We start from the raw sequence: 57,671 nt of genomic DNA on the forward strand, positions 1-57,671 counted from the left end.
AAGACCGAAACCGCACTCGCCCTGGCCGAAACGCTGTACGGCGGCGAACAGAACCTGATCACCATCAACATGAGCGAGTACCAGGAAGCGCACACCGTCTCCTCGCTCAAGGGCGCGCCGCCGGGCTACGTCGGCTACGGCGAAGGCGGCGTGCTCACTGAAGCAGTACGACGCAAGCCCTACTCGGTGGTGCTGCTGGACGAAGTGGAAAAAGCCCACCCCGACGTGCACGAACTGTTCTTCCAGGTCTTCGACAAGGGCTGGATGGAAGACGGCGAAGGCCGCCGCATCGACTTCCGCAACACCTTGATCATCCTCACCAGCAACGCCGGTACCGAGCTGATCGCCAGCCTGTGCAAGGACCCGGAACTGATGCCGGATCCCGAGGGCATGGCCAAGGCCTTGCGCGAGCCGTTGTTGAAGGTGTTTCCGCCGGCGTTGCTCGGGCGCCTGGTGGCGATTCCGTACTACCCGCTGAGCAACGCCATGCTCGGGCAGATCGTGCGGCTGCAGTTGAACCGCATCAAGAAGCGGATCGAGGAGCGCTACAAGATTCCGTTCGAGTATGACGACTCGGTTGTTGAGCTGGTGGTGAGCCGGTGTACCGAGAGCGAGTCGGGCGGGCGGATGATTGATGCGATTTTGACCAATTCGATGTTGCCGGAGATCAGTCGGGAACTTTTGGCCAAGATAATCGAAGGCCAACAGGTGCGGAAGGTCGGTGTCGGGGCGGGGGAAGGCCACTTCTCCTACGCATTCTCCAGAGTGTAGAAGGACCAATATCATGTCGGAAATGTCCATCGGAGAGCTAAACTCTGGAACAATTTCGCAATTCATAGAAGACAAGTTTGGCGTTCCATCAGTGGAAAGCAAGAAGTATGCGAAGATCGCCGCCTATCTGTCCGACAAGAACAAGTTCTGCGAACACCTGGGCAAGGTCGACTCATGGCTTTCTGAGATATTCGCTAAAGCAAACGAAGCGGGAGCATTCGCGAATTCGCCACAAGGGTTCAATTATCACGACACAGCGAAGGGGTACAACATCACCAGTCGCCTCCTTAACGCAGCGGCCAACAGCGTTGGCTGGGGAACAGGCATAAATCTGGTGCTGTCGGGCTTCACCCATCAGCCGGACTTCGTGAATTTCGTCAAGAAAAAGTTAATGTGGAAGGACATGGTGGCCAGCGCCCATGGTGAGTTCACGCACTCGATCCAGTGGCTGATCGTTTACTCGTTCATGCACGAAGAAGCGCCGATGCTCTACGCCGGTGCTTGCGACTACAAAGGACTGGAAGGGGAGTGGAAGGACAAGTATCTGTGGGACTTCCTCGTCGATTGCTTCCCCCCCGCGCCGGACACCAACGTCAATTGGACAACCAGCGTGCAGTCCAACAGTGGTCGTTCTCCCACAATCGCCAATGCATGGATACAGGAAGCTAATGGTTTCATGGGGCAGAGACTCAAAGAGCGCTATGGCCGCAGGAGATGGGCTCCGCCAGCGTATACAGGCGGCACCCAGACCGTTGAGCACTCGCATCAAAAGCACTTGGCGGAAAGCGGAATCGGTGGTGGCTACAAGAAAGAAGGTCTTACTTCCGAGAACGTCAGGGTCGAGCGGAAGTTCTTTGACGGAAAAAACAACTATCGGGGGCTGGTCACGACCTACAACGGAAAACCGAAGACGCCGGATGACCAGAAGGAAAAGAAGACCGGAATCATATTCGAGCGTGACGACAGCCAGCTGATTCCCAATTCGGCCCTTATGGTCGCGGTGAGCCAGTGTCCGTTCCCAGGATAGCGAGTTTGAATAACAGGGGATGGCTCAGAACAAACTGCATTCGTCGAGCATGCACGCTGATCAGCTGCTTTGAACTGGGTGTATGTAGTTGCGGTGACGCAACGATCAGCCAAGGATCGCGCTCACATGATGCTGCTTTCAGGCTGATGAAGCACGTGGGCAACGGGGGCGGGCAACGGGCCAGGTTAACTTTATCCGCGAACGTGATTTTACGAGGAGCAAGCCAATGCAACCATCCGCTCGTCTGACCGACCTTAACAAAGCGTGTGGAGTTAATTAGGTCGCATGAAAAAGTGCTGCTTTGTGGACTTGATATGCGACCTGTGGGCCCAGCAGCTGAATGCCGTGAACGGCAATGGTTTGACTAACATTTGTGTATCCGGTGCGACCCCGCTATTTCATTCAATTCTAGGATCTAATCACGAAACACGAGGTGATTTATGGTTGACTTGGTATGTAGCGTCTGCAAAAAGACTGCCTTGGGATTGGTAACGAAGCCGGTGAATCCATCGGACCAGCGCCATCGTAAATGCATCGGTGCAACGGTGGTCGCTCAGCAGAGCGTGGTTGTTCAGAAGTCCGCGCTTGCCGCAGAGGGACGGGAAAAAGCGACGGCGCGCAAGGCCCTGACTGGCCGCGACCACCAAGGAAATCATGACAGCCTAACCAAACCGGAAGTGCGCGGAGGTCCCAAGGGCGACCGGCACGATCACGGACGTCGTCAGAATGGCTCGGCTGGACAAAACTGAAAAGCTTTAAATATTCGTCCCGGGTAGCGGGGTCAGGTTCACTTGTCCGGGACGAACTGGGTCAGGGCCACTTTAGAAGTCAACCTGACTTCGTCTCCACGACCCGGTTACCACAGCTATATCGAGCCTCCTCCGGGCACCTTCGGAATCGCCAACGAGGAGCATGGCCGCGGGCGGTGAACCGGTTGGCCGCGCCTGCGCGCCACGCCGACGCAAGGGTGCATGGGCGGTCAGAGACCACATTTCACTAGGGAGAGTGCCGATGGGAAGGTTGTTGCGCAGTAAAGCAAAGGTCGACTATGCGGCTGTGACCGGCAGATACGACCGGTATTCGTTTATCTCACCCAAGAAGCCCAAGCGACCGAAGATCATCCGCATCAATGCGGCTAACGGGCGGGCCAATGCGGCGCCCCCGCTAACGTCGTGGCCGCCGCACGGCATGCATCGCGACGTCGTCTACCACGACGATCTGAACAACGCCATCGGTTGGGGCGTCAGGGCCAACAACGAGATTTTTCTGCCGTTCGCTTGGCTGGACATCCATTCCGGTGCGATCTGGCAAGGCCTGGAGCAGGAGGTCGCTGGCCTGGGAGCCGACGCACAGGCTTGCCAGCACTTCGATGCGATCGCGCAGGACATGCGCGCACTGCTGGCCAATACGCGCATCACCGAATGCGTCGGCGAGGCCGCCGCAGCGACCTGCGTCCTGGAGCGTCACCCCGGCGGCAACATGATCTGGGGCTACCATCTGCACTCGGGCACCGGCATTGACCAGATCTGGGAGTATCCACAGGGCGGTGGCGTTTCTCATTTCCTTATCGTGGAGGCAAAGGGCCCAGGCGCGGGGTTGAACTTTTCACTCTTCGTGCCACCGGGCTACAGCCAGATGGAGGAAGGCTGGATCGCTAACCATCTCTACAGCATGAACCAAAACGGGCACGCAGCGGGACAGAGGATCGTGGCGGCGATGGGAATGCAGTTCGTCAATGCGCATCCGAACTACATGGGTGCTAGTAAGAGCTACTTCGGGCTGTCTCCGGCCAGCCCGCACAAAAATTCAGCATCGCGCGTCTATGGGATAGTCGTGACCGCGCAGTGGCGTGCCGATGGCCGATTGGGCTATTCCGCGTCGCAACTCACGCAGTACTTCACGTAATACGCTGTCCCGACGGTTGCAATAATGGGGCCAAGGGGTAATGGGGGTCAGGTTAACTTATCGGTCGACAACAGCGACTTGCGGTGCCGACAAGCCGCTCAATGCCCGCAAAGAGATGCGTCTACGGCCACTGTGCTTGCGCGTCGGCGGAAACTGCAGTTCTTTGCACTTCCATCGCCGGATGGAGTTGTCTCCGGCGCAACAAAGGGTACATGCGACATTGGTCAGCGAGCACCGTGCGTCCGCTCGGCGCTGCCATTGGCAAGGTGCCGGTTTTGTGGCGGTGCAAGCCGGTGGGTAACAAGCCGCCCAGCGCGCTTTACCCATCTTCGCCACCGAAGAACAGAACGCGTGCTCCAAGAGACAACGCTTCGCTCCCTGCTATCGGTAAGCTATGCCGTTGGGGGGGAGGCATCAATGAAAATAAGTCTTGCGATAGCGATGTGCATACTGACATTGCCGGCTGCGGCGCAGTCGGCCTATAAATGCAGCGATGCAAAGCTGGGAACGGTTTACCAGTCCACGCCGTGCGCCGACGGCGCCGAGCAGAAGCGCTGGAACAAGCAAGCCGGGCCAGCCCCGACCGCAACGGCTGCGGCGACGCAGGCAGGCCCGAACACGGCGTCTGCCACGGGCCAGGAGTCAAACCTGGGCTTACGCCTGATCAGTTACGAGCGCCAGCCGAGCCCGGAGGCGTGTACGCGCGCCACCCATGTGCGCGACAGCGCCCGTGCCGATACTACGATGCGTGGCGATGTGGATTTCATGCAGGCCGTCGAGCGAGCGGTCGTGCAGGCCTGTCGCTAGCAAGGGCGTACGAGTCGCGCATCTGCAATCAAGGCATGCCAAGGAAGATCGATGCAAGAACGTGAAGGAGCTTCGGCAAGATGGGGCGAGTTGTTGCTCGTGGTGACGATTGCCTTCGGGCTGTCGATCTGGTCCAGCCTTTCGGCAGTGGCGCGCGATGCCGTCGAGCCGGTCTTCTCCGACGCGAGCCTGTGGGGCATGGTGTTCTACGAACTGCTCGTTCTGGCGATCTTGTTGCCAATGCTGTGGTTCCGCGGCTGGAGGCCGCAGTCATTGGGGCTGCAGTGGCAGCTGCGCGATTTGGCGGCGGGGCTCGGCTTGCTGGCGGTGTGCCTGTTGGTCACCTATCCACTGACGCTATTGAACTGGAGCTCGGGCAGCAGCACGAATCCATTCGATGCGATGGTCGTCGGGCGGCTGTCGATCACGGCCGTGCTGGCGATCTCGCTGATCAATCCGATCTTCGAAGAAGTATTCGTGTGCGGTTACGTGATCCGCGCCTTGGAGCCGCGGCATGGCCGGGCCTTCGCGGTGAATGTAAGCGTGGCGATCCGCACCTCGTATCACCTGTACCAGGGTCCGATTGGCGCCATCAGCATCTTGATGCTCGGGCTGATCCTGGGTTGGTGGGTGGCCCGGCGAGGTCGACTGTGGCCGGCGATCCTGGCGCATGGCGCGCTGGATCTGCTGGGGTTGATGGTCTACACCTGACTGGCCTGGCGTCGCCGCGATGTCGCACACTTGCCGCTTGGTCGAACATAGGACGAGGCGATGGCACGGCGATATGGATGGTGCGGGATGCTGCTGGGGTTGGTGGCCTTCGGCACGGTGGCGGCTGGTCCGACGCCCGGCGAATACAGCACCAAGCACGGCTGGGGCAGCCTGCAGGTCAGCGACAAGGGTGGGGCGCGCCACTTCGAGATTCTCGCCATGGGCGCCAACGGCCACAGCTGTTCGCTGGAGGGCACGCTGCAAGGCGACAAAGCAGAAGTGAGCGATGCCAGCGACGCGCCTTGCAATCTCTCGTTCAAGCCGGTGGCCGGTGGCTTCAGCATCGTTGCACTCACCCCAGATAGCTGTCGCGACTATTGCGGCATGCGCGCGGGTTTCGAAGGTGACTATCTGCAGTTGCCGGCCGGCTGCAACCTAGCGGCCAGCAGCCGACGACGTGAGGCGTATTTGCGGGACTATCGCAGCAAGCGCTATGCCGACGCACTTGCCGGCATGCAGGCGTTTGCGGGCGAGTGCGGCGGGTTCGTCAACTGGCTCGATCGCGACCGTTTCGCCAACGACCGCGCGCTCACCCTGTTGCGCTTGAACCGTCCGCAGGAGTGCCTGACGGCGCTGGATCAGACCATGGCTGGTCGCAGCCGTGACGAGGCCTCGTTCCAGGCGGAACTGGACAAGAACAGCACGATGCTCCCGCCCAGCGACTGGGATGCGTATCTGCCCATCGCCAGGTCCACCTGGTTCAATCGCAAACTGTGCGAGGCGGCCAAGCGCTGAGCGTGAGTGGCCCGTGTCGCTGCGCGCCGGCAAGCAGTGGCGTATCGCCTGCGGAATGTCACGCGACATCCAGCCGTTTGCGTGTCTGCGTCCAACGACGTTTCGTGTGGAGTGCTCAGGGCCTCTTGGATGCTTGAGCACCGTATCGATGGACTGACTTGCACTATGTGCCTGGGCGGAAATCAGCATGGCTTGCACCGGTTTGAGCTGGATGTCTCATGACACGCCAGGGACACACCATTCGGAGCCGACAAGGACAGGCTTCGCAGGAGATGCGATACGGCGCTCCCGATACGCCTGCACCGAGTGCAGATCGGTGCCACGGCGTCGGCTTCATTGCACTGCGCACCACTTGGCTCACTGACGCTGCGGCCGCGAGCTGGACAGGCACTGTTTGAACAAGGCGCAGATCGCGCAACAATGCACGCATGCACAGACTCCTGCTCGCCCTGATCTGCATGCTTGCCTCCCCCACCGCCACCGCCACCGCCACTGCCGCGTCCGCTCCGGAGCGGATGCTGATCTTCAGCAAGACCGCCGGGTTCCGTCACGAGTCGATTCCGACGGCGGTGGCGACCTTGCGCCAGCTGGCGGCAGAGCAGGGCATGGCGGCCGATCACAGCGAGGACGCGGATGTCTTCACTGCCGACAACCTGGCGCGCTACCGCGTGGTGGCGTTCGCCAGCACCACCGGGGAGATTCTTGCGCCGGCGCAGCAGCAGGCGTTCGAAGGATTCGTTCGTCGGGGTGGTGGCTTCCTGGGCGTGCATTCGGCCGCCGATACCGGCTACCAGTGGCCCTGGTACGGGCAGCTGGTCGGGGCCTGGTTCAAGGGGCATCCGCCGGGGCTGCAGTCCACGCGTGTGCAGCCTGAGCGCGATGGGCAGGCGGTCGGCGAGAGCTGGCCGATCACCGATGAGATCTACAACTACCGGCGCAACCCGCGCGGGCAGGTGCAGGTGATCGCCACGGTGGACGAGCGGCTGTATGCCGGCGGCACGATGGGTGCCGACCATCCCATCGCCTGGTGCCATGCCTTCGACGGCGGGCGGGCCTGGTACACCGGGCTGGGCCACGATGCGGCGGTGTATGCGAATGCGCAGTTCCTGGCCCAGCTGCGGCAGGGCCTGCGCTATGCGGCCGGGCGTGAGCGTGGCTGCTAGGTGCGTGGGCCTGATGGGGCGGGTGCGCTGATCAAAAGGGATCGGTAACGCTTTGACCATGACGGTTTAGCTGGCTGCAAACGCCGCCGCCGGCCGGTCGCCGCGTGCCAGCCAGGAGCGGCTACCTAACCGTAGCGCGCGGTCGTCAGGTGGCTGCGGGCGGCGCGGAGGAACCGGCGTGTCCGCGCGGTACATGCCGCACCGAGCACCGGCCGCGCCCGGCTGGCGGTGAGCGCAGTCGTTCTGCGGGCGGCTCTTAACCGTTACGTCTCGCCTGTTCCGCTTGCTCGCCAATGCGGGATACTGCGCATCCACGCAGGCGAGAGGGACCTCGATGTCCGAGCTGCCGATCACCGAGTTGTTGCAGGCCTGGCAGCGCGACGAGCCCGGGGCGGGCGATGCATTGGCGCGGCAGGTCTATGAGGTGCTGCGGGCCACCGCCTTGCGCGAGCTGCGGCGCGACGGACGCGCCGGGTTGCAGGCCACCGATCTGGTGCATGAAGCCTGGCTGCGGCTGGAACAAGGCCAGCAGGCGTTCCGCTCGCGCACCCACTTCTATGCGGTGGCGGCGCTGCAGATGCGGCATCTGTTGGTGGACCTGGCGCGCCAGCAGGCCAGCGCCAAGCGGATGGGGCAGGCGGTGACGCTGACCATCAGCCTGTCCGATGGCGCGGCGCGACCGGAGGCGTTGATGCTGGTGGCCGATGCCTTCGACAAGCTGGCGCAGGTGGACGAGCGCAAGGCCCGCGCGTTCGCGCTGACCGAACTGGTGGGTTTCAGCGTGGCCGAAGCCGCCGAACAGCTGGAGGTGTCGGTGCCCACGCTGGAGCGCGACCTGCGCTTTGCGCGGGTCTGGCTGGCGGCGCAACTGTGAGCGTGGCCGCCACCACCTGGCAACGGCTGGAGGCCTTGTTCCACCAGGCCTGCGCGTTGCCGCCGGCAGAGCGCGAGGCCTTCGCGCGCGCGCAGGCAGGCGAGGATGCCGTGTTGCGCGATGAATTGCTGGCGATGCTGGCGGTGGAATCGCAGGCCACCTTGCGGATACGCACACCGTTGAAGCAGGCCGTGGCCGCCTTGCACGCACCGCTGCCGGAACTGCCGGCGGGCACGCGCTTCGGCGCGTGGGCGATCGACCGCCTGCTCGGCGCCGGCGGCATGGGTCAGGTGTACCTGGGCCACCGTGCCGATGGTGCCTACGAGCGCGAGGTGGCGATCAAGCTGATGGCTGCCGACGCGCTGGATGCGCAGGGCCGGGCCTTGTTCGAATTCGAATGCCGGTTGCTGGCGCAGATGGTGCACCCGGCCATCGCGCAGATCCACGACGTGGGCACCGACGCCCAGGGCCGGCCATACCTGGTGATGGAGTACCTGCGCGGCGAGCCCATCACCTGGTGGTGCGACCAACACCGGCTGTCGTTGCACGCACGCGTGCTGCTGATGCTGCGGGTGAGCGAGGCGGTGCAGCATGCACACCAGAAGGGCGTGATCCATCGCGATCTCAAGCCCAGCAATGTGCTGGTCAGCGACATCGACGGGCGGCCGATGCCGGGGGTGATCGATTTCGGCATCGCCATCGATGCGGCCAACCCGGGGCTGACCTCGGCGCATGGCCGCGGCACGCCCGGCTACATGAGCCCGGAGCAGGCGCGCGGCGCGCAGGAGGTGGACGCCCGCAGCGACATCTATGCGCTGGGCGCGATGTTCTACGAATTGAGTTGCGGGCTGGCGCCGGTGGCCGGCAGCGATGGCGTGCCGCTGCCGCCTTCGCAACGGGTGGCGGCGGTGCCGGCCGATGCGCGCGCACGCATCTGCGCGGCGCGTGCCACCAGGCCTGCGCAGTTGCTGCAGCAGCTGCGCGATGGCCTGGATGCGATCGTGTTGCGTGCCCTGGCGGCCGAGCCGGGCGCGCGTTATGCCTCGGTATCGGCGCTGCTGGACGATCTGCACCGCTGGCTCGACGGCTACCCGCCGCGCGCCCTGCAGGCCGGCCGCTGGCTGCGGCTGTGCAAGTTCATCCAACGCCATCGCAGCGGTGCGCTGGCCGCCGGGCTGGTGGCCGTGGCCTCGATCGGCGGCGTGGGCGCCACGCTGTGGTCGCTGCAGCAGGCCGCGCGCGATGCGCAACGCGCCCGCGTCACCGGCGATTTCATGAGTTCGGTGCTGTCCAGCGTGGATCCGGGCGTGGCGCAGGATCTGGACAAGACCTTGATGCTGCGCGTGCTGGAGCAGGCCTCGCAGCGCGCCGCACGCGAGCTGGCCGGCCAGCCCGATGCGCGCACCGATGTCGAACTGACACTGGGCCGTACCCTGATTGCGCTGGCCAAGTATCCGCAGGCGGTGGAGCACCTGCGCACCGCGCAGCGGCTGGCGCGGGAAAGCGCGGGCGAGGGCAGCCTGCCGGCGCTCAAGGCCACCTCCATGCTGGGCCAGGCGCTGCGCGGCGCCGGCCAGCGCGAGGAAGCCGCGCAGCTGCTGCGCCAGGGCATTGCGCAAGCGCAGCGCGGCGATGCGCAACAGCAGACCATGGGCAACGACATGCGCGGGTGGCTGGCCTGGACGCTGCGCGACCAGGGCCGCATCGCCGAGGCCATGAGCGAAAGCCGGCATGCCTACGTGGCGGCGCTGGCCAACCCTGCCACGGGTGCGGACCAGCGCATCAACGCCGGCAACGTCTACGCCGCGATGCTGGCCGAGGTCGGGCAGCTGGCACCGGCGATCGCCCTGCAGCGCGCCCTGTTGCGCGACCGCATCGCCCTGGACGGGGCCGAGCATCCGTTTGTCCTGTCGATGCGCAACAGCCTGTCGGTGTATCTGCTTATGCAGCGCGATTTCGCCGGCGCAGAGGCCGAGCTGGCGCCGCTGCTGCAGATCCACCGCAAGCTCTATGGCGACAACACCGCCGACACGCTGATGGTGGAAGGCAACCTGGCCGGTGCATTGCGGCAGCAGGGCAAGGTGGCCGAGGCCGGTCCGCATTACCGGGCGGCGTTGGAGCGCGCGCGCGCGGTGTTCGGCGAAGACGCGCCCGAGACGATCGCCTTCCGCAGCAACCACGCGTTCTGGTTGCTGGATGCCGGGCAGGCGGCGCAATCGCTGGCCGAACAGCGCGCCGCACTGACGGCCTCGCTGCGGGTATTGGGCCGTGCGCATCCGCAGACAGCCGAGATCCTGCGCGGCATGTCCGAAGCCGAGCGCACCCTGGGCCAGACAGCGGACGCACGCGCGCATGCGCAGCAGGCGGTGCAGATCCTCACCGGCATCTTCGGCAACGCCGAGGAGCCCCTGCGCGCCGCGCGCCAGACCCTGGCGCAGGTGCAACCGGCAACGCCGACGCCCGCCGACGCCGACGCAGCCAGTACCTCGGTGGTGGCGCAGCGCTGAGACGGATTGTCGGGTGGGCGGCGAACAGGCGCGCCACAGTGGCCGCCACCGATTGCATTGAAGCGTTGCCATGCAGCCCGCCGCGCGCCTGACCGACCTGCACGTCTGCCCGATGGTGACCGGGGTGGTGCCGCACGTGGGCGGCCCCATCCTCGGCCCCGGTGCGCCCACGGTACTGATCGGCGGCCTGCCTGCCGCGCGCATCGGCGATGCGGCGGTGTGCGTCGGCCCGCCGGACAGCATCGTGGCCGGTGCGCCCACCGTGTTGATCGCCGGCCAGCCGGCCGCTCGCCTGGGCGACAGCACCGCGCATGGCGGGGTGATCACCCTGGGCTGTTTCACCGTGCTGATCGGCTGAGCGCGGACGGCCGCGTGGCGATGCTTGCTGCACGTTCCCGGCGTGCGTGGAAACCACAGCCGCGATGCTGCGGCGGCATAGCGCCCGCAACAGGCGCAACGCCGGCGCGCAGTACGTGCTGACCGGTCACAACGCGTCATCGTCGAACATGCATCCGCGCCGCAGTACTCCTTCGTCATCTTGCCGCCCCTTTGGAGAGCCCCGATGCAAACCGCTACCCGCCTGCAGCCGGAGACCTTGCAACACGCCATCGATGCGCACCGCAGCGGCCAGTTCGACCGCGCCGCGCAGTTGTACAGGCAGGTACTGGATGCACAGCCTGCGCACGTGGGCGCACAGCATTTCCACGGTGTGCTGCTGCATCAGCGCGGGCACAGCGCCGCGGCCGTGGCCTCGATCACCCAGGCGCTGGCGCTGGATCCCGCCCAGCCGGATGCCTGCAACAACCTGGGCAATATCCACCGCGAATGCGGACGCCTGAGCGATGCCGAACAGTGCTATCGCCGCGCGCTGACGCTGGCGCCTGCCCATGCCGATGCACTGGCCAATCTGGCCGCGGTGCTGGAAGCGCAGCGGCGCCCCGAAGAAGCCTTCGTCACCTACGCGGCGCTGTTGCATACCTATCCGGAGTCGGCACAGGCGCACTATTTGATGGGGCTGTTCCTGCGCAACAACGCGCAGGCCGCCGAGCACCTGCAGCAGTCGGTGGAGTGCCTGCAGCAGGCCTGCACCCTGGCACCGGAGCATCTGCCGGCGCGCGAGGCGCTGGGCACCGGGCTCTATCTGCTGGGCGAGCACGTGCAGGCGCAGGCGGTCTACCGCGCATGGCTGGCGCGCGAACCGGGCAATGCGGTGGCCGCGCACATGCTCGCGGCCTGCGGTGGCGCCGCCGCCCCGCCACGTGCCGGGGACAGCTATGTGCGCGAGCTGTTCGATGGCTTTGCCGACAGCTTCGACGAACAACTGCTGCACAACCTGGACTACCGCGCGCCGCAGCGCCTGACCGAGGCGCTGGCGGCATGCCTGCCCGCGCCGGGCGCCGCGTTGAGCATCCTGGATGCCGGCTGCGGCACCGGGCTGTGCGCGCCCTTGCTGCGGCCATATGCGCACCAGCTGGTGGGTGTGGACCTGTCGCCGGGCATGCTGGCCAAGGCGCATCAGCGCGGCGGCTACGATGCGCTGGAGGTGGCCGAGCTCACCGCCTACCTGCAGGCGACGCCTGCCCGCTGGGACGTGGTGGCCTGCGCAGACACGCTGGTGTACTTCGGCGCGCTGCAAACGGTGCTGGCAGCGGCGGCTGCCGCCTTGCGGCCTGGCGGCGTGCTTGGCTTCACCGTCGAGGCGCTGGACGCAGACAGCGATCGGGTCGACCTGGATGCCAGCGGCCGCTATCAGCACAGCCATGCGCATGTGTCGGCCGCCCTGCACAGCGCCGGTCTGCAGCCGGTGGTGATCACGCTGGATGTGCTGCGCAGCGAGCGTGGCCAGCCCGTGCACGGATGGGTCGTGACGGCGCGCACGCCTGCGCAGCGCTGAGACGAAATGTCGGCTTTGCCCGCTGCCTGCATGGGAGCATCGCCCTGGCAGTGATGGCCCGTGACCGGCACGCAGCGGTGCGTGCAGGCCGGCGATTGCGCACTGCCGGCCGGCGCACCCCGCGTTGCCTACCCACCTGTGGATGCTTCGATGCCGCGCACCATCACGCTGCACTCCGACCTTGGCGAGCGCCTGCGGCTGCACCGCATGCAGGCGCACGAGGCCTTGGGGCAGCTGTTCGACTACCGCATCGACGCCCTGTGCACGGACGCGCAGCCCAACCTGGGTGCACTGCTCGCCACGCCGGTGGCCGTCCAACTGGCCGACGACAATGGCGAGCAACGCTGGTACCACGGCATCGTGGCCAGCTGCGCGCAGGCTGGCGTCACCGTCGTCGATGCGATCGCCTACACGGTGCTGGAGCTGCACCTGGTGCCGCGGCCCTGGCTGCTCACCCAGCGGCGCGATTGCCGCATCTACCAGGACCTGAGCGTGCCGGAGATCGTGTCCAGCGTGTTGGGCGAGATCGGCTACAGCGATGTGCAGCAGCAACTGAGCACGCAGTACCCCAAGCGCACCTACTGCGTGCAATACCGCGAAGACGATTTCAGCTTCATCAGCCGGCTGCTGGAGCAGGAAGGCATCTATTACTACTTCACCCATGGCCGCAATGCGCACACCATGGTGTTGTGCGACGCGCTGGGCGCGCATGCGCAGCGCAATGGCGTGGACAGCCTGCCGTACGTGCCGCCGGAGCTGGAAGACCGGCGCATCCTGCGTTCGGTGGTGAGCCGCTGGCGTAACGCCCGCGCGCTGCATTCCACCCAGCATGCGGTCACCGATTACGACCCGCAGCAACCACGCGCCTCGCTGGCAGCCGAGTTCGATGCCAGCGGCGCCGGTCTGCACCCGGTGGATGGCCTGGCCGCATTCGATTACCCCGGCCCGCATGCGCTGCAGGCCGATGGCAGCCGCTATGCGCAGGTCCGCACCGAGGCGCACAACGTGCAACGCGCCAGCCACCAGGCCACCACCAATGCCTGCGGGCTGATGGTGGGGGCGTTGTTCACCCTGCACGGCCATCCGCGCAGCGAGCTCAATCAGGAGTATCTGGTGCTCTCGGCACAGACCACGCTGGCAGCGCCCGGGCATGCCGACGCGCCACCGTTTTCCAGCACAGTGCAGGTGATGGAAAGCCGGCTGCCGTTTCGCAGCGTGGCGCGCACGCCCACGCCCAGCATCGCCGGCCTGCAGACCGCGGTGGTCACCGGCGACACCGACGAAGACATCGTGGTGGACGCGCGCGGCCGTGTGCAGGTGACCTTTCACTGGTCCGGCTCCGCACGCGCGCATGGCGCACCGTCGTGCTGGGTGCGGGTGGCCTCGATGTGGGCGGGCAAGGGCTGGGGCGCGATGAGCCTGCCGCGGGTGGGGCAGGAGGTGGTGGTGAGCTTCCTGGAAGGCGACCCGGACCGCCCGCTGATCGTCGGCAGCGTGTACAACGCCGATCACGCGCTGCCGTTCGCGCTGCCGGACAACAAGACCCAAAGCGGCGTGCGCAGCCGCAGCCTGCTCGGCGGCAGCGCGGATTTCAACGAGCTGCGCTTCGACGACAAGGCCGGCGCGGAAGAGGTCTACCTGCGCGCACAGCGTGACCTGTGCGAAGCGGTGCAGCACGACCATACCGCCACGGTGGACAACGATCAGGTGCTCACGGTCAAGCATGACCGCAAGGCGCGCATCGACAACAACGACAGCGTGGATGTCGGCAAGAAACTGCTGCTGCAGGCCGGCGAGGAGATCGAGCTGGTGACCGGCAGTGCGCGGCTGGTGATGAAGCAAAACGGCGACATCGTGCTCAGCGGCGTCAAGATCCTCGTCGATGCCACGTCCGAAGCCAAGACCACCTCCACCGCCATTAAGCTGATCGCCAATGCGCAGCTGCAGGCCAAATCGCCCGCCACAGAAGTGGCCGGCGATGCCACGCTGAAACTGTCCTCCGGTGGCATGCTCAGCGCCGAAGCCGGCGCCTCGGCCACGCTCAAGGGCCCGCTGGTCAGCATCAAGGCCGATGCCCTGGTGCAGGTCGGTGGCGGCCTGATCATGATCGGATGAGCGCGCCCATGCTCTCGCTGGCGCAGGCGTGTGCGGACATGCAGGTCTCCGCGCCGGCGCGTGCGCAGCTGGCCACGCCCATGGCGCCGCAGGCGGCGGTGCGCGCCCTGCTGGCGCATGGCCACGACGAGGATGCGATCAAGCTGCTCGCGCGCCTGCTGCCCAAGCGCTACGCGGTGGCCTGGCTGTGCCAGTGCGTGCGCGGCGAAGCGCTGGACGAGGAAGATCGCGCCGGTGCCGCGCTGGCGGAAAAATGGGTGCGCGACCCCAGCGAAGCGCATCGCCGCGCGGCGCAGGCGTTTGCGCATGCCGGTGGCTATGTGTCCCTGGGTGCGTGGCTGGCGGCGGCGGTGGCCTGGTCCGGTGGCAGCCTGGCGCCGCCCCAGCAGAGCACCGCGGTCCCGCCGGCCGAGCACCTGACCGCACGGGCGGTGGCGGCGGGCATCACCTTGCTGGCCGCGCGCCAGCCTGCCGCACTGGCTGCGCGTCGCAGCGGGTATGCCGCGCATGCGTTGGAGTTGCTCACCAGTGTGTGCGCGCCATGAGATCGCTTGTTGGTCATTGCAGCAAAGCGAACGATCCGGTGTGCGCAATGTTCTCCAGCCACTTCAACAGCGTGAAATCTGGGTTGTCGTGGGGCTTGGGCGCCATGATTGCATTGGCTGCAGGGCAGTGGGTCTGTGGTTGGGTTGCAGGGCCCTTGCCCGCCCACCGGCGCGGGACACGCCGTGGATCCTTCCTTGGAGGCTCTGGCGCGGCATCCATGCCGCTCAAGGTCCCGCGCCGGTGGGCGGGCAAGGGCCATTGGAGATGGTCGGCGTGTCTGGTTTGCAATAAAACAGCCAGCGGACTGTCTGGTGCGGTGTCCTTGCCGCTTGCGGGACCGTTGGCGGCATGGATGCCGCCAACGGTCCCCATGGACGGGTTAACGGCGTGTCCCGCGAGCGGTGAGGGCACCGCGCACTCGACCAACGCGGTTTGGGACTATCAAGGTGACCCCAAGGCGGCTAACAAAAAGCCACTGCGCAGCCGCTCGCTACCTTCTGTCAGCCGCACCACGTTTTTTTCTGAAGATCGATCATCATTTGCAGGAGCTCGTGTCGTGTCCAGTTCGCAGTTGATCCTCACCGTTGGCGGCGCGCATGCCGCACAGTTCGGACCCAATGCGCAGAAGCGGTTCGCCGGCACTGGCGGCAGCATCGGGCGCTCGGACGAGAGCGACTGGGTGCTGGCGGCACCGGGCGTGTCGCGCACGCATGCGGTGGTGCGTTTTCTCAACGGCATGTACTTCATCGAGGACCGCAGCACCAACGGCATGTCGCTCAATGGTGCGGCCTTGACCCGCTCCGACCCGTGCGCCCTGAGCGATGGCGACCGCCTGCAGCTGGACAGCTTCGAGATCCAGGTGCAGGTGCAACCGCTGGCTGTCGGAGCCGAGGCGACACCGGCCTTCGCCCCGCTGCTGGAGGCCATGGACGACCGTACCCAGGTGGCGCCGGCGCCCTCCCCGCTGCGCGCTGCACCGCCCGAGAGCCCATTGGATCTGCTGGATTTCGGTGCACCCTCGGCGCAGCGCAAGGCCACCGACGATTCCCTGGAAGGCTTGCTCTCAGGCAGCGCGCCGCGGGAGCTGGACCCCTTGCGCCTGCTCGACCCCATACCCGCCCCGGCGCCCAGCGTGGTACCCGGCGCGTGGAATCACAGCAGCGCCAGCCACGACCACTTCCGCCCGCCCGCCAGCGGCGACGCACGCGCCACCCTGCCGGAAAACTGGGACATGACCCTCGGCGACTTCGCACCGGCCGCCTCCACGGCAGCGCAGGCAGTACAGGCCGCTGCCGCTGCAGTCTCTGCGGCCAAGCAAACGCCTGGCAACGCGCCCGCCGGAATGCTGCAGCTGCCAGCGGAGCTGGATCGCATCTTCGCCATCGTGGTGGATGGGGTGATGGACGTGCTGCGCGCACGCGCGCAGATCAAGAACACCTTCCGCCTGCCGGTCACGGTGATCCAGCGGTCGGAGAACAACCCGCTCAAGTTCGCCGCCACCGCCGAGGACGCCCTGCAGAAATTGCTGGCCCCGCCCAGCCCCGCGTTCCTGTCCGGCGTGCCGGCATTCGAGGACGCCTTCGACGATATCCGCTGCCACCAGATGGCGATGCTGGCCGGCATGCGCGCGGCCTTCGACGCGATGCTGTTCCACTTCAGCCCGGACCGGCTGGAACAGGAAGCCGACGCCGGCGGCAAGCGTTTGAGCTTCGGCGGCAAGGGGCGCTATTGGGAGCGCTATCGCGATAACTTCGAACAGCTGCGCGGCGATCCGGACGACTGCTTCCGTCGCCTGTTCGGCGACGAGTTCGCCCGCGCCTACGAGGCGCAGCTGGCACGGCTGAAGTCGGCACGGCGCCAGCCTGCGGTGCGCGAATCGCAGGGATGACACGGCCGCGTTGCGATCGCAGCGGCGCAGGGCTTGGAGCGGCTACCAGACCGTAGCGAGCGGTCGTCAGGTGGGCGGCGGACCGCGCGGAGGAAGCGCAGTGCAGGAGCGGCACATGCCGATTCCGAGCACCGGCCCGCAATAGTCTTGCTGGCTGCTCTCAGTCAGGCAGCTGCTTGACGAACTCGATGAACGCCCGCAGCGCAGGCGGGGTGAGATTGCGGTTGGGGTAATACAGATAGGGGCCGGGGAAGGGCTGCCACCAGGGGCGCAGCACCGGTTCGAGCGCGCCCGATGCCAGGTGCGGCGCAAGCCATTGCTCGAACAGGTAAATGACCCCGTTTCCGGCGATCGCCGATTGGATCGCAAGGTCGAGGCCCCCGCCGATCTCCACCAGCAGTTGCCCACGCGGAAGGATGGTGACGATCTCCCCCTTGCGTTCGAACTCCCACTCGGCAATCGCGCCGCTGGGAAAACGACCACGGATGCAATCGTGGTCGATCAGCTCGCGCGGGTGGGTGGGCCGGCCACGCCGATCCAGGTAGCCGGGAGATGCCGCCGTTGCGCTGCGCTGCACACGCGGGCCGATCGGGATCGCCACCATGTCCTGCTGCAGCCGCTCGCCGTAGCGGATTCCCGCATCGCACCCGGCGGCGATCACGTCGACGAAGCTCTCTTCGGTCAGCACTTCGACGGTGATGTCCGGATAGGCCGCCAGGAACGGCGGCAGGATGCGCGGCAACACCAGCCGTGCCGCACTGACCGGCACGTTGAGGCGCAGCGTTCCGGCCGGCGTGTCGCGAAACGCGCTCACCACGTCCTTGGCGCCCTCCAGCTCGAGCAATGCCGGCTCGATGCGGGCCAGCAGCGCCTTGCCCGCATCGGTCAGCACCACGCTGCGCGTGGTGCGGTTGAACAGGCGTACGCCCAGCCAGGCCTCCATGCGCTTGATCGCATCGCTCACGTTGGATGCGCTCTGGCCCGCGCTCCTGGCCGCTTCCCGAAACCCGCCGGCGCGCGCGACCCGCACGAACGCCTCCATGTCGCCCAGGCGATTGCTCATTGTTCGGAAATCCGGACGGCCCGTTCGATTTGTACCCGATTGTCGCACAGAGGTCGCAGCCGTAGATTGCGGCAGCACTACCGAAGTGAAGCGTTTCCAGCCGCAGGCGCCGCGTAGCACAGCGTGTCCCCGATGCGCGTGCGCCGTTCCGCAGCGGCCGCTTCAACCCGATCGCAGACGCCGCTCCGCCCACCAACCCAAGGACATCCCATGACCGACACTCGACTCGGTGGCACCTTCACCCTGCCCGACACCACCCTGCAGCTCAGGCGCATGGGCTACGGCACCATGCAGCTTCCCGGTCCCCACGTGTGGGGACCGCCGCGCGACAAGGCCGGCGCGCTGGCGGTCCTGCGCCAGGCCGTTGCACTGGGCGCCAACCATATCGACACCGCCGAGTTCTATGGCCCGCATGTCTCCAATGCGCTCATTCGCGAAGCGCTGCATCCCTACCGCGACGATGTGGTGATCGTCACCAAGATCGGCATCGGCCGCGGCAGCGACGGTTCCTGGCATAGCGATCTGTCGCCGGACAGCCTCCGGCAGCAGGTGCACGCCAACCTGACGAGCCTGGGTCTGGAAGCGCTGGATGTGGTCAACCTGCGGCTGGGCGCGCTGGCCGACACCGACGACAGCGCGATCGCCGAGCCGGTGGCCTGCCTGGCCGAGTTGCAGCGCGAAGGCCTGGTGCGCCATATCGGCTTGAGCAACGTGACGGCGCGACAGCTGGAGCAGGCGCAGTCGCTGGCCAGGATCGTATGCGTGCAAAACCACTACAACCTGGTCAAGCGCGACGACGACGCCTTCATCGACGCGCTCGCCCAGCACGGCATCGCCTATGTGCCGTTCTTCCCGCTCGGCGGTTTTTCGCCGTTGCAGTCGGACGTACTCTCCGACGTCGCCAGCGCGGTGGGCGCTACGCCGCGGCAGGTGGCGCTGGCGTGGTTGTTGCAGCGCTCTCCCAACCTGCTGGTGATCGCCGGCACGTCCTCGCCGGCGCATCTGGCCGAGAATTTCGCCGCCTGCGAGCTGGTGCTGTCCGCAGACCAGCTTGCAACGCTGGATGGGATCGCTGCTCAGGCCCGCTCGGGTCACGACGCTCACCAATGATCCCACTCGGCTAGCGGTTGCAGTCACTGGAAGACGAGCGCGCCATCCATGCCGGGCGGCGCGCATCGCCCACGCCTGGGGATGTGCCCATCCCGACGATCGCAGGGCAGTGCGGGCCGATAACGGCGGTCGGGAGATCGGCACGCGTTCCAGCTCAGCGCGAAGACATCGCGACGATCGCGATACTGCTGCATCAGCCGCATCGCACACCCCTGCGTTACGGCGCTCGCGTTCTTCAATTGCTTGGCGATGAGCGCAACTTCCTTGTGCAGCGAATGCTTGCCGGCCCGACCCAGGTCGACGTCCAGCGTGCCGTCGCGGGTTGCTAGGTGCGGCAGATGCGGCAGCTTGCCAGCAGTCCTGCAGATCAGCGCTGCGAGCCAGCCACGGCACCATCGGCTCCGAGCGCCCATGCGATGCCATTGCGTGGGCGTTCTGCCTTTGCGAAAGACGCCCCTGGTGTGCATCCAACTGGATGCCGCGCGGCATTCGCCGCTTCGGTTTCGTGCCGATCCTCTCTACTTGCATGTAGCGCTCGCGACATCGGCAAGCGCCAGTCCGTCGCAGCACTGGGGGCGGCATCGGCGAGTGCGGTGACGCGCCGCCGCGCACAGGTCCTGTGTTGGCGCAGGGCCTCCACATGCGCGATCCACCAGCAGCGGCGCTGCGCCACCAACGCCGTTTGGCAGCGATATTCCGCCGCCTGGAGGCTGAGACATTCTGTCGGGTTGGGTGCTTGGCTGCGGCGCAAGATCCGTCCATCAGCTCGGCCCGTCGGCACGCGTGCCGGAGCTGACATGCACTGCCAGCGACAGCGTGGCGGGGCGCCAAGGCCTTACGCGGCGGCCGTCTTTCTCACCGCAGGTGGATCATGCACAACAACAAGGTCGTGTGGAGCGAGGGGTTGTTTCTGCGCCCGCAGCATCTGCAGCAGCAGGAGCGCTATCTGGAGCGCTATGTCGATCTGCGTGCGGCGCGGCTGCGGCCGCACGCCTGGGGCGTGAGCGAACTGGAATGGGAAACCGATCTGCTGGCAGTGGGCAAGCTGGGGCTGCGCCGCGCGCGCGGGGTGTTTGCCGATGGCACGCCATTCGCGATGCCGGGCGACGATCCGTTGCCGGTGGCCATGGAGGTGGAGCCTAACTGCCGCGACCAGATCGTCTATCTCACCCTGCCGCTGAAGGTGCCGGCGCAGCCGGAGCTGGGGCGCCCAGAATCGCCGGCCGATCAGCTTTTCCGCTACCGCGTGCGCGAGACCGAAAGCGGCGATGCCTCCGGCAGCACCTCCGAGGCCGTGCTGATGGAAGTCGGCGGCCTGAGCACGCGGCTGCTGCCGCAATCGCAGCCACTGGAAGGGCTGGACCGCATCGCGGTGGCGCGCATCATCGAAACGCGTGCCGATCGCCAGGTGGTGCTGGACCCGCACTTCATTCCCAGCGCGATGGTGTGCCAGGCCGCGCCGCGGCTGACCACCTTCCTGACCGAACTGCTCGGGCTGCTGCACCAGCGCGGCGAAGCCCTGGCCGCGCGGGTGACCCTCACCGATCGCGGCGGCGCGGCCGACATCGCCGATTTCCTGCTGCTGCAGCTGGTCAATCGTTGGCAACCGCAGATCGCGCACTGGGCCGCCGCACCGGTGGCGCATCCGGAAGACCTGTTCCGCGCCTTGCTGGCGCTGGCCGGCGAATTGAGCACCTTCACCGCGCCCGGCAAGCGCCCGCCGGCATCGCCGGTGTACCGGCATGAGGCGCAGCAGGACAGCTTCGAGCCGCTGATCGGCGCATTGCGCAGCAGCCTGAGCGCGGTACTCGAACAGACCGCCACGCCGTTGCCGATGCAGGCGCGCAAGTTCGGCGTGTGGGTGGCGATGGTGCCGGACCCCACGCTGCTGGACAGCGCCGCCTTCGTGCTGGCCGCCAAGGCGCAGATGCCCAGCGAAGAATTGCGCCGGCTGCTGCCGGCGCACGCCAAGATCGGCCCGGTGGAGCAGATCCGCGATCTGGTCAACCTGCAGTTGCCGGGCATCGTGGCCAACCCGATGCCGGTGGCGCCGCGGCAGATTCCCTACCACGCCGGATACCTGTACTTCGAGTTCGACAAGAGCGCCGCGCTATGGCGCAGCTTGAAAACCTCCGGCGGCATCGCGTTCCACTTCGGTAGTGAGTTCGCCGGGCTGGAGTTGCAACTGTGGGCGATCCGGAGCTGAGCGCATGAGCCGTCCACTGACCCAACTGGATCCGATCGCTGCCGCGCCGTTGCCGGCAGAAGCCGCCGACGACACCGACATCAGCGAACTGCTGGGGCGCAGCGTCAACCCGCTGGTGCAGGCGGCCACGCCGCTGCTGCTGCTTGCGGTGCAGTTGCGTCACAGCGCGCAGTTGCCGGAGGTGGCGCGCCTGCGCGAGCAGGCGATGGCGCAGATCCGCCGCTTCGAACAGCGCGCCCACCAGGGCGGCGCGCCGGTGGAAGCGGTCACCGCCGCGCGCTACGTGTTGTGCGCCCTGCTCGACGAGGCGGTGCTCAACGCGCCGTGGGGCGAGCGCAGCGGCTGGTCGCAGAAAACGCTGCTGGTGGTCTTCCACAGCGAGTCGTATGGCGGGGCCAAGTTCTTCCAGATCCTGGAGCGATTGTGCGCCGACGTGCGCCGGCATCTGGACCTGATCGAGCTGATGTACCTGTGCCTGGCGCTGGGCTTTGCAGGCCGTTACCAGATCGAGGCCGGCGGCCTGGCCCGCCTGGGCGAGATCCAGGACGATCTGTATCGGCGCATCCGCGCCGAGCGCGGCGCCGCCCCGGACAGCCTGGCGCCGCGCTGGCGCGGCGTGGAAGATCGCCGGCGGCTGGGCCGCTTCCTGCCGCTGTGGGCCGCCGCGCTATTGGGGCTGAGCGTGCTGGTGGTGGCCTTCGTGTGGTTCCAGACACGCCTGAGTACCCTGGCTGCGCCGATCAGTGCGCAGGCCGCGCAGTGGGGGCTGGCGCCGGCCACGCCGCCGGATGCCAGCCCGTTGCCGCCACCGCCGCTGCGGCTCAAGCAGCTGCTGTCCGCGCACGAACGTGCCGGGGTGTTGCAGGTGGACGAGCAGGCCGATGGCCAGACCCGCGTGCGCCTGAGCAGCGCGGCGATGTTCGCCTCCGGTGGCGTGGACGTGGAGCCGGATCAACGTGGCCTGATCGCGCAGGTCGCCGCGGCGATCGATCAATTGCCGGGGCGGGTGATCGTGGTCGGGCATACCGACGACGTGCCGGTGCGCTCGCTGCGGTTTGCCGACAACTACGCCTTGTCGGCGGCGCGTGCGCAGGCGGTGGCGCAGTTGCTGCGCGCGCAACTGGCCACGCCGGGGCGGGTGGAGGCGCTGGGTGCGGGCGATTCGCAACCGCTGGCACGGCCGCCGCAGTTGCCGGCCAATCGCGCGCGCAACCGCCGCGTGGACATCCTGTTTCAGCCGGGGGAATGACGATGAAGACGCTGTGGTCCACGCTGAGCGCCACCGTAGTGGTGAGCGTGCTGGCACTGAGCCTGCTCGCGGTGCTGTTGTGGGTGGGCGGGCCGTATGTGGCGATCGGCGGCTGGAGCCTGCTGGCCGGGGTGGCCGCGCGCGTAGTGGCCATCGTGCTGGTGATCGCGCTGTGGGTCGGCGTGCTGGCCTTGCGCCGCTGGCAGGCGCAGCGGCGTGCGGCGCGGCTGTCCAGCGCATTGGCTGCACCTGGCCGCGACGACGACCGCGAGCTGCGCAGCGGCCAGGAGCGCGCGCAGTTGCAGGCACGCTTCCAGCAGGCCATTGCGCTGCTGCGCAAGCGCCGTGGCGGCGATCTGTACAGCTTGCCGTGGTACGCGCTGATCGGCCCGCCCGGCTCGGGCAAGAGCACCTTGCTGCAGCATTCCGGGCTGCAGTTTCCGTTGGCCGCGCGCATGGGCGATGCCGCGCTGCGCGGGGTGGGCGGCACCCGCGATTGCGAATGGTGGTTCACCGACGAAGCGGTGTTCCTGGACACCGCCGGCCGCTACACCACGCAGGATTCGGACCAGGCGGTGGATGCCGGCGCCTGGCGCGATTTTCTGCGCCTGCTGCGCCGGCATCGCCCGCGCCGGCCGCTCAATGGCGTGCTGGTGACCATGAGCATGTCCGACCTGCTGCTGCTCGACGATGGCGAGCGCGACACCCATATGCAGGCGATCCGCCGCCGCCTGGACGAATTGGCCGAGCAGCTGCAGGCCAGCGTGCCGGTGTATCTGATCTTCACCAAGTGCGATCTGATCGGCGGCTTCGGCGAGTTCTTCGACGATCTGAGCCCTGCTCAGCGCAGCCAGGTATGGGGCATGACGTTCGCGCTGGCGCAGACTCTGGAAGGCCAGGCGGCGCGCCATTTCGCCGACGAATTCAACCTGCTGCAGCAGCAGCTGAGCGCACGCCTGTTCGAACGCCTGAACCTGGAACGCGACCGCCTGCGGCGCGCGGCGATCCTGGCGTTTCCGCAGCAGCTGGCCGCATTGGGTGAGCGCGCGCGGCAGTTCGTCGAAGGCAGTTTCGCCGGCAATGCCTACGGGCCGGCACCGTTGTTGCGTGGCGTGTATTTCACCTCCGGCACCCAGGAAGGCACGCCGATCGATCGCATGATGAGCGCGGTGGCGCGCACCTTCGGCGTGGACGATGCGCGCGTGCATGCGCCGGGCGCGCAGCGCCGCACCTTCTTCGTCGAACGGCTGTTGCGCGAGGTGGTGTTGCGCGAATCCGGCCTGGCCAACACGCCGCCATCGCGGCAACGCCGCATGGCCTGGCTGCAGGCGGCCGGCTATGCCGGCGTGGGCGTGCTGAGCGCTGCGCTCCTGGCCGGGTTGAGCGCCAGTTACCTGGGCAACCGCGCCTATCTGGCGCAGGTGCAGCAGGCGCTGGATGCACGCCCGGCGGTGCCCGATCCCAATGCCGCCACTGGCATGCCCGAGTATGTGACGCGCACGCTGCAGCAGGCCGCCGCCACCCAATCGGTAGTGCAGGTGGCGCAGCAGTATCGCGATGGCGTGCCGTGGTCGCTGCGCATGGGCCTGTACCAGGGCGCAGCGCTCGGCGATGCGCTGCAGGCCGGCTACCTGCGCCAGCTCAATGCCACGCTGCTGCCGGCACTGGCGGTGCGCTTTCGCGATGGGCTGGTCGACAACGCGCAGGCGCCGCAGGCGCTGTACTACACGCTCAAGGGCTATCTGATGCTAGGCCAGCCGCAGCACCTGGATCCGGCCCAGCTCGGCGCGCTGGCGGCGATCGAGGCCGGCAAGCTGTTTCCGCGCGATCCGGCGCAGCAGCAGGCGCTGGGCACGCAGCTGCAGGCCTTGCTGGATTCACCGGCGCGCGTACGCGCGCTGTCGCTGGATGGGCAGCGCATTGCGCAGGCACGTGCCAGCCTGCAGGCGGCCGACCTGTCCACGCTGATCTACGGCAACCTGCTGCTGACGCCACCGGCGGGGACACCGCTGCGGCTGGACAAGGCATTAGGCCTGCTCGCCGATACCTTCGTGCGCCGCAGCGGCACGCCGTTGTCCGCGCCGGTGCCGGCGCTGTACACCCAGCCGGTATTCGCGGCCCTGCAACGCGAGGGCATCGGCCAGGCGGTGGAGCGCTTCGGGCGCGACGATTGGGTGTTCGGCGGCGCACCGCTGGATGCCACCGCCCGCGCCGCGCTGGCGCGCCAGGTCGGCCAGCGCTACGAGGCCGACTACATCCGCTACTGGGATGCGTTGCTGGCCGATCTGCAAGTGTGTCCGGCCGCCGATCTGGCCGCCGCCAGCGCCACCGCCGCCAGACTGGCCGGCCCCAGTTCGCCGCTGCGGCTGCTGCTGGGCGTGGTCGGCGACCACACCCAGGCGCTGGACCGCGCACCGCCGCCGGATGCGGCCCAGCGTGCCGCCGCTGCGGTGGCCGGCAAGGCCGCCGCCGCCGCCGGCAGCGCGACGGCCAAGCTGCCGGGCGGGGCAGCGATGCGCGCCGCGCTGGCGACCCCGCCCGATCCTGCGGGCGCTACCGCACCTGCGCCGGGGGCGGCGATCAGCGAGCACTTCCTGGCCCTTAACGCACTGGCGGCCGGTGCGCCCGGCAGCACGCCGCTGGACCAGCTGCTGCGCGTGCTCGATCAACTCGGCAAGCAGTTGCTGGTGGTCTCGCAAGGCGGCGGCGACGCCGCGGCGGCGAATGCGCAACTGGCGCTGGCGCGGCAGGAAATGGCGCAGCTGCCGCCGCCGGTGACCGGTTGGCTGCAGAGCCTGGCCGGCAGCAGCGCCACCTTGATGACCCAGGGCGCGCGCGCGGCGCTGGATGCACAGGTGCGCCAGTCGGTGGGCGAGGTGTGCAGCGAGTTCGTGCGCGGCCGCTACCCGTTCGACCCGGCCGCGCAGGTGGAGATTCCGCTGCAGAATTTCGGCGAGCTGTTCGGCAGCGGTGGGCGCCTGGATGCGCTATACACCGGCACTGTGCAGGCGCTGCTGGACACCCAGGCGCCGCATTGGCGCTGGAAGGATGGCCCGGACGCGGTGGTCGGCGCGCCCGGCCTGCCGGCACAACTGCAACTGGCCCAGCGCATCCGGCAGAAGTATTTCCGCGGCGGGCCGGCCCCGCAGGTGGGCTTCACCGTGCTGGCACCCACGCTGGGCGAAGGCGTCGCCCGGCTCACGCTCGATATCGATGGCCAGCGCTACGACTACCAGCCCGGTGCGGCGCAGAGCATGCCGATGACCTGGCCCGGCCCGGTGCCGGGGCATGTCTCGATCGCGGCCTTCGGCGCCGACGGCGTGGCGCTGGGCAAGCTCGATTACCAGGGCGACTGGGCGCTGTTTCGCGCGCTGCAGGACGGGCACCTGGAAAATTCCTCCGACCTGCGTTTCGTCGCCAGCTTCGCGCTCGGCGGCCACGACGTGCAGGTGCCGCTGCGCGCGGGCAACCTGCGGCATCCGTTCCTGGACAGCGACGTCCAGCGCTTTGCGTGCGGCGGATGAGCATGCCGGCCACCGAACAAGTCGGCTTCTACGGCAAGTTGCCCGGCGTGGGCGACTTCGTGCAGCGGCGCCTGCCGCCCGGCTTCGTGCAGCCCTGGGATGCGCATTTTGCCGCCTGCCTGGAGGCGGTTCGCCAGCCGCTCGGCGAACGCTGGCCCGCCGCCTACCGCGGCAGTGGCGTGCGTGCGTTCGCGCTGGGGCCGGGCGTGTGCGGGCCGCAGGCCTGGGCCGGGGTGTTCGGGCCGGGCGAAGACCGGGTGGGGCGCTGTTTCCCGCTGGTCCTGGCGATGCCGCGGGCGCATGCGTGCCTGCCGGCGCCGGCCTGGTTCGGCGCGTTGGCTGCCTGTCTGGGCCGCGCCTTGCGCGCACGCACCGACGCGGCCGGTTTCGACACCGCCGTCGGCGCGCTGGTGGTCCCCGCATCGCCGTCCACGGCGCCGGCACCGCCGCACGGCCAGTCGCTGTGGTGGCGGCCGGGCGGCACTGCGCATGCACTGAGCGGCCTGCCTGCGGCCGAGCGCTATCTGCAGTGGCTGCTGGCCGAACAGGACATCACCGAGGTGACCCGATGAGCGCGCCGTATCGGTCGGCCGGGCATACCGAAACCGGCAAGGTGCGCCGCCTCAACGAAGACGCGCTGCTGCTGCGCGAGGACGCTGGCCTGTGGGTGGTCGCCGATGGCCTGGGCGGCCACAGCGCCGGCGATTACGCCAGCCAGCTGCTGGTGCAGCGGCTGGGCGCCCTGGTGCGCCCGCCGGACCTGTGCGACTTCCTGGATGCCATCGACGACACCCTGGCGCAGATCAATACCGAGTTGCTGCAGACCGCGCGCCAGCGCCGCGTGGACATGATCGCCACCACCGTGGTGGTGCTGGTGCACGACCCGGATTTCATGCTGTGCGGCTGGGTCGGCGACAGCCGCATCTACGCCCGCCACGCCGGCCCGCTGCGCCAGCTCACCCGCGATCACGTGCATGGCGTGCGCGAAGACCTCACCCAGTTCGGCAGCGCCCAGGCCGCCGCTGCCGCGGCCGGCGTGCTCACCCGTGCGGTGGGCGCGCAGGAACCGTTGTTCGTCGACTGGGTGCTCGCCCCTAGCCTGCCCGGCACGCAGTTCGTGCTGTGCAGCGACGGCATCAACAAGGAAATCCCCGACCCGGAGCTGGATGCCGAAAGCCACCGCTTCGGCGATCCACGCGCGCTGCTGGCGCGCTTGTTCGAACTGGCGATGGGCAGGGCGGCACGCGACAACGTCACCGCCGTCGTCGTCAGCTTGCAGGAGTGAACGCATGCACCAAGACACTGCCACCGTGACCGAACTGGTCACCGCCATGCGCCGTGGCGCGCTGGACCTGGAGGCCGTGCTGGCCGCGCTGGGCAGGCGCGCGGCGATGCCGGAAGCCGAATACCGCGATGGCGTGGAAACGCTGTGGCAACTGCAGCGCCAGCAGCTGCTGGACGATGCCACCGTCACCACCCTGGTCAGCCGGCTGGAGGCCTTGCGCAATGCCGCTCCCACCTCCCCAGCGCCGCCAGCGCCACCGTCCACGGCCACGTCCACCGCCACGCCGATCGACGACGACGCCACCGTGGTGATGCCGCGCCGCGATGCCGTGCACGTGACCGACGACGACATCACCCGCGTGCAACCGGCGCAGCCGCTGCCCGGCGAGGCGCCCAGCCTCACCAGCCTGGGGCTGGGCACGCAGACCGGCCTGGGCACCCAGACCGGAACAGGCACCGGCACGGCCGGCACCGCCAGCCTGTCCAGCTGGCAGCAACTGGCCGATGCCGCCGGCGGCGATCACGCCAGCGTCGGCAGCCTGCTCAAGGGCCGCTTCCTGCTGGAGCGCGAACTCGGCCGCGGCGGCATGGGCGTGGTGTATCTGGCGCGCGACGAGCGCAAGGTGGAAGCGCGCGACCGCGACCCATGGCTGGCGGTGAAGGTGCTCAGCGACGAATTCCGCCGCCATCCCGACGCGCTGGTGGCGCTGCAGCGCGAAGCACGCCGCTCGCAGAAGCTGGCGCACGACAACATCGTGCGCGTGTACGACTTCGACAAGGACCGCACCCTGGTCTTCATGACCATGGAGTACATCGACGGCTGCGATCTCAAAACGCTGATCCGCGAGCAGGCCTATAACGGCATGCCGCTCAGGCAGGCCTGGCCGTTGATCGAGGGCATGGGCCGGGCGCTGATCCGCGCGCACGCGGCCGGCGTGGTGCATTCGGACTTCAAGCCCGGCAATGTCATGGTCACCCGCGAGAACGTGGCCAAGGTGTTCGACTTCGGCATCGCGCGCGCCGGCAAACACGCCGCCGACGTCGCCGGCGAGCAGACCGTGTTCGATGCCGCCACGCTCGGTGCGTTGACGCCCGCGTATGCCAGCCTGGAGATGATCCGCGGCCAGGCACCGACACCGGCCGACGATCTGTACGCGCTGGGTTGCGTGTGTTTCGAACTGCTCACCGGCAAACACCCCTTCGACAAGCTCAGTGCCGAAGTCGCGCTGCGCGAAGGCCGTCGCCCGCCGCCGGTGCCCGGCCTGACCCGGCGCCAGTACGCCACGCTGTGCGCGGCGGTGGCGTTCCCGGCGGCGCATCGCTTGAAGCGGGTAGAGCAGTTGCTCGATGGCCTGCGCCAGGTGCCGCTGCGCGAACGCGCGCTGCCCTTGCTCGGCTACGGCGCCGCCGCACTGGCTGTCGTGGGCACGGGCGGCTGGGGCATCCACCGCTATCTGCATCAGCAGCATCTGGCCGAGGTGATCGCCCGCTTCGGCGCGCAGGACCCGCAGCGTTATCGCGATGAAACCCAGGCCATGCAGGCGCTGTCCAGCCTGGAGCCGGACGACCGCCGCCGCCTGCTCACCGACCGCAGCGACCTGATCGAGGATTTCCTGCTGCGTCGCCTGGATGCGCTGTGGAATCCGGGCAACGGCCGCGACGACTATCGCGGCGCATTGCAGGTCTTTGCGCTGCGCGACCGGCTGCGGCTGTACTCGCCGTCGCTGGACGCGCGCCGCCAGACCATGGAACGCGAGAAGAACGAACGCCTCAATGCGCTGGACACCGCGCTCAATCGCCAGCTCGATGCCGGCCTGCTGTTCCGCAGCCAGCCCGACAACGCATTGGCTACGCTGGACCAGGTGCGCCGCATCGATCCGCAGAGCAGCCTGCTGCGCCACTCGGCGCTGGAAGTGCGGCTGGACGAGGCCATCGCGCAGGCAGTGGCTGCCGGGCAACTGGCCACCGCACGCAACCAGATCGACCAGGCCCGCGCCGCCTTCCCGGACTCGCTACGCCTGCAGCTGCGCAGCGCCGAGGTACAGGTGGCCGAGCAGCAGGCCCGCCGCGCTCCACGCACCGCCACGCCGCTGGACGCCGCCGGCGCACGCCAGGCGCTGGCCACCGCCCTGGCGCAACCCGGCAGCGACCCGGCCTGGCGCGAACGCGTGACTGCCGCGCTGGCCGCGCTGCCGCCGGCCGAGCGCAACACCCAGGGCGCCGCCGTCGCCGAGGCCATCGCTGGCGCGGTGGCCGCACAGTCCGATCCGGCGCAACTGGCCGGCGCGCAGGCGCTGGTGGCCTTCGGCCTGGGCCTGGCCCCGCAGTCGGGCGCCTTGCTGGCCCAGCGCACGCGTCTTGAGACCCTGGAGCAACAACTGCAACAGGCGCTGGCACGCGAAAGCGCCGAGGCCGAACTGGCCGGGCGGGTGGAATCGCTGCGGCGTGCCGCGGCCGCCAACGACCTGGGCAAGACCACCGATGCGCTGGCGCGCATCCGCAGCCTGCAGCCGGACCACCCGCTGCTGCGCAGCGAAGGCCCGCAGTTGCTGGCCCAGGTGTATCGCAACACCGCCGACGACGCCTTCGCCAAGGGCCGCTATGCCCAGGCGGCCGAGTTGCTGGTCCAGGCCCAGCAACGGCTGGGCCAGCGCGCCGAGCTGCGCCAGGCGCAGGAACGCTATGCGGTGGTCGCCGCCGTGATGGCCGCCGGCGACCTGCCCGCCGCCCAGCGTCGGGCGCTGGGCCAGCGCCTGCAGGCGCTGTATCGTAGCGATGCCACTGCCATGACGCAGCTGGAAGCGCAGATGAAGGCGGCCGGGCAACTGCCCGACGGCACGCTGTCGGCCCGCCTGCAACGCGCACCCGCCAGCGATGCGCCGGCCCCGGACAGCGTGCCGACCGGCAGCACCGGCGCCACCGGCAGCACCGGCGAAACGGCAGCAGCGGCCGCCACCGCCAGGCCGGCACGGGGCAGATCCGCTGCCAGGCCAGCCGCCGCCACGGGCGCCCCGCGCGCTGCCGGCGCGGCCACAGCGCCGGCCGGCCTGGACGAGGAGGCCAGCCTGCCGCCGGTGCCCACCGGGCCCGACCCCTGCGGTGGCGCCGGCCTGCCCGGGCGCGGCGCGGCCTGCTTCGACACCTTGGGCGACACCCGCGGACCGATGCTGGTGGTGGTGCCCGGGCTCAATGGCGGCCAGCCGTATGCCTTGTCGCGCGGCGAGGTGGCGGTGGCCGACTTCAACCTGTTCTGCCAGGCCACCGGCCGCTGCACCGCGCAGGCCGCCAGCACCCCCGAGCTGGCGCGCGCGCCGGTGCGCAACATCAGCCTGAGCCAGGCCCGCGCCTACCTGCGCTGGCTGACCATCGGCAGCGGCGGCTGGCGCTACCGCCTGCCCAGCGATGCCGAATGGCTGCATGCCGCGCAGGCCGGCGCCAACTGGCGGCAGGCCGAAGACAGCAACTGCGTGCCGCCCAATGCCAATGCCGCCGACGCGGTGCGCGCGCCGGTGTCCGCACGCGGGCGCGATGCCAATCCCTGGGGCCTGATCAACCTCACCGGCAATGTCTGGGAATGGGTGTCCAGCGGCGCCGGCGTGCAGGCGCGCGGTGGCAGCTTCGCCAGCTACTGGTCCGATTGCACCGTGCAGGCCAGCCGCAGCGACAACGGCTCGGCGCAGCCGGACGTGGGCTTTCGCGTGCTGCGGGAACTGCCATGAGCCACGACGGCACCCCGCCGCATCCGGCCAACGCGCAGCTGGAGGCCCTGGCCCAGGCGCATCAGCACGGTCAGCTCGACCGCGCGCAATACCGCGCGCGCCGCCGCAGCGTGTTGGAAGCCGCGCGCCAGGCCCAGGGCGCCACCTTGCGCAACACCCAGCCGCCGCCGGATCAGCGCTCCAGCCCGCCGCCGCAACCTAATGGATTCAGCCAACGGCACGGGCGCACCTGGGCAATTGTTGTAACAGTGACTTTCGTCGCACTTATATTGCTAACATTGCATAAATGTACGTCGGGGTTCGACCGACGTTCAGTCAGGGGCGAGCGCAACCACACCGAACGTCATGCGGGTCTGCACTCGGCCGCATGCGCTGCCGGGCCCGTCGGGCATGCGCGACAACGGATGTTTTTAGGGGTAAGTGACGTATGCGTATGACCTGTCTGGCCGCGGCGCTGTCCGCGTGCCTGCTGCTGGCCGTTCCGGCGTGGGCACAGGCCCAGGATGGCTCTGCAGCTCCCGACGGAGCCGCCTTGCCGGCCATGAAGGACCGGGGCGATGCCGCAGCGACCCTGCCGGTGCGCGGCTTCCGCGTGCGCGATGTCGGCAACTATCCCGACGCCGGCATCGACCCGGCGCGCATCCAGGCCGTGGCCGATGCCGCCTTCGCCACGCTGGCGCAGGGCCAGCCGGAAGTGGCGTTGCGCTTCGACCAGTTGCAGGCCGTGGCCGATACCATCACCCAGGCCTATCGCAGCGCCGGCTTCATCGTCAGCACCGCCTACCTGCCGGCGCAGACCCCGGGCGCGGACCGCATCATCGAGATCCGCATGCTCGAAGGGCGCATCGGCCAGATCACCGTGCAGGGCGCGGCGCGCTACCGCGGCAACGCGCTGTCGGCGCCGCTGCGCCAGTTGCAGGGCCGCCCGCTGCGCAAGCAGGACGTGGACACCGCGCTGCTGTATGCGCGCGACCTGCCCGGCGTCTCGCTGTCCTCGGTGCTGCAGCCCGGCCAGAACGCCGGCGAGACCGACGTGGTGCTGGTCGCCAGCGAAGCCGCGCGCCCGTACGTGATCAGCCTGGGCGGCAACAACTACGGCACCGAACTCACCGGCCGTTATCGCGCGCAGGCCGGCATCACCTGGAACAGCCCGCTCGGCCTGGGCGACGTGTTCGCCGCCAACTACGCCTATTCGCTGTCGCCGCGGCAGAGCCAGATCGGCGCACTGTCGTACGCCTTGCCGGTCGGCCAGGTATCGGGCCTGAGCGCGGTGATCGGCGCCAGTCGCAGCGAACTGGAAGTGCGCAACGGCGTGTTCGCCCGGCTGGGCCTGAGGGGGCCGACCGCGGTGATGTATGCCGGTGCGGACTGGAAGTTCATCAACCAGGATCTGCTGCAGCTGCAGGGTTCGGCGCGCTACCTGCGCGAGACCTCGCGGCTGGAGGCGGCCGGCACCCGCCTGTCGGATCAATCCTTCGACGTGGCCGAGCTGGGCGCCTCGTTGCGGCGCACCGATCTGCGCTGGCGCGGCGTGGACCTGCTGCAGCTCAGCGTGCGCCAGGCCCTGCGCGATGGCTCGGCCGACCCGGACCTGGTCACCCCCGACCGCGACAGCCATTTCACCCTGGCGCGGCTGTCCTACACCCGCCTGCAATATCTCACCCGCACCCAGCGGCTGTATTTCAAGTTCAGCGGCCAATACAGCGACGACACCCTGGCGCCGCTGGAGCAGTTCGCCGTGGGCGGGCCGGACAGCGTGCGCGCCTATCCGGTATCCGATGCGCTGGGCGACCGCGGGTATTACACCGCGCTGGAATACCACATCGATGCGCCGGGCTTTGCCGATGTCGCCTCGCCGTTCAACGGCCGCCCGTGGCGCGAGCTGCTGGAGCTGGACGTGTTCGCCGACCACGCCCGCGTGTATGCGGCCAACGGCGTGGCCGCGCCGGCGCGCTTCGACGCCGCCGGCGTGGGCTTCACCTTCCGCCTGCCGCAGTACGCCAACTTCGAATGCCGCCTCACCGCCGCCCTGCCGACCGGGAGCCGCAACGCCTCCGATGGTCGCGACGACGCCCGCATCTACACGCGTTTCGGCTTCACTTTCTGAGGGATCTGCGCATGCACGCCAACCATACCGCCGTCACCGCTGCAGGCCGTTCCTCCCGTACGTTGCCGCCACGCGCGCCGCTGGCGCTTGCGCTGGCCGCCGCGCTCACGCTCAGCGCGCCGGCCGCCGCGCAGGTCGCCAGCACCCAGCTGCCCACCAGCGGCAGCATTGCCGGCGGCACCGGCACCATCCAGGCGCCCAGCGGCGCCACCCAGGTCATCACCCAGACCTCGAACCGGATGGCGCTGACCTGGTCGTCCTTCGACGTCGGCTCGGCGGCCACGGTGCGCTTCGATCAGCCTTCCAGCAGCGCGGCGGTACTCAACCTGATCGGTGGCAGCTCGGCCAGCCAGATCTTCGGCAACCTCAGCGCCAACGGCCAGGTGTTCCTGATCAACAGCCGCGGTGTGCTGTTCGGCAATACCGCGCAGGTCAATGTCGGCGGACTGGTGGCCAGCAGCCTGAGCACCAGCGCGGCCAACTTCATGAGTAGTAACGACGCGCTCGATGCCGGCGGTTCCACCGCCTCGATCATCAACAGCGGCACCATCACCGCGGCGGCAGGCTCGGTCAACCTGATCGGCGGCCAGGTGGTCAACGACGGCACCGTCACCGCCACCGCGGGCAACATCACGCTGGCAGGCGCCGACCGTGTCACGCTCAATTTCGAAGCCGGCGGTTTCGGTGTCATCATCACCCGCGCATTGCAATCGCAGCTCGCCACGCTGGCAGTGCAGAACACCGGCAGCCTGATCGCACCCGGCAACACCATCAGCTTGCAGGCAAGCGCCGCCAGTGGGGTGTTCAGTCAATTGATCAACAACAGCGGCATCATCAGCGCCGCCTCGCTGTCGTCGGCCGGTTCCGACGGCAGTGTCTCGTTGGTCGCCAATGGCGCCACCGGTACGGCCATCGGTGGCAGCGGCAGCATCAATGCCGACACCGGCTCCATCGGCTACAGCGCCGGCGCGGGCGGTATCGAACAGACCGGCGTCCTGACCGCCGGTGATCTCAGCGCCACGGCCGGCAGGGACCTGCTGCTCACCGGCAGCAACCAGATCGCCGGCATCCGCGCCACGGTGGGCGGCAACCTCAGCGTGACCAACGCACGCAGCCTCGGCCAGGCCAGCGCACTCGAGGTGAACGGAACCAGCACCTTCGCGCTGGGCAGCAACGCACTCACGCTGGACAATGCGGGCAACAACTTTACCGGCGCGGTGAATATCACCGCCGGTACCACCCGCATCGATGACGGCAATGCGCTGACGCTGGGCACGCTCAACACCGGCAACCTCACCGCCACCAGCAATGGCGCGCTCAATCTGGGCAGCGGGAGCGTGGGCGGTACGCTGACGGCAGTCAGCAATAACGGCGCGATCATCCAGTCCACCGGCAGCGGCCTGACCGTCACCGGTACCAGCAACCTGCAGGCGGGCACCGGCGCGATCACGCTGACTACCGGCAGCAACGATTTCCAGCAGGCAGTCACGCTTGGCGGCGGTGCCACCAGCATCACCGATGCCAATGCGCTGACGCTGGGCACCCTGTCCACCGGCAACCTCACTGCCACCAGCACCGGCGCATTGAACCTGGGCAGCGGCACGGTGACCGGCACGTTGGCGGCCAGCAGCAATAATGGCGCGATCACCCAGTCCACCGTCAGCGGGCTGAGCGTGACCGGCACCAGCAACCTGCAGGCGGGCACCGGTGCGATCACGCTGACCACCGGCAGCAACGACTTCCAGCAGGCGGTCACGCTTGGTGGCGGCGCCACCAGCATCACCGATGCCAATGCGCTGACGCTGGGGACGCTGTCCACCGGCAACCTCACCGCCAACAGCACTGGCGCACTGAACCTGGGCAGCGGCACGGTGAATGGCACCCTGACCGCCACCAGCAACAACGGCGCGATCACCCAGTCCACCGTCAGCGGTCTGACCGTCACCGGCATCGGCGATGTGCAGGCGGGCACCGGCGCGATCACGCTGACCACCGGCAGCAACGACTTCCAGCAGGCGCTCACGCTTGGCGGCGGTGCCACCAGCATCACCGATGGCAATGCGCTGACGCTGGGGACGCTGTCCACCGGCAACCTCACCGCCACCAGCATCGGCGCATTGAACCTGGGCAGCGGCACGGTGACCGGCACGTTGGCGGCCAGCAGCAATAATGGCGCGATCACCCAGTCCACCGTCAGCGGNGCAACGACTTCCAGCAGGCGGTCACGCTTGGTGGCGGTGCCACCAGCATCACCGATGCCAATGCGCTGACGCTGGGGACGCTGTCCACCGGCAACCTCACCGCCACCAGCACCGGCGCATTGAACCTGGGCAGCGGCACAGTGGGCGGGGCGCTGACGGCAGTCAGCAATAACGGCGCGATCGGCCAGACCGGCCCGTTGAACGTCACCGGCGCCGGCACCATCAACGCGGGCAGCGGCGCCATCGTGCTCAACAACAACAGCAACGATTTCGCCGGCGGCCTCGGCCTCACCGGCGGCAGCGTCAATGTGTACGACCGCAACAATCTCAGCATCACCGCGTTGACCAGCGGCCCCAACGGCGCGGTGGAACTGTTTTCCAATGCCACCCTCAGCCTGTCCCCTTTCGCGATCGACACCGGCACCGCCTTGCTGTACCTGGCCTCCAACGGCGGTGCCCTGAGCACGGCCGGCAGCTTGCGTGGCGGCACCGTGAGCCTGCGCGCGCGCGACGGCATCGGCATCGGTCACGACGTCGATGCTGCGTCGCTGATCCTCACCACCGGCAATGCCGCGGTGAACCAGACCGCGGGCAGCGTGGTGGTGGCCACCACCACCACCGCCAACACGGGTAGCGGCGCGGTCACCCTGAGCGGGGCCGGCAACAATTTTTCCGGCCTGCTCACTCTCTCCGCCGGCAACGTGCAACTCAACGACGTCGACGGAGTGTCCCTGGGAACGGTGAACACCGGTGCGCTCACCGTCAACGGCAACGGCGCCTTGAGCCTCGGCAGAGGCACCATCAACGGTGCGTTGATTGCCAACAGCGGCAGTGGGGCAATCACCCAGACCAATGCGCTGACCGTGACCGGAGCCAGCACGCTGAATGCCGGCAGCGGCACCATCACGCTGGACAACGCCGGCAACGATTTCCAGGCGGCTGTCAGCCTCACCGGCAACGGCATCACCCTGCGCGACGCCAACGCCCTGACCCTGGGCGCGCTGACCGCCACCGGTAACGCTGCCACCCAGGTACTGGCCGGCGGAACTCTCACCCTGCCCACGCAGGCGATCGACACCGGCACCGGTGACCTCAGCCTCACGTCGCTCGGCGGTGCGCTGACCACCGCGGGCACGCTGGCAGGCAACAATGTGGCGCTGCGCGCCAGCGGCGCCCTGAACCTGGCGCACGCGATCCAGGCGCGCGGCACGCTCGGGCTGATCAGCGACACGGCGGCGATCACCCAGACCGCCGGCCTGCTCGATGCGACCGGGGCGACCACCGCCACGGCGGCGGCAGGCGCCGGTACGATCACCTTGAACGCCACCAACAACGACTTTCAGGGTGCGCTGTCGCTCACCGGCAGCACGGTGCTGATCAACGACCGCAACGCGCTCAACCTCGGCAGCCTCGGCACCAGCGCACTCACCGTCGCCAGCCACGGCAACCTGGACCTGGGGCAGGGAACCATTGGTGGCACCCTGACCGCGTCCAGCAACGGCGGCACGATCGGGCAGAGCGGCGCACTGACGCTGACCGGTGCGGCGACACTGGACGCGGGCAATGGCGCCATTGCGCTGGGCAACAGCGCCAACGATTTCCAGGACGCGCTGGCGCTGACCGGCACCGGCATCTCGGTGCGCGACCGCAACGCGCTGCGCATCGGCGCACTGACCGCCGGAGCCGGCGGCGATGTCGCCCTCACTGCCGGTGGCGGACTGTCGCTGCCCGTGCAGGCGATCGACATCGGCAGCGGCAATCTGAGCCTGACCGCAGACGGCGGGTTGCTCGGCACCACCGGCGAGCTGCGCGCCAACCAGATCCGTCTGCACGGTGGCAGCGGGTTGAACCTGGCGCATGACATCACCGCCGCCAACAGCCTGACCCTGACCACCAACAACGCGGCCATCACCCAGACCGCCGGTGCGATCACCGCCGGCGCGCTTGCCACGGTCGATGCCGGCACCGGCGCCATTGCGCTGGAAGGCAGCAACAACGACTTCGTGGCACAACTGGCACTGACCGGCACCGGCATCACCGTCTACGACGCCAACGACCTGTCCATCGCCTCGCTGAGCAGCGGCAGCAACAGCCCGGTCACGCTGACCGCAGGCCGCGCGCTCAGCCTGCCGATGCAGGCGATCGATACCGGCAGTGCGGATCTTCGCCTGAGCTCGGAGAGCGGCACCTTGCTGACCAACGGCGCGCTGAGCGGGCGCAATGTCAGCCTCAATGCAGGCGCCGGCATGGTGCTGCGGCACGACGTCAACACCAGCGGCAACCTGCGGCTGACCACCGACAACGCCTTGATCGCCCAGCAGAGCGGCAAGGCCGATGTCGACGGCACTACCGATATCGTCGCCGGCAGCGGCGACGTATCGCTGACCAGCCAATCCAATGTCTTCAGCGACACGGTATCGGTCAGCGGTGACCAGGTACAGATCGATGCGCTCGGTGCGTTGCGCTTCGGCAGCTTCGCCACCACCACACTGACCGCGCGCAGCGGCGGCGCCTTGAACCTGGGGCAGGGCAGCACTACCGGCACGCTGATCGCCCGCAGCGGCAGCGGCGGCATCACCCAGACCGGTGCAGTGACCGCCGGTGGCGCAGCCACTGTGGATGCCGGCAGCGCTACGATCGCGCTGAACAATGCGAACAACGATTTCCAGGGCGCGGTTGGCCTGGCCGGCAACGGCATCGCTGTCACCGACCGCAACACCTTGTCGGTGTCATCGATCACCGGCAACAGCACCGGCGACATCGCCCTCACTGCGCAAACGCTCAACCTCCCGGCATCGGCAATCTCCGCCGGCACCGGCACGCTCAGCCTGACCGTCACCGCCAGCGCCCTTGGCACCAATGGCGCGCTCAGCGGCGGCGACGTCGTGCTCGACGCACGCGACGGCTTGACGCTCGCGCACGACATCACCGCCGGCAACCTGACCCTGCGCACCACCAATACCGCGATCAACCAGACCGCCGGACAACTCCTGGTTGGCGGTGCCACCAACGCGAACGCCGGCACCGCCGCCATTGCACTGACCGGCAACAACGACCTCCAGAACGCGGTGACGCTGACCGGCGGCACGGTGCAGATCAACGACCGCAATGCACTGACACTGAGCGCGCTCAACACCGGCGCACTCACCGTCACCAGCAACGGCGCACTGAATCTGGGCCAGGGCATCGTCAATGGTGCACTGATCGCCAACAGCACCAACGGCGCCATCGGCCAGACCGGCGCACTCAACATCAACGGCACCAGCACGCTCAACGCCGGCGGCAGCGCAATCACGCTGAATAACGCCAACAACGATTTCCAGGGCGCGGTCGGCCTGACCGGCAACGGCATCGCCGTTACCGACACCAACACGCTGTCGGTCTCGTCGATCAGCGGCAACACCAGCGGCAATATCGCGTTGACCGCCCAAACGCTCAACCTCCCGGCATCGGCGATCTCCGCCGGCACCGGCACGCTCAGCCTGACCGCCACCGGCAGCGCCCTTGGCACCAATGGCGCGCTCAGCGGCGGCGACGTCGTGCTCGATGCACGCGACGGCTTGACGCTCGCGCACGATATCAACGCCGGCAACCTGACCCTGCGCACCACCAATGCGGCGATCAACCAGACCGCCGGCCAACTCGCGATTAGCGGTACCACCGGTGCAAACGCCGGCGCCGCCGCCATTGCACTGACCGGCAACAACGACTTCCAGAATGCAGTGACGCTGACCGGCGGCGCAGTACAGATCAACGACCGTAATGCGCTGACACTGAGCGCTCTCAATACCGGCGCACTCACCGTCACCAGCAACGGCGCACTGAATCTGGGCCAGGGCACGGTGAACGGCGTACTGGTCGCCAACAGCACCGGTGGCGCCATCACCCAGACCGGCGCACTCAACATCTCCGGCACCAGCACTCTCAACGCTGGCACCGGTGCAATCACGCTGAGTAACGCCAACAACGATTTTCAGGGCGCGGTCGGCCTGACCGGCAACGGCATCACCGTCAGCGACACCAACACGCTGTCGGTCTCGTCGATCAGCGGTAACACCAGCGGCAATATCGCGTTGACCGCCCAAACGCTCAACCTGCCGGCATCGGCGATCTCTGCTGGAACCGGCACCCTCAGCCTGACCGCCATCGGCAGCGCCTTCAGCACGGGCGGTACGCTCAGCGGCGGCAACGTCGTGCTCGATGCACGCGACGGCTTGACGCTCGCGCACGACATCAACGCCGGCAACCTGACCTTGCGCACCACCAATGCCGCGATCAACCAGACCGGCGGACAGCTCACCGCAGGCGGTGCCACCAACGCGAACGCCGGCACGGCGGCCATCGCATTGACCGGCAACAACGATTTCCAGAGCGCGGTGACGCTGACCGGCGGCGCAGTGCAGATCAACGACCGTAATGCGCTGACACTGAGCGCGCTCAACACCGGCGCACTCACCGTCACCAGCAACGGCGCACTGAACCTCGGCCAGGGCATGGTCAACGGCGCACTGGTTGCCAACAGCAGCAACGGCGCCATCACCCAGGCCGGCGCACTCAACATCGCCGGCACCAGCACGCTCAACGCCGGCAGCAACTCAATCACGCTGAACAACGCCAACAACGATTTCGCCGGGGCAGTGAGCGTGGCGGGATCCGGCATTGGGCTGGTAGACCGCAACGACCTGCAGGTCGTGTCCCTGCAGAGCGGCGGCAACGCCTCGGTCTTGCTGGATGCCGGCGGCGCCTTGCAGCTGCCAACCAGTGCGATCGATGTCGGGACCGGTGCGCTGAGCCTCATTGCACGTGGCGGTACGCTGACTACCACGCACGCCTTGCGCGGCGGTGATGTGCAGCTCAGCGGTGCCAACGGGATTGCGCTGGGCGAAGGTATCAGTGCCAGCGGCACGCTGAGCCTGCGCAGCACCAACGCAGCCATCACCCAGAATGCAGGCACGTTGCAGGTGGCTGGCAACAGCGTGGTGGATGCCGGCAGAGGCGCGATCACGCTGGACGCGGCGGGCAACGATTTCCAGGGGCTGCTGGTGCTGGCCGGTGGCGCCACGCAGGTGCGCGATGCCAATGCGCTCACCCTGGATGCGCTCGACACCGGCGCATTGAATGTCGCCAGCAACGGTGCGCTCGACCTGGGTTTTGGCCTGGTCAACGGCGATCTGGATGCTGCCAGCAACGGCGGTGCGGTGACCCAGACCGGTGCGTTGACCGTGACCGGCGCCACCCGCATCAACAGCGCCGGCGCGACCATCGCGCTGGCCGATGCCGGCAACGATTTCCAGTCGGCCCTCAGCCTGAGCGGTGGCGATACCCGTGTGCGCGATCGCAACGGGCTGACGCTGGATACGCTGGACGTGGGAGCGTTGGATGTTGTCAGCGGCGCCGGCCTGAACCTGGGCCAGGGCCGTATCGGCGGCACGCTGGTGGCGCGTAGTGGCAGCAACGGAATCGGCAGCACCGGCAGGCTGACCGCGCAAGCGGTGGCGCGCCCGTCCGCAACCGGCGCAGACATCACCCAGCAGGGCGCGTTGACCATCATCGGCAATAGCGTGCTCGACGCCGGCACCGGTGCCATCGTGCTCACCGATGCCGGCAACGATTTCCAGGGCAGCGTGCAGGCCAGCGGCGGCAGCATTGCCCTGGCCGATCGCAACGACCTGGCTGCCGCTGCGCAATCCGGTGGTGCGGTGAACCTGCAGGCCGGCGGCCAGCTGTCCAGCAGTGGCGCGATCAGCGGCAGCAGCGTGACGCTGGGCAGCGGCGGTGCCACGCTGCTCGCACACGACATCACCAGTGCCGGCACGCTCAGCCTGCGTAGCGGTGGTGCGATCACCCAGCGCGCCGGCAGCCTGCGCGCAGCGCAACTCAGCGGCAGCGCCGCCGGTGCGGCCACGCTGACCGGCGCCGGCAATGCCATCGGTACGCTGGGCGATTTCAGTGCGCAGGGCCTGGACGTGTTCAGCGCTACCACGCTGCAGGTCAGCGGGCGCGTGGATGGCGGCAGGCTGCTGCGGTTGGGCAGTGGCGGCGGCCTGGTGCTGGACGGACAGCTCAACGGCGCCACCACCTGGTTGCAGGCCGCGGCCGGTATCCGCCAGCGCGCCGGCAGCACGCTCACCGCCAACCTGCTCGGCGGCACTGCCGGCGGGCCGGTGGCGCTGGGCGATGCCGGCAGCTTCATCGACAACCGCGTGGTGCGCCTGGGCGATTTCACCGCCAGCAACGGCTTCAGCCTGACCAATGCTGGCGACCTCACCCTGGTGCTGTCCAACGGCAGCATCTACAGCGTGGATGCCGGCGACAGCGCGCTGTTCCTGTCGGTGCGCGGTGACCTGTTGCAGGACGGCCGCGCCACGCTGCGCGACGGCGTCGGCAGCTTCTCGGCCACCGGCCGCATCGGCACGCAAGGCAATCCGCTGTACGTGATAGGCACCGGCACCCAGACCATCGGATTCGTCGGCGCGCCACCTGCCTACTTCAACGCCACCACCGCCGATGGCGGCCTGCTGGACCTGAGCGGCGGCTCCAGCTTCAACGTGCCGGCCTCCGCGTTCGCCGGCCGCGCGCAGAGTTCGGCCAGCCGCACCATCGCCTTCGTCGATCTGTCCGCGTCGGGCACGCCGTATCGCGCGTTCGGCCTGGTTCGCCCGGGGCTGCGCCTGCCCGACGACCAGCAGCCGGCCTGCGATGCCGGCGACCCGGACGCGGTCTGCACGCCTCAGTGATCGCCCCGCCGCCGCCTCGCCGCGGCGGCATCCCCGACGGAGCCCATGCCATGCACGACGACAGCACCCTGCAGACCCTGCTCGCACCGGTCAGCGACGACGCGCCGGCCGGCCCGGACCTGGAGTACGACCCGGACTTCCTGCGCCTGGAACGCGACTCGGCCATCCGTGCCGAGCGCAGCCTGGGCGATGCCGTCATCGCCGCCGAGGAACCCGATTGGGACAAGGTGCAGGCGCTGGCGCTGGAACTGAGCCGGCGCAGCCGCGACCTGCGCGTGGCCAGCCGGCTCGGCGCCGCCTGGCTGCGCCTGCGCGGGCTGCCGGGATGGGCCGACACACTGGCGCTGATCCACGGCCTGCTGGAGCAGCATTGGGACAGCGTGCACCCGCAGCTGGATGCCGACGACGACAACGACCCCACCGCGCGGGTCAACGCCCTGGTCGGCCTCAGCGACCCCATGGGCCTGCTCGGCGCGTTGCGCACCACCGCCTTCGTGCAGTCGCCGCGGCTGGGCCGTTTCAGCCTGCGCGACCTGCGCGTGGCCAACGGCAGCATCAAGCTCCCCGACGGCCAGAGCGGCCCCAGCCTGGCCGAGATCGAAGCCTGCTGCCTGGATTGCGCGCCCGAGACCCTGGCCGCCTCCGCCCAGGCCATCACCGATGCGCTGGCGCGCGCGCGCGATATCGACGCCCTGCTGACCGAACGCCTGGGCACCGCCGCGCCGGACCTGCGCCCGTTGCTGGCCGACCTGCGCGAGCTGGAGCGCTTCGTGCTGCCGCATTGGCAGGCCCGCGATGGTGGCGCCACCACCGCCGCAACCCCGGAGGCCGATGCGACGCCGGCAGGCGAGAGCAGCGAGGTGGCGCACGGCAACAGCGCCCGCCCGCCCGGCGCCATTGCCGGCCCGGACGATGTGCTGCGCCGCCTGGACGAGATCTGCGCCTACTACGCGCGCTGCGAGCCTTCCAGCCCGGTCCCGATGCTGCTGCGCCGCGCGCAGCGCCTGGTGGGCTGCGACTTCCTGGCCTTGATGAAGGAACTGGCCCCGGCCGGCATCGACGACCTGCAACGCGTCACCGGCCCGCTGGACAACGGCTGAGCCTTGCGCCCAGGCCAACCGACAGCCGCATGGCAAGCAGCGGGACGAGCCGACCGACGGACCTTGGGCTGCGTGACCCACGGCAGGTGTGCCTGCACGCGCAGCGCAGGCCGCGATGGCCCCGCTGTCGCGGCTCCTTAGCCGATTGCCCAAACCAGCGGGCAATCGCACCGCCTCAGGTCGGCGCACCGCCACCAGAGGCACGCACGCCCCAGCGGTTGCCAATCCCGAATCTCGAATCCCGAATCCCGAATCCCGAATCACCAGCTATACAGCTGCCAATACACCTTGTTGACCTTGTCCTTCTCCGCGTCGGTGTGCCCATCGTGGTCGCGGTCGTACAGGAAATACGGCGCGCCGCGTGCCGGCGTGACCCGCACCATTTCCAGCTGACCGTTGACGCGGTATTCGTCCACCTTGTCGCCATTGCCCATGGTCTTGCTGGTGACATCGGCACCGGCCGGGATACCGTCGCCGGCAGTGCCGCCGGAGGTGGTCGCACAGCCGCCAAGCAGCAACAGCGGCAGCAACAAAAGACATGCTCTCTTCATCGTGATTGTCCGTGTGAGGTCGTCGCCGAGTATGCGCTGGCCGGATGTGGCGTGGGCGTGCAGCGTAGAATCGGGCCATGAGCAGATTAGTCCTGATCGACGGGTCCAGTTACCTGTATCGCGCGTTCCACGCGCTTCCGCCGCTGACCAATGCCCAGGGCGAGCCCACTGGCGCCTTGTTCGGCGTGGTCAACATGCTGCGCGCCACCTTGAAGGAGCGCCCGGCCTACGTCGCGTTCGTGGTGGATGCGCCCGGCAAGACATTCCGTGATGACTTGTATGCCGACTACAAGGCCAACCGCCCGTCGATGCCCGACGACCTGCGCGCGCAGGTGCAGCCGATGTGCGACATCGTGCATGCGCTGGGCATCGACATCCTGCGCATCGACGGCGTGGAGGCCGACGATGTGATCGGCACGCTGGCGCTGCAGGGCGCCGCCGACGGCCTGGCCGTCACCATCTCCACCGGCGACAAGGACTTCGCCCAGCTGGTGCGCCCGGGCGTGGAACTGGTCAACACCATGAGCGGCAGCCGCATGGACTCGGACGCGGCGGTGATCGCCAAGTTCGGCGTGCGCCCCGACCAGATCGTGGACCTGCTGGCGCTGATGGGCGATGCCATCGACAACGTGCCCGGCGTGGAAAAGTGCGGCCCCAAGACCGCCGCCAAATGGCTGGCCGAATACGACTCGCTCGACGGCGTGATCGCCAACGCCGACAGGATCAAGGGCAAGATCGGCGACAACCTGCGCGCCGCCTTGCCGCGGCTGCCGCTCAACCGCGAACTGGTCACCATCAAGACCGACGTGGTGCTGGCCAGCGGCCCGCGCGCACTGGAGCTGCGCGGGCCCAACACCGAGGCGCTGGCCGCGCTGTATGCCCGCTATGGCTTCAGCCAGGCGCTGCGCGAACTCGGTGGCGCCGCTGCCGCTGGCGTGCAGACCGAAGCGATGGCGGTGGCCCGCACCGAACCCGGCCGCGCCCGCGGTACCGGCTTCGTCTCCGGCCCGGCCAGCGCGCCGGTGGAGATCGATCCGGCACTGGCCGCGCCTGGCCAATACGAGACCATCCTGACCCAGCAACAGCTGGACAGCTGGATCGCGCGCCTGCGTGCGGCCGGGCAGTTCGCCTTCGATACCGAAACCGACAGCCTGGACGCGCTGCAGGCCAACCTGATCGGGCTCAGCGTCGCCGCCGAGCCCGGCCAGGCCGCCTACCTGCCGTTCGGCCACGACTTCCCCGGCGCCCCGGCCCAGCTCGACCGCAGCCAGGCACTGGCGCAGCTGGCACCGCTGCTCACCGACCCGGCCGTGCGCAAGCTCGGCCAGCACGGCAAGTACGACCTGCACGTGATGCGCCGGCATGGCGTGGAACTGGCCGGCTACGCCGATGACACCTTGCTGGAGAGCTTCGTGCTCAACTCCGGCAGCGCCCGCCACGACATGGACAGCCTGGCCAAGCGCTATCTCGGCTACGACACCGTCAAGTACGAAGACATCTGCGGCAAGGGCGCCAAGCAGATCCCCTTCGCCCACGTCAGCCTGGAAGACGCCACCCGCTACGCGGCCGAAGACGCCGACATCACCCTGCGCCTGCACCAGGTGCTGGGCAGGCGCCTGGCCGACGAGCCCAGCCTGGAGCGCGTCTACCGCGAGATCGAGATGCCGCTGGTGAGCGTGCTGGCGCGCATCGAGGCCAATGGCGTGTGCGTGGACGCGGCCGAACTGCGCCGCCAGAGCGTGGACCTGTCCAAGCGCATGCTCGCCGCCCAGCAGAAGGCCACCGAGCTGGCCGGGCGCAGCTTCAACCTGGATTCGCCCAAGCAGCTGCAGGCGCTGCTGTTCGACGAACTCAAGCTGCCGGCGGTGGTCAAGACGCCCAAGGGCCAGCCCTCGACGAATGAAGAAGCGCTGGAAGCCATCGCCGACCAGCACGAACTGCCGCGGGTGATCCTGGAGTACCGCGGCCTGGCCAAGCTGCGCAGCACCTACACCGACAAGCTGCCGGAGATGATCCACCCGCAGTCCGGGCGCGTGCACACCAGCTACCACCAGGCCGGGGCCGCCACCGGGCGCTTGTCCTCGTCCGATCCCAACCTGCAGAACATCCCGATCCGCACCGAGGACGGCCGCCGCATCCGCCGCGCCTTCGTCGCCCCGCCCGGGCGCAAGCTGATCGCCTGCGACTATTCGCAGATCGAGCTGCGCATCATGGCCCACCTGTCCGGCGACCCCGGCCTGGTGGGCGCGTTCGAGTCCGGTGCCGACGTGCACCGCGCCACCGCCGCGGAAGTCTTCGGCCGCACCATCGACACCGTCAGCGGGGATGAGCGCCGCGCCGCCAAGGCGATCAACTTCGGCCTGATGTACGGCATGAGCGCATTCGGCCTGGCCCGCCAGCTCGGCATCGGCCGTGGCGAAGCGCAGGACTACATCGCGCTGTACTTCAGCCGCTATCCGGGCGTGCGCGACTTCATGGAAACCACGCGCCAGCAGGCGCGCGACAAGGGCTACGTGGAAACCGTGTTCGGCCGCCGGCTGTATCTGGACTTCATCAACGCCGGCAGCCAGGGCCAGCGCGCCGGTGCCGAGCGCGCCGCCATCAACGCACCGATGCAGGGCACCGCAGCGGACATCATCAAGCGTGCGATGGTCCGCGTGGATGGCTGGATCGCCGGCCACGCACAACGCGCGAAGATGATCCTGCAAGTGCACGATGAGTTGGTGTTCGAAGCAGACATCGATTTCGTCGACACGCTGCTGGCCGAAGTCACCACGCGCATGGCCGCCGCGGCCGAGTTGCGCGTGCCGTTGGTGGTGGATTCGGGCATTGGCGATAACTGGGACCAGGCGCACTGACGCGGCAATATTCGCTGATATGCTGAATGCGCAGACCAGCCATACAACACCCAAACATAATCCGAATCGGGCTGGCTTGAGGGAATGAATAATCGCTAAATTCTACATTTTTTTAACAGTCATCTTCACGATCCATCAATGTAGAAAATGGTGTTATATCCCTCGACGGGCGCAACGCCTGTCGGTAGATCTCTCCCATCCCCTGGAGCAGATCTCGGAGCGGAAACTCCTCCCCAAGTTTCCGTTCCCTGGCCCCGCCGACCTCCCCCTGGTCTGCGGGGCTTTTTATTTTCCGCGCGTCTCAGCAACATCAGCCCATTGCGCGACGCAGCATGGCGCTGCCGAATGCGAGCGGCCAGGATTAATCACAAATTTAAATAGGCGCGATTAATTCAATCAATCAACACAGCGTTTCATTTTCCCAATTCAGGTTTAACTGAAAGGAATACGAAAGCAATGGATCGCGATCGATGCCGCGTGCCGGGACGCGAGCCGATACCGGCAGCTCTCACGTGCCGAACCGATCGCACCGCGGCAATGGATTGAGCGCCTTGCCGCGACGCGATGCGGGCGATCAACCGAGCCAGTCGCGTGGAACCAGATAGTCCAGCAGGCGTGCCTCGGCGCTACCGGGCTCGGCGCTGTAGCCGTATTCCCAGCGCACCCGCGGCGGCAGGCTCATCAGGATGCTCTCGGCGCGCCCGCCGCTCTGCAGCCCGAACAGTGTGCCGCGGTCGTAGACCAGGTTGAATTCCACGTAGCGCCCGCGCCGGTACAGCTGGAACTCGCGCTCGCGCTCGCCGAACGCGGTGTCCTTGCGGCGCTGCACGAGCGGCATGTAGGCATCCAGGAAGCCATTGCCCACCGCCTGCTGGTAGGCGAAGTCGCGCTCGAAGTCCTGGCCCAGGTCGTCGAAGAACAGCCCGCCCACGCCGCGGGTTTCGTTACGGTGACGCAGGAAGAAGTACTCGTCGCACCAACGCTTGTGCGCGGCATAGCGCTCTTCGCCGAACGGGGCGCACAGCGTCTGCGCGGTGCGGTGCCAGTGCTGCACGTCCTCGTCTACCGGGTAGAACGGGGTCAGGTCGAAGCCGCCGCCGAACCAGGCCGCGACCACCTCGCCATCGCGTTCGGCGCGGAAGTAGCGCACGTTCATGTGCGTGGTCGGCACGTGCGGATTGTGCGGGTGGAACACCAGCGATACGCCGCAGGCGCGCCAGGTGGCACCGGCCAGCTCGGGCCGGTGCGCACTGGCCGAGGGCGGCAGGCGGGTGCCGGAGACGTCCGAAAAGCCGATGCCGGCCTGTTCGAACACTGCGCCATCGCGCAGGATGCGGGTGCGCCCGCCGCCACCTTCCTCGCGCTGCCACAGGTCTTCGGAGAAGCGCGCCCGTCCATCGGCGGCTTCCACCGCGGCGCAGATGCGGTCCTGCAGGTCGGTCAGATAATCGCGTACACGGTCGAATTCGTTCATGGCCCAATTCTAAGCCGTGCACCGCAGCGGGTGCGTCCGCCCGCGCGCGCCAGTTTGTCGCAGGGCGATGTGGAGGGTTGATGCTTGGCGGAAGAGCGGAAGAGCGACTGATCTGCAGGTTGGCTGCAGGGCCCTTGCCCGCCCACCATCGCAGGACACGCTGCAAGTACGTCCATGTAAGCTCCGTGGCGGCATCCATGCCGCCAAGGGTCCCGCGACGGTGGGCGGGCAAGGACCAGTCGAATTGGTCGGTCTGCATGGCTCAACAGCGACCAGCAAGCTGCGACGCGGTGAGGGCGCCGCGCCCTCGACCAGACCTCAAGATAACAAAGCGATCGCGATACGCACGATGCAGTCGTCGCTACCTGATGGCGCAATACTGGCAGATCAGGCCGAGAGCGGATCATCAGCGCCTTCGTTGCAGGGCCCGGTCTGCGCCCAGGCACGAGACGCTGAATGTCGAAGACGTCATGCCCCGACCGTCGTTGGCAAGGGTATTCGCGGCTGGTGACCGGCGCGTTGCTGCAGCCACTACGCCTGGGAAAACTCCGCGCGAACGGATGGCGTGCACAGCCGCCATGCCACTGCTGCGTGTACGCAGCCGATTGCCACGACGCCCAGGCCGGTGAGGATGAACGCCATCTGCCGGGTTGCCTGCAAACGTGCCTGCATCTGTGGCCATTCCGGGCTCTGCAGCACATCGGCGGGTAGTAACGTCTGCACGCCGTCGAACAACGGTCCGATCAACGCCAGCCCGCCGAAATTCAGCAGGCCGGTCACCACGAGCACCGCCACGAAACCGACTCTTGCCCATTCGCGCCGTTGCAGCAGCGCCCAGCTCAACCACGCGAAGGCGGCCGACAGCACCACGCCGGCAACAGAGAGCGACAGCGCATGGCCGATCAGCCATTGCCAGGAGCGCGGCAGGGTGATGCCTTCGGGCAGCCCCAGCGATGCTGCATCCGGCGTCAGCGCGATCAGCACGATCTGCAACAGGTTGGCCAGCGCACTCACCACGCCCAGCAACAACGACACCCATGCCAGCGGCGAGACGAATCCGCCGTGCGGCTGCGGTGCTACGCGCCGTGTCGCGTTCATTGCAGGGATGCGATATGCGCAGCGACTGCGGCCTGCCCCGGCGGGTCCAGCGCAGGCTGCAGCTGTGCGTACCAGCCGGGCAGGGCATCGGCCGGCAGGCACTGGCGCAGCAGCGGGGTGCTGCGCTCGAGAAAGGCCTCCAGGAACGGCAGGCCACGCACATACAGAAAATGACTGTCGGTGATCGACATGCCTGCATATGCCTCGCGCAGCCACTCCAGATGCGGGAGGGCATGCGCACCATGGCCGGCGCGGGTCAGCGCGGTCAGGAAGCTGGTGCGCGCGGTGGCCGGGGAGGTCGCCCGTTCCTGCGCATTGAGATCGTCGAAGGTCAGCAGCCATTGCTCGCCGCGCGCAATCTCGTTGCACATCACCGCGGTGGTGGCCAGCTGCAACGCGTTGTGCGCGGTGGGCTCCAGTTCGTACACCGCCAGCCAGTACGGATAGGCCTCGCGGTAGCGGTCCAGTGCGCTCAGCGATAGCGCGCACAGCCGCTGTGCGTCGGCCCCTGCCTGCAACTGCGCCTGCGCCGCGTCGTAGGCGCCAACGTGATCGCCTCGCTGGAATGCGGCCAGCGCAGGCTGCAGGGCCGGATCGATGTCGACCGCCTGCGCTGGGTCTTCCTCGCCAGCGGCGGGTGCCACGGTGGGCTCGGTGCGCGGCGTCTGCGCCGCAGCGGTCTTGCGCCCAAACAAACGGTCCCACAGGCCCATCGCATCTCCTCGTGTGCGCCAGCGTCGTTGGTCATCGCCACCACGCCGGCGGCGCAGCGGGCATGTGGCAGGCCGGTACAGCGGTGCGCGAACGCAGCATTGCTATGCCGATCCTGACGCCAAGCTTAGAGCCAACGGCGTACCGGCAGGTGAGCGCTCAGCAACGCGGCATCCGCTTGCATCGCGGCCCGCCCGTGTCTGCGCGCGGGCCACGTTGCCAGGGCAAACGACGGCGGGGCTGGTCGAAGCGGTTCGCAACCTGCGTGGCCTGCACGGCAGGCGCAGTTTCCTGCGTGCAAGGCCACAGCCGCAGACGCGAGGGCAGGTTTCCCAGGCGCCCGCTGCGTCCATCTCGCGACGGGTGCAGCAGCCGCTCAGCGCTGCGGTTTCACCTGTTCGTTGAACAGCTTGAGGATGCGCTTGTACTCGTCCAGCCACGCATCGGCGCGGGTGAAGCCGTGACGTTCCAGTGGATACGGCGCTACCTGCCAGTTGTCCTTGTGCAGCTCGATCAGCCTCTGCGTCATGTCCACCGAGTCCTTGAAGAACACGTTGTCGTCGATCATGCCGTGGGCGATCAGCAGATGGTCCTGCAGCCCGTCGGCATAGTTGATCGGCGAGGAGGTCTGGTAGGCCTGCGGATCGAGCTCGGGCGTGTTGAGGATGTTGGAGGTGTACTCGTGGTTGTACTGCATCCAGTCGCCGACCGGACGCAGTGCCGCGCCTGCCTTGAACGTGCCGGGGCTGCGGAACAGCGCCATGTAGGTCATGAAACCGCCGTAGGAACCGCCATAGATGCCGGCGCGGCTGCGATCGCCCTGCTTGGTGGCCACCAGCCAGTCCAGGCCGTCCAGGTAGTCTTCCAGCTCCGGGTGGCCCATGTTGCGGTAGATCGCCGTGCGCCAGTCGCGGCCGTAGCCTTCGGATGCGCGGTAGTCCAGATCCAGCACGATATAGCCTTGCTGCACCAGCAGGTTGTGGAACATCTGCTCGCGAAAATACGGCGTATAGCGTTGCGACACGTTCTGCAGGTAGCCGGCGCCGTGCACGAACATCACCACCGGATACTGCTTGCCCGGCTCGGGCGTCTGCGGGCCGTAGTACTTGCCCCAGACCGTGCCGGCGCCATGCTTGGACGGCACCTGCACATACTGCGGTGCGATCCACGACTGCGCCTTGAATGCGGGTGTGCGCGTGTCGGTGAGCACCCTGGCCTGGCCCCCGGCGGCCGGCACCACCGCCAGCTGCGGTGGCAGATACGCACCGGAGTAACGCACCAACAGCTGCTGCCCGTTCGGCGAGAGGCTGAAGTCTTCCACGCCATTGAAGGCGGTCACTTCGGTGAGCTGATCGGTGCGCAGGTCGAGCTTGCACACCTCGTAATCGCCCGGCCATTTCTGGTTGCACAGGAAGTACATGCCGCTGCCGTCGGCATCAGCTACCGGCTTGGAGACCTCCCACTTGCCGCGTGTGCGCTGGCGCGGCTTGCCGTTGCCTTCGATCGTGTACAGCTGCGAATAGCCGGATTCTTCGGACAGCAGCCATAGCGTGCGGTTGTCGGGCAGCCAGCCGAAATCGTTGAAGTCCCAGTTGATCCAGGCGCCATCGCTCAGGCGGTGGCGCGGCTGCAGCCTGGCCGCGTCCAGATCCACGCTGGCGATCCAGCGGTCCTTGTTGTCGGTGGCGCGGAGCTCCACCGCCACGTTGCGGCCGTCGTCGCTCCAGTGCACCGCCGGACCGCTGCCATCGCCATCGCTTTCCACGCGTACTGCGCGGTTGCCCTTGAGCGCGTCGCGTTTGGCGGCCTTGCGCAGGCTTGCCAGCGGATCGATGGCGATGCCCGGCAGCGCGTCGAAGGACAGCTGCCGCGCGCTGCCGGCGGTGACATCCACCAGCCACAGCGTGTGCGCGACCGGCGCATTGCGGCCCACGCGGGTACGCACTTCCTGGAATTCCTCGTAACCGGATTCGGTGACGTACTTGGGCATCTTGCCGGCCTGGCCCTCTTCGGCATTCTTGGCCTGGGTGACCACCAGCAGATGGCGGCCGTCCGGCGACAAGGCGCTGTCGACGATCTCCACTTCATCGCCCAGGTACACCGGCGCGGCGGCGCGGGTGGCATCGGCACGGCGCCAGGCATCTTCCTGCGCGCGCAGCGCATCGCGTTGTTCGCGGTCGCGCCGCAGCGTCGCCAGGGTGGCCAGTTGCTGCTCGCGCAACGTATCGGCCTTGGGCGCGGCATTGGGGTCGCGCTCGGCCTTGACCACGGTGACCTGCGCGGTGCCGCCGTCGGCGCGCCAGTGGTACCAGTTGTTGCCTGCGCGCCAGATCGCACCGCCATCGCTGGCGAACTGCGGGCGCGATTCGATCTCGTTGCTGCGGGTCAGCTGGGTGAGCGCGCCCGAGCGCAGATCGCGCAGGAAGATGTCGCCGTTGCGCGCGAACAGCATGCGCTGGCGGGTGGCGTCGTAGCTGGGGTTGGCGGCATCCAGGCCGGCACGCGCGCTATCGGCGACGCGTTCGACGGCGGCGCTCTCGACGCCCTGCCGATAGGTGTCGCGTACCGGGCTGCCGTTGCGCTTGAGCAGGTATTGCACCTGTTTGCCGTCCCACTGCCACCATGCCTGCTCGACCGACGGCCCGATCCAGTCCGGATCGGCCATCACCTGTTCGATGGTGAGCGGTGCGGCAGATTGCGCATGCGCGGTGGCGGCCAGCAGCAGGAGGGTCAATGGCAACAGTCTGGGCATCGGAGACAACTGGGCGCAACGGAGAGCGGGCAAGCCTAGCAGTTCGCCCGCGCCAGGGGCTTGGGCCACAGGTCATGCGTGGGATACGTCGGAGGCGACATGCGGCGAAATCACGAGGCGAGCGCGACTATTGCGCGCGGTCGCCGCGGTAGGCAGTGCGGTGTGTGCGTCACGCGATGCCGCCATGTGGCCTGTATCCGGGAGACGGGCTGCGCCAGAGTGACCGCTTCCGGTGGCGTACACGCCCCGCGCAACGAGCCCCGCGATGTCTGACGCAGCCTGGACCTGCGTTGGCAATGCGCCGACGCTGCGATGCGAAAGCGCTGGCACATCGACACCAACATCCATCGACACTAAACGCCAATCCCCAATCCCCAATCCCCAATCCCCAATCCCCAATCCCTGCATGGCATGCGCTGCCGGGCGGCGTGCGCCAGTGCGCCCGGTCCTGCGCGCCACAACCGTCCTGGGCTTGGCTATCGCTCGCCTGACCGCGATGGTTGCAGCGCAGCGTTGCCGCAGCAGCGACCGAGAAGCTCCCGACTTGCCAGCGGCCCGGGTGGCGGCCAAGCTAGCGCGCTTTTGCGATTGTCGATGCACATGCCCAGCCCGTCTGCTTCTGCTGTTTCCCACCCCATGGCCGTCGGCGCGCCTGGCCGGCCGCTGGCGTGGCGCGCGGGGCAGTCGGTCGACCTGGCAACCTTCATCGCGCACGTGCACGGTCTGGCACAGCAATTGCCCGAGGGGCGTCATGCGGTAAACCTGTGCGAAGACCGCTACCGGTTCATGGTGGCCTTCTATGCCTGCGTGTTGCGCGGGCAGGTGTCGCTGCTGCCGTCCTCGCGCGCGCCGGCCGTGGTCGGCGAAGTGCAGGCGCGGCATGCCGATGCCTATTGCCTGGGCGATCTGGCGCTGGAGCTGGCGCCGCCACGCTATTGGCAACTGCCCGCCGAGCTGCCGCAAGCCGACGGCCCGATACCGCAGCTGGCCGACGACGCCCTGGTGGCGATCGGTTTCACCTCCGGCAGCACCGGCAGCCCGCAGCCCAATCCCAAGACCTGGGGCAGCTTCCTGACCAGTACCCGGCAGGATCTGGTCGCGCTGCAAAGCCTGTGGGCGCACACCGACGCGGTGCCGCATGTGGTGGCCACGGTGCCGCCGCAGCACATGTACGGCATGGAATTGTCGGTGCTGTTGCCGATGGTGACCACCCTGGCGGTGCACGCCGGGCGGCCGTTCTTCCCGGACGACGTGGCACGCGCCTTGTCCGAGGTTCCGGAGCCGCGGGTACTGGTGACCACGCCCGTGCATCTGCGCGCGCTGGTCGAATCGGGCGTGGTGTTGCCGCCGCTGGTGGGCATCGTTTCGGCCACTGCACCGCTGGCGCAGGAGATCGCCGCGGCGGCCGAAGCGCGCTTTGGCGGGCAAGTTCGCGAGATGTTCGGCTCCACCGAAACCTGCGTGTTCGCGGTGCGTCGTACCGCGCTGGAAGCGGCCTGGACACCGCTGCCCGGCGTGCGCCTGGAAACCCAGGGCGCCGGCACCCTGGTTCATGCGCCGCATCTGGCGACGCCGGTGTTGCTGGCCGACATGATGGACGTTGCACAAGACGGCCGCTTCCAGGTGCGTGGACGCCAGGCCGATCTGCTGGAAATCGCCGGCAAACGCGCCTCGCTGGCCGATCTCACCCGCCGCCTGCTCGCCATCCCCGGCGTGGTCGACGGCATCATGGTGCAACTGGCACCCGAATCCGGGCAGGCCGTCGGCCGCATTGCCGCACTGGTGGTCGCCCCGACCCTGGACGAGGCGCAGATCCTCGCCGGCCTGCGCGCCAGCGTGGATCCGGTCTTCCTGCCACGCCGCCTGCGCAAGCTCGCAGTGCTGCCACGCAACGAAACGGGCAAGCTGCCGCGTGATCTGGTGCTGGGGTTGCTCACCGGTTGAGCGAGCTGCCTGCGGACGCGCCGCGCTCAGGCACAGCGTGTCCGCTGCTCATCGAGGCGTTGGGTGTCTACCCAGATTGCGGCGCAAACATCGGGCAGACAGCGGCGCTGCAGGCCATGGGCCTGGCTTCGGCCGCGATACGCCCATCACGCAGCGACGGGGCTACCCATGCACCCCATCGATCTCCACCGCCAGCTCGTCGCGGCAGATCACCGCGTGCAGCAGCAGGCGCGGAACCGCATCGCCGAAGCGCGCATCCAGGGCATGGGCGACCTTGGCCAGGTCGTCCTGCTCACGCACATACACCTTCAGCCGGGTGCCAGCGCCGAACTGCGCGGGCAGTGCCGGCGCATGCGCACGAGCGGCACCGAGCAGCGCATCGAAATTGGCGAAGGTTTCTTCCAGTTGCGCCAGCAATTGGCCGGTATGCATCGAGGCATGACCGACCACCGCGGCGGTGCCCGAGAGCAACAACGGCATGTCGCTGCCGGCCGGCGGCAGCATGGCGCGCGCAAAGCTCGGCGGCTGCGGGCCGTACTGGCGGGGGTAGTGGTAGGCGCTGACCTGGCGCGGATTTTCCAGCGGAGTGCCGGCATCGGTGGCGGCCAGCCAGTAGATCTGGATGACGCGTTCGGCGTCGCAACGGCCCACCGCGGTCGCGGCCGGCAGCTGTGCGGTATCGAACGCGCCCAGGCCGCGTGCGCGGCCCACGCAGAACTGGCGATAGCGCTCGCGGTCGCCGCTGCCCAGGGTGATCGCATCCAGGTAGTTCCAGATGCGCAGCAGGCGCGGCGTATCGCTGCGGCCGACGAAGGCGGTGATCTCGGCATAGGCCTTGGCGGCGGCATGTTCGATATCGACGTCCTGCTCGTCGATCTCGATCACCCCGAATTGCAGGCGGCCGTCGCTGGCCCAGGCGATGTTGCCATCGCGACCGCTGCGCACCGGTGCATCGGTGCGCCACACTTCCAGCACATCGGCCTGGTACGGCTGCAGCGGCACGCGCAGGTAGCGCGGGTCGAGCAGGCGTGGCGCCGCTGCGCCGAAGCCGAAGACTGCCAGCACCTGCGGATCGGTCAGCAGCGCGGCCGGGTCGGTCCGGTCGACGTAATCGACCTGCAGGCGGGGGTGGCGCAGTGGCTGGGCGGTGTGGGCCGGGGAAGCGGTCATTGACTGTCTCATTGCAGGGTATCGCCGTCGAAACTGAGCCTGGCCTGGCGGCGACGCAGGCGCCACGAGTGCCAGGCACGCGGCAGCATCGACAGCGTGGTGAGTGCGTAGATGGCGCGGAACGCACGCAGGCGCAGACGGACCTTGGGGCTGTCGAACACATCGCCAGCCAGCATCGCCACCACCGCCTGCTCCAGCTGCCAGGTGTTCTGCGGCTGCGCGAACAGGGTGCGCATGGTCGGCGAGGTGAAGCGGTAGATGAACCACTTGAACTCGTCGATTCCGCGGTTGAGCTCACGCTGCAGGCTGCGCTGCAGCCTGGCCTCGTGCTGCGGCGCGCGCAGCGCCGCGTCCACCATGGCTGCGCCGCGCTCGGCGCTGTGCATGGCCAGGAACACGCCGGAGGAGAACATCGGGTCGACGAAGGTATAGGCATCGCCCAGCATCAGCCAGCGCGGCCCGGCCATGCGCGTGCATTCATAGGCGTAGTTGCCGGTGGCGTGCACCGGCGCCACACGTTCGGCACCGGCCATGCGCGCGGTGACTTCGGGGTTGAGCGCCAGCGTGCGCATCAAAAACCCCTCGCTGTCGCCCTTGCGGGTCTTTATGTACTCGGGGTAGCAGACCGCGCCCACGCTCATGATGTCGTCAGGCAGCGGAATCAGCCACATCCAGCCATGCGCGTGCCGGTAGATGCTGATGTTGCCGGCATCCTCGCCCGGTCGCCGGGAGACCCCGCGGAAATGGCTGAACAGCGCGGCGGACTGGTGCTTGGCATTGGCGCGTTTGAGCTTGAGCCGGTTGCCCAGGAAGGTATCGCGGCCACTGGCATCGAGCAGGTACCGCGGACGGAATTGCTGGATCCGGCCGTCGGCGGTACGCGCCTGCAGCAGCGGTTGCTCCCCGTCCAGGTCCACCTGTTCGACGGTGACCTGCTCGCGCGCATCCACGCCTGCGGCGCGCGCGCGCTTGAACAGCACCTCGTCGAACTGCGCGCGCGGCACCTGGAAGGCGAAGTCGGCCTTGGCGTCGAGCGCGTGGGAGAAGCGAAAGGTGTTGTAGCCGCCAGCGTCGTCGGGAAAGTCCGCGCCGCGCTTGAGCACGCCGATGCTGCGTACCTGGTCCAGCACGCCCAGGCGCTCGAGGATCGGCATGTTCATCGGCAGCAGCGATTCGCCGATATGGAAGCGCGGATGCTGCGCCTTCTCCAGCAGTGTCACCGCCCAGCCGAGCTCGGCAAGCAGGATTGCCGCCGCACAGCCAGCCGGTCCGCCGCCAACGATCACTACGTCCGGACACTCCGGTCCGGGGGCCGGCCCGGCTGCCGGCGTGGCGGTCGGGATGGGGCGAACAACGGTGGAAGTCATCCTGGAACGAACCTGCAGCGGGCGAGCGTCATGCAGTCATGATAGCCTGTCCGGCGGCCCGGGCATCTGTCTGGCTGCCGAGACCACGCATGACGACCACCGCAAGGACAGGGCGATCGGCAGATGCGCCGCGGGCCGGGCGCTCGGCGCGACAGGTACGACACCGTACACTGCCGGCTCGATGCGCCGCCTGCCACCATCGCTGCTCGCGTGCTGTCGATTGCCTGCTCCGACGCCTGCCCGACCCTTACCCTGGAACCTCTGGATGTCCTCGCAAACCGCTGCCGAACGTGAACTGGCCGAACTCCTGGTCGAAAGCCTGAACCTGGAAGACGTCCAACCCGCCGACATCGATCCGGAGGCGCCGCTGTTCAACACCGGCCTGGGGCTGGACTCGATCGATGCGCTGGAACTGGCGCTGGCGATCAGCAAGCGCTACGGCT

Annotated in this window: 38 protein-coding genes, 2 other RNA genes and 3 pseudogenes (1 of these 43 running past the window's edge); 30 read left to right on the top strand and 13 right to left on the bottom strand. The window is 68.1% G+C overall.

The window, feature by feature from the left end:
• Both XcodCFBP4690_RS09105 and XcodCFBP4690_RS09110 read left to right on the top strand, forming a co-directional pair.
• Window positions 1-771: AAA family ATPase (locus tag XcodCFBP4690_RS09105; protein WP_167394540.1), on the top strand; the 771-nt coding region annotated here is incomplete at its 5' end.
• A gap of 13 nt (window positions 772-784) precedes the next feature.
• On the top strand, window positions 785-1,798 hold the full coding sequence (locus XcodCFBP4690_RS09110) for a LirA/MavJ family T4SS effector (protein WP_104540651.1): 1,014 nt from the start codon (window positions 785-787) through the stop codon (window positions 1,796-1,798).
• A gap of 22 nt (window positions 1,799-1,820) precedes the next feature.
• Here XcodCFBP4690_RS09110 and XcodCFBP4690_RS09115 read toward each other — a convergent pair.
• A pseudogene (locus tag XcodCFBP4690_RS09115) lies at window positions 1,821-1,946 on the bottom strand (IS4 family transposase); the annotation flags it as partial.
• A gap of 271 nt (window positions 1,947-2,217) precedes the next feature.
• Window positions 2,218-2,454, bottom strand: coding sequence for a hypothetical protein (locus XcodCFBP4690_RS09120; RefSeq protein ID WP_104540652.1), 237 nt, complete (start codon window positions 2,452-2,454; stop codon window positions 2,218-2,220).
• A gap of 355 nt (window positions 2,455-2,809) precedes the next feature.
• Here XcodCFBP4690_RS09120 and XcodCFBP4690_RS09125 point away from each other — a divergent pair, with 355 nt between their 5' ends.
• The 5 genes from XcodCFBP4690_RS09125 (at window position 2,810) to XcodCFBP4690_RS09145 (ending at window position 7,179) form a co-directional block, all read left to right on the top strand.
• Window positions 2,810-3,703 (top strand): hypothetical protein, encoded by an 894-nt coding sequence (locus XcodCFBP4690_RS09125; RefSeq protein ID WP_104540653.1) that lies wholly within the window; start codon window positions 2,810-2,812, stop codon window positions 3,701-3,703.
• A 417-nt stretch (window positions 3,704-4,120) separates the two neighbouring features.
• Window positions 4,121-4,510 carry a DUF4124 domain-containing protein gene (locus XcodCFBP4690_RS09130; RefSeq protein WP_104540737.1) on the top strand — a complete coding sequence of 130 codons (390 nt, stop codon included), beginning with the start codon at window positions 4,121-4,123 and terminating at the stop codon, window positions 4,508-4,510.
• A gap of 51 nt (window positions 4,511-4,561) precedes the next feature.
• Window positions 4,562-5,221 (top strand): CPBP family intramembrane glutamic endopeptidase, encoded by a 660-nt coding sequence (locus XcodCFBP4690_RS09135; RefSeq protein ID WP_104540654.1) that lies wholly within the window; start codon window positions 4,562-4,564, stop codon window positions 5,219-5,221.
• A 60-nt stretch (window positions 5,222-5,281) separates the two neighbouring features.
• A complete protein-coding gene (locus tag XcodCFBP4690_RS09140; protein WP_104540655.1) occupies window positions 5,282-6,016 on the top strand; it encodes a hypothetical protein in 735 nt (244 codons plus the stop codon).
• 428 nt (window positions 6,017-6,444) lie between these two features.
• Window positions 6,445-7,179: a ThuA domain-containing protein gene (locus tag XcodCFBP4690_RS09145; protein ID WP_104540656.1), complete on the top strand. Its 735-nt coding sequence runs from the start codon at window positions 6,445-6,447 to the stop codon at window positions 7,177-7,179.
• Between the two features lie 119 nt (window positions 7,180-7,298).
• Here the strand turns inward: XcodCFBP4690_RS09145 and XcodCFBP4690_RS09150 are convergent.
• Window positions 7,299-7,374, bottom strand: a non-coding RNA gene (locus XcodCFBP4690_RS09150) — sX9 sRNA.
• Between the two features lie 139 nt (window positions 7,375-7,513).
• Here XcodCFBP4690_RS09150 and ecfK point away from each other — a divergent pair.
• The 7 genes from ecfK to tagH all read left to right on the top strand — a co-directional run bounded on the left by ecfK (window position 7,514) and on the right by tagH (window position 17,003).
• Window positions 7,514-8,053 (top strand): ECF-type sigma factor EcfK, encoded by a 540-nt coding sequence (gene ecfK, locus XcodCFBP4690_RS09155; protein WP_104540657.1) that lies wholly within the window; start codon window positions 7,514-7,516, stop codon window positions 8,051-8,053.
• A complete protein-coding gene (locus XcodCFBP4690_RS09160) occupies window positions 8,032-10,560 on the top strand; it encodes a serine/threonine-protein kinase (protein WP_104540658.1) in 2,529 nt (842 codons plus the stop codon). Before ecfK ends, XcodCFBP4690_RS09160 begins: the two co-directional genes overlap by 22 nt.
• A 70-nt stretch (window positions 10,561-10,630) precedes the next feature.
• Window positions 10,631-10,918, top strand: a complete 288-nt coding sequence (locus tag XcodCFBP4690_RS09165; RefSeq protein WP_029218002.1) for a PAAR domain-containing protein — start codon at window positions 10,631-10,633, stop codon at window positions 10,916-10,918.
• A 204-nt stretch (window positions 10,919-11,122) separates the two neighbouring features.
• On the top strand, window positions 11,123-12,454 hold the full coding sequence (locus tag XcodCFBP4690_RS09170) for a tetratricopeptide repeat protein (protein WP_104540659.1): 1,332 nt from the start codon (window positions 11,123-11,125) through the stop codon (window positions 12,452-12,454).
• A 150-nt stretch (window positions 12,455-12,604) separates the two neighbouring features.
• Entirely contained in the window at window positions 12,605-14,569 is a 1,965-nt protein-coding gene (tssI, locus tag XcodCFBP4690_RS09175; RefSeq protein WP_104540738.1) for a type VI secretion system tip protein TssI/VgrG, read from the top strand.
• Window positions 14,566-15,114, top strand: a complete 549-nt coding sequence (locus XcodCFBP4690_RS09180) for a DUF6931 family protein (RefSeq protein ID WP_104540660.1) — start codon at window positions 14,566-14,568, stop codon at window positions 15,112-15,114. Before tssI ends, XcodCFBP4690_RS09180 begins: the two co-directional genes overlap by 4 nt.
• A gap of 371 nt (window positions 15,115-15,485) precedes the next feature.
• Window positions 15,486-17,003 carry a type VI secretion system-associated FHA domain protein TagH gene (tagH, locus tag XcodCFBP4690_RS09190; RefSeq protein WP_410049697.1) on the top strand — a complete coding sequence of 506 codons (1,518 nt, stop codon included), beginning with the start codon at window positions 15,486-15,488 and terminating at the stop codon, window positions 17,001-17,003.
• A gap of 40 nt (window positions 17,004-17,043) precedes the next feature.
• Here tagH and XcodCFBP4690_RS09195 read toward each other — a convergent pair.
• Both XcodCFBP4690_RS09195 and XcodCFBP4690_RS09200 read right to left on the bottom strand, forming a co-directional pair.
• A non-coding RNA gene (locus XcodCFBP4690_RS09195) (sX9 sRNA) lies at window positions 17,044-17,120 on the bottom strand.
• A gap of 43 nt (window positions 17,121-17,163) precedes the next feature.
• Entirely contained in the window at window positions 17,164-18,045 is an 882-nt protein-coding gene (locus XcodCFBP4690_RS09200; protein WP_104540739.1) for a LysR family transcriptional regulator, read from the bottom strand.
• 231 nt (window positions 18,046-18,276) lie between these two features.
• Here XcodCFBP4690_RS09200 and XcodCFBP4690_RS09205 point away from each other — a divergent pair, with 231 nt between their 5' ends.
• Window positions 18,277-19,176, top strand: a complete 900-nt coding sequence (locus XcodCFBP4690_RS09205) for an oxidoreductase (protein WP_104540662.1) — start codon at window positions 18,277-18,279, stop codon at window positions 19,174-19,176.
• A 23-nt stretch (window positions 19,177-19,199) separates the two neighbouring features.
• Here XcodCFBP4690_RS09205 and XcodCFBP4690_RS09210 read toward each other — a convergent pair whose 3' ends face one another.
• Window positions 19,200-19,589, bottom strand: coding sequence for a hypothetical protein (locus XcodCFBP4690_RS09210; protein WP_104540663.1), 390 nt, complete (start codon window positions 19,587-19,589; stop codon window positions 19,200-19,202).
• Between the two features lie 458 nt (window positions 19,590-20,047).
• On the opposite strand from XcodCFBP4690_RS09210, the gene tssK reads away from it, so the two are divergent.
• The 12 genes and pseudogenes from tssK (at window position 20,048) to tssA (ending at window position 43,303) form a co-directional block, all read left to right on the top strand.
• Window positions 20,048-21,382 (top strand): type VI secretion system baseplate subunit TssK, encoded by a 1,335-nt coding sequence (tssK, locus tag XcodCFBP4690_RS09215; protein ID WP_104540664.1) that lies wholly within the window; start codon window positions 20,048-20,050, stop codon window positions 21,380-21,382.
• 4 nt (window positions 21,383-21,386) lie between these two features.
• Entirely contained in the window at window positions 21,387-22,631 is a 1,245-nt protein-coding gene (icmH, locus tag XcodCFBP4690_RS09220; RefSeq protein ID WP_104540665.1) for a type IVB secretion system protein IcmH/DotU, read from the top strand.
• Window positions 22,628-26,155, top strand: a complete 3,528-nt coding sequence (tssM, locus tag XcodCFBP4690_RS09225) for a type VI secretion system membrane subunit TssM (protein WP_104540666.1) — start codon at window positions 22,628-22,630, stop codon at window positions 26,153-26,155. Before icmH ends, tssM begins: the two co-directional genes overlap by 4 nt.
• The gene (gene tagF, locus XcodCFBP4690_RS09230) at window positions 26,152-26,727 is read left to right on the top strand and encodes a type VI secretion system-associated protein TagF (protein ID WP_104540667.1); all 576 of its coding nucleotides are present in this window, start codon (window positions 26,152-26,154) and stop codon (window positions 26,725-26,727) included. The genes tssM and tagF overlap by 4 nt, the downstream gene beginning before the upstream one ends.
• A complete protein-coding gene (locus XcodCFBP4690_RS09235) occupies window positions 26,724-27,440 on the top strand; it encodes a PP2C family protein-serine/threonine phosphatase (protein WP_104540668.1) in 717 nt (238 codons plus the stop codon). Before tagF ends, XcodCFBP4690_RS09235 begins: the two co-directional genes overlap by 4 nt.
• A 4-nt stretch (window positions 27,441-27,444) precedes the next feature.
• Complete coding sequence (locus tag XcodCFBP4690_RS09240; RefSeq protein ID WP_104540669.1) at window positions 27,445-31,158, top strand: bifunctional serine/threonine-protein kinase/formylglycine-generating enzyme family protein; 3,714 nt, start codon at window positions 27,445-27,447, stop codon at window positions 31,156-31,158.
• Entirely contained in the window at window positions 31,155-31,595 is a 441-nt protein-coding gene (locus XcodCFBP4690_RS09245) for a hypothetical protein (RefSeq protein ID WP_104540670.1), read from the top strand. Before XcodCFBP4690_RS09240 ends, XcodCFBP4690_RS09245 begins: the two co-directional genes overlap by 4 nt.
• Window positions 31,592-33,265, top strand: coding sequence for a ShlB/FhaC/HecB family hemolysin secretion/activation protein (locus tag XcodCFBP4690_RS09250; RefSeq protein WP_104540740.1), 1,674 nt, complete (start codon window positions 31,592-31,594; stop codon window positions 33,263-33,265). Before XcodCFBP4690_RS09245 ends, XcodCFBP4690_RS09250 begins: the two co-directional genes overlap by 4 nt.
• A gap of 11 nt (window positions 33,266-33,276) precedes the next feature.
• The coding region (locus XcodCFBP4690_RS23405; protein WP_430523610.1) for a beta strand repeat-containing protein at window positions 33,277-35,465 on the top strand (2,189 nt) is incomplete at its 3' end.
• 81 nt (window positions 35,466-35,546) lie between these two features.
• Window positions 35,547-38,795 (top strand): annotated as a pseudogene (locus tag XcodCFBP4690_RS23410) (beta strand repeat-containing protein); the annotation flags it as partial.
• 69 nt (window positions 38,796-38,864) lie between these two features.
• Window positions 38,865-42,203: pseudogene (locus tag XcodCFBP4690_RS23415) on the top strand (beta strand repeat-containing protein); the annotation flags it as partial.
• 50 nt (window positions 42,204-42,253) lie between these two features.
• Entirely contained in the window at window positions 42,254-43,303 is a 1,050-nt protein-coding gene (gene tssA, locus XcodCFBP4690_RS09265) for a type VI secretion system protein TssA (RefSeq protein ID WP_104540673.1), read from the top strand.
• Window positions 43,304-43,563: 260 nt separating this feature from the next.
• Here tssA and XcodCFBP4690_RS09270 read toward each other — a convergent pair whose 3' ends face one another.
• Window positions 43,564-43,854, bottom strand: coding sequence for a DUF2782 domain-containing protein (locus tag XcodCFBP4690_RS09270; RefSeq protein ID WP_104540674.1), 291 nt, complete (start codon window positions 43,852-43,854; stop codon window positions 43,564-43,566).
• 77 nt (window positions 43,855-43,931) lie between these two features.
• Here XcodCFBP4690_RS09270 and polA point away from each other — a divergent pair, with 77 nt between their 5' ends.
• Window positions 43,932-46,712 carry a DNA polymerase I gene (polA, locus tag XcodCFBP4690_RS09275; RefSeq protein WP_104540675.1) on the top strand — a complete coding sequence of 927 codons (2,781 nt, stop codon included), beginning with the start codon at window positions 43,932-43,934 and terminating at the stop codon, window positions 46,710-46,712.
• Window positions 46,713-47,286: 574 nt separating this feature from the next.
• Here the strand turns inward: polA and hemF are convergent.
• From hemF to XcodCFBP4690_RS09295, 4 genes are all read right to left on the bottom strand, one after another.
• On the bottom strand, window positions 47,287-48,186 hold the full coding sequence (gene hemF, locus XcodCFBP4690_RS09280) for an oxygen-dependent coproporphyrinogen oxidase (RefSeq protein WP_104540676.1): 900 nt from the start codon (window positions 48,184-48,186) through the stop codon (window positions 47,287-47,289).
• Window positions 48,187-48,717: 531 nt separating this feature from the next.
• The gene (locus XcodCFBP4690_RS09285) at window positions 48,718-49,284 is read right to left on the bottom strand and encodes a hypothetical protein (RefSeq protein ID WP_104540677.1); all 567 of its coding nucleotides are present in this window, start codon (window positions 49,282-49,284) and stop codon (window positions 48,718-48,720) included.
• Window positions 49,281-49,997: a hypothetical protein gene (locus tag XcodCFBP4690_RS09290; RefSeq protein WP_104540678.1), complete on the bottom strand. Its 717-nt coding sequence runs from the start codon at window positions 49,995-49,997 to the stop codon at window positions 49,281-49,283. Before XcodCFBP4690_RS09290 ends, XcodCFBP4690_RS09285 begins: the two co-directional genes overlap by 4 nt.
• 374 nt (window positions 49,998-50,371) lie before the next feature.
• The gene (locus tag XcodCFBP4690_RS09295; RefSeq protein ID WP_167394551.1) at window positions 50,372-52,738 is read right to left on the bottom strand and encodes an alpha/beta hydrolase family protein; all 2,367 of its coding nucleotides are present in this window, start codon (window positions 52,736-52,738) and stop codon (window positions 50,372-50,374) included.
• 609 nt (window positions 52,739-53,347) lie between these two features.
• Between XcodCFBP4690_RS09295 and XcodCFBP4690_RS09300 the strand changes: the two genes are divergently transcribed.
• Window positions 53,348-54,691, top strand: a complete 1,344-nt coding sequence (locus tag XcodCFBP4690_RS09300; protein ID WP_208622715.1) for an AMP-binding protein — start codon at window positions 53,348-53,350, stop codon at window positions 54,689-54,691.
• A gap of 162 nt (window positions 54,692-54,853) precedes the next feature.
• Here the strand turns inward: XcodCFBP4690_RS09300 and XcodCFBP4690_RS09305 are convergent, their stop codons facing one another.
• Window positions 54,854-55,861, bottom strand: a complete 1,008-nt coding sequence (locus XcodCFBP4690_RS09305; protein WP_167394543.1) for a chorismate transformation FkbO/Hyg5 family protein — start codon at window positions 55,859-55,861, stop codon at window positions 54,854-54,856.
• An 8-nt stretch (window positions 55,862-55,869) separates the two neighbouring features.
• Window positions 55,870-57,228, bottom strand: a complete 1,359-nt coding sequence (locus tag XcodCFBP4690_RS09310; RefSeq protein ID WP_104540680.1) for an NAD(P)/FAD-dependent oxidoreductase — start codon at window positions 57,226-57,228, stop codon at window positions 55,870-55,872.
• 265 nt (window positions 57,229-57,493) lie between these two features.
• On the opposite strand from XcodCFBP4690_RS09310, the gene xanC reads away from it, so the two are divergent.
• Window positions 57,494-57,671 carry the 5' portion of a xanthomonadin biosynthesis acyl carrier protein XanC gene (xanC, locus tag XcodCFBP4690_RS09315; protein WP_005914783.1) on the top strand. 92 nt of this gene lie beyond the right edge of the window, so only the first 178 of its 270 coding nucleotides appear in the window; it begins with the start codon at window positions 57,494-57,496; its stop codon lies off the right edge, out of view.

It is taken from the genome of Xanthomonas codiaei (assembly GCF_002939785.1).
GTDB lineage: Bacteria > Pseudomonadota > Gammaproteobacteria > Xanthomonadales > Xanthomonadaceae > Xanthomonas > Xanthomonas codiaei.

Excerpts from the sequence above, each read along its gene's own strand:
- XcodCFBP4690_RS09110 (WP_104540651.1), top strand. The coding sequence starts at position 785 with ATGTCGGAAATGTCCATCGGAGAGCTAAACTCTGGAACAATTTCGCAA.
- XcodCFBP4690_RS09120 (WP_104540652.1), bottom strand. The coding sequence starts at position 2,454 with ATGATTTCCTTGGTGGTCGCGGCCAGTCAGGGCCTTGCGCGCCGTCGC.
- XcodCFBP4690_RS09125 (WP_104540653.1), top strand. The coding sequence starts at position 2,810 with ATGGGAAGGTTGTTGCGCAGTAAAGCAAAGGTCGACTATGCGGCTGTG.
- XcodCFBP4690_RS09130 (WP_104540737.1), top strand. The coding sequence starts at position 4,121 with ATGAAAATAAGTCTTGCGATAGCGATGTGCATACTGACATTGCCGGCT.
- XcodCFBP4690_RS09135 (WP_104540654.1), top strand. The coding sequence starts at position 4,562 with ATGCAAGAACGTGAAGGAGCTTCGGCAAGATGGGGCGAGTTGTTGCTC.
- XcodCFBP4690_RS09140 (WP_104540655.1), top strand. The coding sequence starts at position 5,282 with ATGGCACGGCGATATGGATGGTGCGGGATGCTGCTGGGGTTGGTGGCC.
- XcodCFBP4690_RS09145 (WP_104540656.1), top strand. The coding sequence starts at position 6,445 with ATGCACAGACTCCTGCTCGCCCTGATCTGCATGCTTGCCTCCCCCACC.
- ecfK (WP_104540657.1), top strand. The coding sequence starts at position 7,514 with ATGTCCGAGCTGCCGATCACCGAGTTGTTGCAGGCCTGGCAGCGCGAC.
- XcodCFBP4690_RS09165 (WP_029218002.1), top strand. The coding sequence starts at position 10,631 with ATGCAGCCCGCCGCGCGCCTGACCGACCTGCACGTCTGCCCGATGGTG.
- XcodCFBP4690_RS09170 (WP_104540659.1), top strand. The coding sequence starts at position 11,123 with ATGCAAACCGCTACCCGCCTGCAGCCGGAGACCTTGCAACACGCCATC.
- tssI (WP_104540738.1), top strand. The coding sequence starts at position 12,605 with ATGCCGCGCACCATCACGCTGCACTCCGACCTTGGCGAGCGCCTGCGG.
- XcodCFBP4690_RS09180 (WP_104540660.1), top strand. The coding sequence starts at position 14,566 with ATGAGCGCGCCCATGCTCTCGCTGGCGCAGGCGTGTGCGGACATGCAG.
- tagH (WP_410049697.1), top strand. The coding sequence starts at position 15,486 with ATGGACGGGTTAACGGCGTGTCCCGCGAGCGGTGAGGGCACCGCGCAC.
- XcodCFBP4690_RS09200 (WP_104540739.1), bottom strand. The coding sequence starts at position 18,045 with ATGGAGGCGTTCGTGCGGGTCGCGCGCGCCGGCGGGTTTCGGGAAGCG.
- XcodCFBP4690_RS09205 (WP_104540662.1), top strand. The coding sequence starts at position 18,277 with ATGACCGACACTCGACTCGGTGGCACCTTCACCCTGCCCGACACCACC.
- XcodCFBP4690_RS09210 (WP_104540663.1), bottom strand. The coding sequence starts at position 19,589 with ATGGGCGCTCGGAGCCGATGGTGCCGTGGCTGGCTCGCAGCGCTGATC.
- tssK (WP_104540664.1), top strand. The coding sequence starts at position 20,048 with ATGCACAACAACAAGGTCGTGTGGAGCGAGGGGTTGTTTCTGCGCCCG.
- icmH (WP_104540665.1), top strand. The coding sequence starts at position 21,387 with ATGAGCCGTCCACTGACCCAACTGGATCCGATCGCTGCCGCGCCGTTG.
- tssM (WP_104540666.1), top strand. The coding sequence starts at position 22,628 with ATGACGATGAAGACGCTGTGGTCCACGCTGAGCGCCACCGTAGTGGTG.
- tagF (WP_104540667.1), top strand. The coding sequence starts at position 26,152 with ATGAGCATGCCGGCCACCGAACAAGTCGGCTTCTACGGCAAGTTGCCC.
- XcodCFBP4690_RS09235 (WP_104540668.1), top strand. The coding sequence starts at position 26,724 with ATGAGCGCGCCGTATCGGTCGGCCGGGCATACCGAAACCGGCAAGGTG.
- XcodCFBP4690_RS09240 (WP_104540669.1), top strand. The coding sequence starts at position 27,445 with ATGCACCAAGACACTGCCACCGTGACCGAACTGGTCACCGCCATGCGC.
- XcodCFBP4690_RS09245 (WP_104540670.1), top strand. The coding sequence starts at position 31,155 with ATGAGCCACGACGGCACCCCGCCGCATCCGGCCAACGCGCAGCTGGAG.
- XcodCFBP4690_RS09250 (WP_104540740.1), top strand. The coding sequence starts at position 31,592 with ATGACCTGTCTGGCCGCGGCGCTGTCCGCGTGCCTGCTGCTGGCCGTT.
- tssA (WP_104540673.1), top strand. The coding sequence starts at position 42,254 with ATGCACGACGACAGCACCCTGCAGACCCTGCTCGCACCGGTCAGCGAC.
- XcodCFBP4690_RS09270 (WP_104540674.1), bottom strand. The coding sequence starts at position 43,854 with ATGAAGAGAGCATGTCTTTTGTTGCTGCCGCTGTTGCTGCTTGGCGGC.
- polA (WP_104540675.1), top strand. The coding sequence starts at position 43,932 with ATGAGCAGATTAGTCCTGATCGACGGGTCCAGTTACCTGTATCGCGCG.
- hemF (WP_104540676.1), bottom strand. The coding sequence starts at position 48,186 with ATGAACGAATTCGACCGTGTACGCGATTATCTGACCGACCTGCAGGAC.
- XcodCFBP4690_RS09285 (WP_104540677.1), bottom strand. The coding sequence starts at position 49,284 with ATGAACGCGACACGGCGCGTAGCACCGCAGCCGCACGGCGGATTCGTC.
- XcodCFBP4690_RS09290 (WP_104540678.1), bottom strand. The coding sequence starts at position 49,997 with ATGGGCCTGTGGGACCGTTTGTTTGGGCGCAAGACCGCTGCGGCGCAG.
- XcodCFBP4690_RS09300 (WP_208622715.1), top strand. The coding sequence starts at position 53,348 with ATGCCCAGCCCGTCTGCTTCTGCTGTTTCCCACCCCATGGCCGTCGGC.
- XcodCFBP4690_RS09305 (WP_167394543.1), bottom strand. The coding sequence starts at position 55,861 with ATGACCGCTTCCCCGGCCCACACCGCCCAGCCACTGCGCCACCCCCGC.
- XcodCFBP4690_RS09310 (WP_104540680.1), bottom strand. The coding sequence starts at position 57,228 with ATGACTTCCACCGTTGTTCGCCCCATCCCGACCGCCACGCCGGCAGCC.